The organism is Microbacterium xanthum, from assembly GCF_034531355.1.
Taxonomy (GTDB): domain Bacteria; phylum Actinomycetota; class Actinomycetes; order Actinomycetales; family Microbacteriaceae; genus Microbacterium; species Microbacterium xanthum.
In genome coordinates, this window is record NZ_JAWHUE010000001.1 from 507,099 (window position 1) to 564,769 (window position 57,671).

Consider the following 57,671-nt stretch of genomic DNA (forward strand, 5'->3'; position numbering starts at 1 on the left):
TTCGCCGACCCCACCGGATGAGCCGCATCCGGCGAGGACGACCGCGACGGCTGCGACGCTGCCGGCGGCGAAGAGGTTCTTTCGGATGGTCATTGCTGTGATCCCTTCACTTCGTTGTGATGCCCGCGCCGGGTGGCTGCGGACGATGGCGCCCTCGACGACGCCGGTTCCCGCGACGGAGGCGCGGTCGAGCGATGCACCTCGAAGGTCGTGGGGAAGATGCGGTCACGCCCCGGACCGGCGACCTGACCCGAAGCCCTCTCGATGACCATGTCGGTTCCTGCGCTGGCCATCTCGGCCACGGGCTGGACGATCCCGGTGAAGAACGGATCGTGCACGAGGTCGGTCCGCGCGTTGTCGAAGGTCGTGATCGACAGGTCCTCGGGCACCCGCAGACCCAGCGCCGACGCGGCCTCCGCGGCGCCGAGGGCGATGAAGTTGCTCGCCGTGACCAGCGCCGTCGGCCGCTCCGGAGCGCGCAGCGCAGACATGGCCATTTCGTATCCCGACTCGGGAGTGAACCGACCGTAGGTGATCCGGACCCCGAGCCCGGCCTCGGTCATGGCGCGGGTGTAGCCTCGCGCGCGCTCCACCGCCGTGACGATGTTCTCGCTCCCGCTGAGCATCGCGATCGATCGGTGACCGAGGTCGATGAGGAACTCGGTCAGGCTGCGCGCGGCCGCGTCGGTGTCGCACCGCACGACATCCACGTCCAGGCCAGCCATGTCGTAGCCGAGGACGGCGATCGGCCGGCGCTGGCGTTGCACGAACTCCACCGAATCGGGGGTGTTGTAGACGGGCGACAGCAGCACTCCGTCGACGCGCCGCTCAATGAGCGAACGAAGCTGGTGCAGCTCTTCGTCGGCGCTGTGTTCGGTGTGCGCGAAGATGACGGTGTATCCGGCAGCACGTGCCGCCTTCGTCACCCCCTGGATCTGCTGGACCGCGAACGGGTTCGTGATGTCGCTGACCACGAGCCCGAGCACCATCGTGCGGCGTTTGCGAAGGCCTTGTCCGACCATGTTGGGCACGTAGTGCAGATCGGCGATCGCCTCTTCGACGCGCTTACGGGTGTCGACCGAGACGGCGTCAGGATTGTTGAGGACCCGCGAGACCGTCATCGGCGCGACCGCCGCACGGGCCGCGACGTCTCGGATGTTGACCATGGCTCCTCCTCGAGCGGTGATACGCGTACCACTCTATACATGGGATGAGTAGGGGGTCAACGGGGTAATTCACCGCACGATCATCACGCTCGGCTGCCTATTGATGGGATCAGTCGGTCGCCTTTGCGGCGCGTCCGGGATCGACTCGATCGAGCCAGGGGTCACCGAACCGGCGACGTGCCCTGTCCAGTCGCGTCCGCAGATCGTCCACCGCCTCTGCCCGGGCGGGGTCGTCGATGAGGTTGCGCGTCTCCCACGGATCGGCGACGACATCGAACAACTGGTCATTCGAGGTGTCCGCGTAGGTGATGAGTTTCACCCGGCCGACCCGAATCGACCGCTGATCGGGACCGTACGCCGTGAAGATCTCGCCGTCCTGCTCCTCCCCGCCCACGGCGGGTGCCAGCGAGTCGAACCGCAGATGGGCCGGGGGCCGCAACCCGATGACGTCGCAGATCGTCGCATAGATCCCGCCCGCGTAGACCGGACGCTCCCGGCGCTCCCCCGCGGGCACGCCGGGGCCGACGATGACGAGCGGAACGCGCGTGCTGTGGTCGTAGAGGCTCTGCTTGCCCATCAGCCCGTGCTCGCCCAACGCGAGGCCGTGGTCACCGGAGAAGACGATGACCGTCGGACGCCCGAGCCTCGCTTCGCGTTGGTCGACGGCATCCAGGACCCGTCCGATCTCCCGATCCACATGCGTGAGCATGGCGAAGTACTCCCGACGGTGCAGGCGCACCGCGTCTGGCGTTCGCGGATGGGGCGCGAGCATCTCATCGCGGATCTCGAGCGCACCGTTGTCGAACGGGTGCTCGGGCAGAGCATTCGGCGGGACACTGATCTCCGCGGCGGGATAGAGGTCGAGGAACTCCTGCGGGGCCTGCTTCGGGTCGTGTGGCGCGTGATAGGCGAGGTGGAGGAAGTACGGCCGATCGACCGACGCGCGCCGGAGGAAGTCCACCGCCGCATCGGTCCATCTCTCCGAGGAGTGCTGCACCGATCCATCCGCCAGAGTGAGCCAATGCCCGCCGCGAGACGTGTCCGCGGGGTCCCACGTGTCCCCCTCCCGAGGTCGCCGGTAGGCGTCGTCTTCCGCGTTGACCGAACCGAACATGCCGGCACCCCACGGTCCGACCTCTCCGTAGTCCTCATCGAGCGCCTCGGGCGGGTTGTGCCACTTGCCCGTGAAGAACGTCTCGTAGCCGGCACCGCCGAGGGCCTGCCCCAGCCGGGTGACCTCGGCGAAGCGCGGCTCGGACTCGTAGAGCGTGAGCCCGGTGAGCAGCATGCGCCGCGCCGGCACGCACACCGCCGGCTCGGTCGACCCCTGGTTGAACGCGTGGGTGAAAGTCACCCCGCGCTCGCGGAGTCGATCGAGGTTCGGCGTGCGCACCGCGTCGGACCGCAACGACCAGTGGGTCATGTCGTCCATGAAGATCAGAACGACATCCGGCTTGGCGCTCATCGGCACTCCTCATGGCTTCCCGTTACACGACGCAGCGCGGGGACGATCACGTCCGCGGGTGGGGCCGGGTCCATGCGGTTGCGGATGTAAACGTAGGCGATTCCGGTGTCCGGATCGGCAAGGGTCATCTGACCGCCCGCCCCGCCGTGGCCGAACGACGCGGGCGAGAGCCCCGGAAAGCTGTCGCTCACGAGATTGACCCCGGCGCCCCATCTCGGGTACGGCGGCTCGGCCGAGAAGGCGAACGGGCCCTCGGAGCGCGGTCGCACGAGTTGCGCCGTCGTCACGGGATCGAACAGACGCACCCCGCGCGTCGGTGCGATCACCGACGACCAGATGCGCGCGAGGCCCGATGCCGTGCCGATACCGCCGGCCGACGGCAGTCCCACGGCGAGGATGTCCGGATCGTTGAAACCGGTTTCGCCCGCAACCAGCGCGCGGGGCATGATGCCTCCCAACGTGGCCGCGCGCGTGATCCACGGATCCTCCTCGCGTCCGCTCGCGGTGCGGTCCCATGCGTCGCTGGTGGTGATGTGAGCGACCTCGTCGAGCAGGCGCGCATCCGGCACGAACGTGACGTCGGCGGCGAGCGGCGCCGCGACGCGTTCGGCGAACACCTGCGCGAAGGACCGACCCGACGCGCGACGCACGATCGCGTCCACGATCGGCCCCATCGACAGGGTGTGGTACGCGTGCGCCTCGCCGGGTGACCACAGCGGCTCCTGCGCCGCGATCCGCCGGGCCCACTCCGTCAGATCCAGGAGAGTGCGCCGGTCGACATCGTCACGCGGTGCGGAGACCCCGGCGCGGTGGGCGAGCGCATCCCCGACGGTGACCGCGTCCTTCCCGTGCGCCGCGAAGTCCGGCCAGAGCTCTGCCACCGGTTGGTCGAGAGCCACCAGCCCGTCTTCGACGAGCACGCCGACCACCAGAGCCGCCAGCCCCTTGCTCACCGAGAAGACGACGGCAGGAGTGTCCTCGCGCCAAAGCCGACCGCTTCGGGCATCCGCCGTCCCGAGCCGGATGTCGACGACTTCTCGACCGTCGCTCCACACCGACAGGGCCGCACCGGACTGGTGAACGTCCGGCACGGTCGCGCGGAAGGCGTCGACGACGACACCCCACCCGTCTTCGGCGAGCCCGCCCACCGCCGGACGACTCACGACACCGCCCGGGGCGCGACGTCCACGGGGAACCCGGAGTCGGCGCCCCGGACGATGTCTGCGAGCACGGCGTGCGCCTGCGCGGCGAGATCCGGGCGCGCATGCCACAGATCCGTGGTCTCGGCCGGGTCGTTCTCGAGATCGTAGATCCGCCCGACGGGCGCCTCCGAACTGTAGAACGTGCCGTCGTCGTCGGCGCCGATCGCGGAGAAGCCGCCCCCGGATCCCGTGGCGAAGACCACCTTGAAACCATCGATGCGCACCGCGAACGCCCCGCGCATCGAGTGGTGCACGACCGGCAGGCCGCGCGGGGTGGGCCCGGGCTCGGCGAGACGGGAGAGGATGTCGACGGCATCCTCGGCCGCCCCCGGTGCGACCTGCACACCCGCGGCCGCCAGCAGTGTGGGGTAGAGATCCGACAGGCAGACGAGGTCGTCGCGCACCTGGCCACCGGGGATGGCTGCCGGCCAGCGCACCAGGAGGGGCTCGCGATGACCACCGTCCCAGATGTCCCCCTTCTGCCCGCGGAACGGACCGTTCGGGCGGTGCACGTCGGTGTCGCCGTCTTCGGGGTACACCATGGGTGCACCGTTGTCGCTCGTGATCACCACGACGGTGTCGTCGGCAAGGCCCAGCTCATTCAACGCGTCGTCGATCTGTCCGACCATCCAGTCCACGAGACAGACGGCATCGCCGCGCAGGCCCGCTTCCGACATCCCGTGGAACTGCTCGGGCGGCACGCACGGGCGGTGCGGAGCCGCCGTGGACAGGAAGAGGAAGAACGGCTCCTCCCCCTCGGCGCGCTCGCGCATCCACCCGACGGCCTCCTCTGTGAAGCGGATGTCGGCTTGATCGTCGCGCCAGCCCTCCGTCATCAGCCCGGGGTTGATCCCTCGTTGATAAACCGGGCGCTCGAGCGTCGGCTCGCCGACGATCCGATCCTGCGACACGAACGCCGAGGGCGGCATGTTGAGCGAACCGGCGATTCCGAAGAATCGATCGAAGCCGAGTTCGCACGGGCCGCCGGTGAACGGCTCGGAGTAGTCGATCTCATCTGCGGGGTACTGTGTCGGCCTGTCGAGAAGGTCGGCTTCCGCCTCCGGGCCGAACGCGGTCAGTCGCGTACCGTCCTTGCGCTTCCAATCGAGTCCGATGTGCCATTTTCCGAAGAGACCCGTCGCATAGCCCTCGGCCTTCAGCTGCGATGCGATCGTGTGTCGGTCGGGCTCGATGATCGCGGGGGCGTGGCTGTGGAGCACGTGCTGCTTGAGCGGGCTCCGCCACGCGTATCGGCCCGTGACGATCGAGTATCGACTCGGCGTGCACACCGCGGAGGAGGAATGCGCGTCGTCGAAGCGCACACCGTCGCGGGCGACGGCGTCCATGCGCGGTGTGGGGATGGCGGTGGCGCCGTAGCACCCGAGGTCCCCCCAGCCCATGTCGTCGGCGAGGATGAGAACGATGTTGGGACGGGTGCGTCCTCGCACCTCCGTGTGGGAGTCCATAGAGGCCATGATAGACATGGGATGTATATCACCGCGAAGCCGCAGGACGACGTGAGCACCCCGGTGAGGCCGCACTGAAGATAGGACTTCTGATCATGGCTGATCTGACCGTCGACGCCCATGCGCCCGGCGAGCGCTTCTCGCACCATTGGAGCCTCGTTGTCGGGGCGGGGCGTGCGAACGAGGGCCTCCGGGCCGATTGGCAGCGTCAACTCCGCGAGGTCGCCGAGGTGCAGGGCTTCCGCTACGTCCGCTTCCACGGCCTGTTCCACGACGACATGTTCGTCTACCGCGAAGACGCGCAGGGCCGCCTCGACCCGTCCTTCCAGTACATCGACACCCTGTTCGACGCGATGCTCGACGCCGGCGTGCGCCCCTTCGTGGAGTTCGGGTTCATGCCGTCCCAGCTGGCGACGGCCACCAGGACGGCGTTCTGGTGGGGGGCGAACTGCAGTCCGCCCACCGACTTCGACGCCTGGGAACGACTCATCCGTCTCACCGTCGAGCACTGGCGGGACCGGTACGGGATCGACGAGATCCGGCAGTGGTACTTCGAGGTGTGGAACGAGCCGAACCTGCGCCCCTTCTTCCACGGCACCAAGAGCGAGTACATCGAGCTGTACCGCCGGACGGCACGGGCCGTGAAATCCGTCGACGGCGCACTGCCCGTGGGCGGACCCGCAACGAGCAACTTCGTCCCCGATACCCGCTTCGACGGCGAGACCGAGGACACCTCCGCCCAGATCGACACCCGCGAGGCACCCGACCTGGACGCCCTCGACTGGAAGCCGGTGTGGCTGGAGGAGTTCCTCGGGATCGCCGCCTCAGAAGGACTCCCCCTGGACTTCGTGTCGACCCACCCCTACCCCACCGACTGGGCGCTGGACGAACACGGCCAGGGTGCGCGCTTGACGCGCGGGGTCGACGCGACCCCGGCAGACCTGCGGCTGCTGCGATCCCTCGTCGACGCCAGCGCCTTCCCGGATGCGGAGATCCACCTCACCGAGTGGTCGTCCTCGTCGAGTTCCCGGGACCGGACGCACGACTACCCCCAGGCCGCCACCTACGTCGTCAAGGCGAACCTCGACTCGATCGGCCTGGTGGACTCGCTGTCGTACTGGACCTTCACCGACATCTTCGAGGAGGAGGGTGGTGGCCAGCTCCCGTTCCACGGCGGGTTCGGGATGCTCTCGTACCACGGCATCCCGAAACCGACTTATCACGGCTACCGCTTCTTGGCGGCTCTGGGCGACGACCTGCTGACGCGTTCATCGGTCGGGGCCATCACGCGCGACAGCACCGACGGAGCGATCTCGGCGGTGGTCTACAACTATCCCGACGAGGTGACCCAGACCGTTCCGGCGTCGTTCGACACGCGCGAGAACGCCGAACGGACGCTGGCGACGGGATCGGCGCGGACGACGACGCTGCGCGTCACGGGTGTGCGCCCCGGTACGCGGTTCCGCGTGGAGCTGCTCTCGCCCCGCTCGGGGAACGCGATCGCGCGCTGGGATGACCTGGGCTCGCCCCTGAACCCCACTCGCGACCAGATCGCGGCGATCCGCGAATCGGCGAATGATCTGCGGAGGTGGGAACTCGTGGCCGGACCCGACGGGTTGGATGCGGTCATCGACCTGCCCGCGTGGGGCGTCGCGCTGGTCACGCAACTCCGCTGACCCGACCGCGCCGGGCAGTCCTCGACGGGCGGTCAGCGCACGACGGGATCCGCTGCGCCCAGGAGACCGAGCTCATGACGGCGCGGTGCGCCTTCCCAGTCCCCCTCGGCGAGACACGCGAAGGCCCCGGTGCGTACGGCCAGCCCCAGGCGGTCCTTCAGCGACTCCCCCGCCAGCTGCGCCGCGAGAAAGCCCGCCACGAACGCATCGCCGGCACCGACGGTGTCGACCGGGCGGATGGCCACCGCCGGAACCTGCTCGGTCGTCGTCCCCTCGACGGCGAGCGCCCCGCGCGCACCGAGCTTGAGGACGGCCGTGGCAGGACCGGCGTCCGCCAGTGCCCGCGCGAGGTCGAGGTCGGAACGATCCCCCTCGACGATCAGACGCGCCTCGTCGTCGCCGGCGAACACGATGTCGACGAACGGGAGGATCTCGGCGTAGAAGCTGCGGGCGTCGTCGGCAGACCACAGCCTCGCGCGATGATTGAGGTCGAAGGAGACCGGCGTCCCCACCTCACGCGCCATGGCCGCCGCGGCGCGCACGGCGTCCCGCGCCGAGTCCGAGAGCGCTGCGGTGATCCCGGTGAGGTGGAGCATCGACGCATCGCGCAGCAGAACCGGATCGATGTCGGCCGGAGAGAGCAGCGACGCGGCGCTCCCGGCCCGGTGATAGATCACTTCGACGGTGTCGGGGGTGCGTTTCACCTTCATCATCAGCGCGGTCGGCGCCGAGGTGTCACGAGCGGCGACGGTGGAGACCCCTTCCGCATGGAGCTCGCGGAGGATGAGGTCACCCGCGCTGTCCGCCCCGAGCCGACTCACCCACGTGGTGGCGACGCCGAGACGGCTCAGCCCGATCGCGACGTTCGATTCGGCGCCCCCGAACCCGAGATGCAGCGCGGTCGCATGCGCGAGCGGACCGACCCGGTCGGTCGACAGCCGCAGCAGGCTCTCCCCGACGGTGACGACGCCAGGTGCGCTCATCGCGAGCGCCACTGCTCGACGAGATCGACAGCCCGGCGCGTGCGCGCGGTGAGGTCGGCGGCGGATCCGCCGCCGAGCGCATCCTTCAGCAGCGGACCGCCGATGCTCACGGCGATCGCTCCGGCATCGAGCCACGGCACGATGTCGTCGATGCCGACGCCGCCCGAGGGCATGATCCGCAGGTCGGGGAACGGCCCGCGCAGGTGGGCGGCATAGGAGGGTCCCACCGTCGACGCGGGGAAGATCTTCACCGCCGTCGCGCCGGCCCGCCACGCGGTGTGCACCTCCGTCGGACTGAGGGCACCGGCATATATCGGCACTCCGGCATCGACGCACCGGGTGATGATCTGCTCGTCGACGACCGGTGTGACGAGGTAGTCGGCGCCGGCGGCGAGGGCCGCGTCGGCCGCCGCTTCGGAGACGACTGTTCCGACGCCGATCTCCGCGCGCCCGCCGACGATGTCTCGGAGCTCGGGCACAGCCTCCAGGGCGCCGGGGGTGCTGAGGGTGATCTCGATGCTGCAGACGCCGCCGTCCACGAGCGCCGCGACGACCGGGGCGTACGCATCGGCATGCCTCGCGCGCAGCACCGCGACCAGCGGCATTCGCTCGAGATGGGCGGAGGGGGACAGGCGAGACAGCGGCGAGACGGTGGTCATCGGGGACTTCCGGAGGTTGCGTCGACGCGCGCGGTGGCGGCCGACCGGGGCGGATAGGTGGACTCGCGCAGGACGATCTCGGGACGCAGCAGCACGGAGCGTCCCGCCCCATCCGCGCCGACGCCGGCTTGGACGGCTTCGCCCACCGCCAGACGCGCCATCTCACGGATGGGCTGACGCACGCTCGTCAGGGGCGGGTCGTACAGCTCGGCGAGGATGATCCCATCGAAACCGATGACCGAGACGTCCTCGCCGACGACGAGCCCCATGTCGCGCGCCCCGCGGCAGAATCCCAGGGCGGTCATGTCGTTGACCGCGACGATCGCCGTCGGCCGGTCGGCATCGGGGGCGAGGAGGGCATGGGCGGCGGCACGGCCGACCTGTGCCGCCTCGACATCGCCGAACTGCTCGGCCCCGAAACCCGTCCAACTCGGCATATCGGCCACCGCCAGCCCCGCCGCCTCGATCGCGTCGCAGTACCCGCGGTAGCGCGCGGCTCGGTTGACCGAGCGGATCGATCCGGAGACGAAGGCGATCTTCTCGTGCCCGAGACCCAGGAGGTGACTGGTGGCGATCTGGCCGCCGACGTTGTTGTCGATGCTGATGCTGATCACCGAGGCCGGGTCGTTCGGCTGCGCGGGGCGGTCGAAGGTGACGAGCCGGAGACCGTCGCCGATGACATCCGAGACATGGTCGAGGGATGGCAGCGAGGTGCACAGGATGATGCTGCGGATGCCGTCCTCCCACAGCTCTTCGACGTAGCGGCGCTCGCGATCCGGATCGCGCTCGGAGTTGCACAGCAGCACGTTGCACCCGAGCGCCAGGGCAGCGACCTCGACCTCACGGGCGAAGGCGCCCCAGAACGGGTTGCCGACGGAGGGGACGACGAGACCGAGCGTCTGGGTACGACCGCTGCGCAGCTGTCGCGCCGCACGGTTCGGCCGGTACCCGAGGTCGGCGATCGCACGCTCGATCCGTTCGCGGGTGGCGGGGACCATCTTGCCGGTGCGCCCGTTGAGAAGGTTCGAGACGGAGCTCGCCGAGACGCCCGCGGCAGCGGCGACCTCCTGGATCGTGACCCTGTCACCCACGGCGACTCCTTCGGCTCGGTGTCCGATCAGTGTATCGATTTAGCGAAGGCGCGCAACGTCTGATTGCACGAGTTCTCCTGCTCCCCCAAGAACCGCGAGAAAAATCTTTCGTGGGGGGTCTTGCGCATCTGGTGTTGCTAGTGCATCGTTGCACCAGATCACTCACCGAATGATGATCGACGGTGGGATGACGACAGGGAAGTCGCCGTCCGGGCATCGCAGCCATCCCCCGTCACCACGAGAGGACACGCACATGGAAGTGACGTCAGCAACCCGCCGATACATCGGCATCACGGCGGTGGCCGGTCTCGCCTTCGGCCTGGCCGCCTGCACCGGCTCGTCGGAAGACGCCGGGGGCGAGGTCGACCCCGACACCGTCTCGGGCGAGATCACCCTGCTCACCCCGATCTTCGAGGGGAGCCCCGGGCAGGCGCTCCTCGAAGACGAACTCCTCCCGCAGTTCTACGAGGAGTACCCCAATGTCACGGTCGAAGTCGACTACACCACGTACGGCAACCTCAACGAGAAGCTCACCACCTCCGTGGCATCCGGGCTGGTCCCCGATGTGATGCTGATGGGGGTCGGCTGGATCGAGGGGTTCGCCGACAAGGGTGTGCTCGCCGAGCTCGGCGAGCTCGGCCTCACCGAGGATCTGCTGAAGGAGACATACGACGACGAGATCGTCGAGGCGGGCATGTGGAACGACGGCGTCTACGCCGTGCCGATCATGCTCGACACGCGTTTCGGGGTCGCCCGTATGGACATCCTCGAAGAAGCGGGATACGACGCCCCGCCGTCGTCCTGGGACGAGCTGATCGAGATCGCCGAGGCGACGACGGTGCGTGCCGACAACGGCTCGCTGGAGCGGGCCGGCTTCGACATGCTCTCCCTCGATGCACGGCAGGCCTTCGAAGTGATGCTGTTCTCCGCCGGGGGCGATCTCTTCGACGAGGACGTCACCGAGGCGACCTTCAACGACGAAGCCGGCGTTGCCGCGCTGGGCCTGATGACGGACCTCATCAACGAGTACGAGGTCGAGGACATCGGGTTCACCTCCACCGACGACATCGTCAATCCCCTGATCAACGGGCGCGCGGCGATGGGCATCGCACACAACAACCTCTGGACGCAGGCGCTCGAAGCCGACCCCGAGGCACTCGAGCACATGGAGCCGTTCCTGATCGAGGGGACCGAGCCCGGCATGTTCTTCGGCGGCACGCTCGCGACCGTTTCCAACAGTTCGCAGTCCCCCGAGGCGGCACGCGCGCTGCTGGAGTTCCTCTCCAGCCCCGAGGCGGCTCTCGCCGCCAACGAGCAGCGTGGAAACGTCCCGGCACTGACCGAGCTGCTGGAATCCGACTACGTGCAGTCCAACCGCTTCGTGCAGTTCGCGCTGGAGAACCTCGAGTACGCCAAACGCGAGGGCGGACCCTCCGAGTGGCTCGAGGTGCGAGGCGACTTCGCCCCCGCCGTGGAGGCCGCGCTTCTCGAGCAGAAGACGCCGCAGGAGGCCCTCGACGACCTCGCCGCGCTCGTCGACAACGCCATCGAATAATCCGCCACGGGTGCCCGGTCGACGCCGGCCGGGCACCCCCCGACCCCCGAGGGCTTGATGATGAGCACCATCGAACGAACCGTCGCACCGGCGGCGGACACCCCACCGCCGGCGCCCACGAAGAAGGCGACCCGCCGAGCCGGACTCAGCCGCGCCGAACGCAGCAAGCGCCGCGCCGGCTGGCTCATGGTCGCACCGTCGGCCCTCCACATCGGCATCTGGACGCTGATCCCGGTCATCGCGACGTTCTACCTGTCGTTCACCGACTACAACATCTTCGCGGCGCCGAACTGGATCTGGTTCGACAACTACGTCGAGATGTTCCAGGACCCGGTGTTCATCCAGTCGATCTGGAACACCGTCTGGTACACCTTCTGGACCGTCCCGGTCTCGATGGCGGTCGCCGTCGTCGTCGCCGTCGCCCTGAACCAGGGCCTGCGGGCACAGAAGTTCTACCGCACCGCCTTCTTCCTCCCGCAGGTCACCGCGACGGTCGCCATCGCCATGGTGTGGCTGTGGATCTTCAATCCGCAGTACGGACTGCTCAACGCCGCGCTCGAGATGGTCGGCATCCCCGGCAAGGCGTGGCTGGTCGACCCCGACTGGGCGTTGTGGTCGGTCATCATCGTCGGCGCCTGGCAGGGCATCGGCATCAAGATGCTCATCTACATCGCAGCGCTGCAGAACATCGACGAGTCGCTCTACGAGGCCGCGTCCCTGGACGGCGCCTCGTCGGTCCGGAAGTTCTTCAGCATCACCCTCCCGATGCTCAAACCCGCGACCTTCTTCGTGTTCATCATCTCGATCATCGGAGCATTCCAGGTGTTCGACCAGATCTACGTCCTCACCGACGGCGGTCCGGCCAACGCCACGACGATGATGACCTACGAGGTCTATCGCTCCGCGTTCCAGGAGTTCCGGATGGGAATGGCCGCCGCGCAGTCGGTGGTGCTGTTCGCCTTCCTGCTGGTGATGACCCTCATCAGTCGGCGGGTCACGAAGGAAGAGGACTGACCGATGACCATCACGACCACCCGAGCTCTCGTCATCGGCTCGAAGGCGGGCAAGTTCCGCCCGGGCAGCCACAAGCGTCGCCGCACCCGCAACACGATCCTGCTGAACGTCTTCCTCGGCCTCGGCGCGATCACCATGCTCGTGCCCTTCGTGTGGATGGTCCTCACGAGCCTGAAGTCGCCGGCGGAGCTGGCGCAGTTCCCGCCGAGCATCCTCCCCGAGCAGTGGCTGTGGAGCAACTACGCCGACACGCTCGACGCAGCCCCGTTCGGCCTGTACTTCCGAAACAGCCTCATCATCGCCACGGCGCACACCCTGATCACGATCGTGCTGGGCTCGATGGCCGGGTACGCGCTCGCCCGCATCTACTTCCGCGGGCGCGAGATCGTGTTCCTCTCCTTCGTGGCGATGCTGATGATCCCCACGTACACCAAGATCGTCCCCCAGTTCCTCCTGGTGAAGTTCATGCCGCTGTTCGGTGGCAACGACATCTTCGGTCAGGGCGGCATCGGCTGGCTCAACAGCTGGTGGGCGCTCATCATCCCCGGTGGACTGAGCGCGGCGGCGATCTTCCTCTTCCGGCAGTTCTATCTGTCGCTGCCCAGCGAGCTCGAAGAGGCGGCGCGTCTGGACGGTCTCGGGGAGTTCCGCATCTACGCCCAGATCTACACACCGCTGATCAAGCCCGCGATCGCGACGGTCGGCCTCCTGACCTTCCAGGAGAGCTGGAACAACTTCCTGTGGCCGCTGCTCGTCACGCGCAGCAACGATCTTCGTGTGATCCAGGTCGGCCTGGCCGTCTTCCAGCAGCTGGACAACACGCAGTGGCAGTACCTGATGGCGGGGACCACGATGGCCACCGTCCCGATGGTCCTGCTGTTCATCTTCGCCCAGAAGTACTTCATCCAGGGCTTCACCAACGCGGGCATCAAGTAAGCCCCTCTCCCCACCCGACAACGAACGGAACCAGAATGACCATCGACCTCACCGGCCGCCGCGCCATCGTCACGGGATCGGGCGCCGGCATCGGCGCCGCGATCGCGAAGACCCTCGCCGACGCGGGAGCCGACGTCGTCATCCACTACGCCAACAGCGAGGCCGGCGCCACCGCCGTGAGCGAGTCGATCGTGGCGGCCGGACGCCGCTCGATCGCGCTGCGTGCCGACCTCACCGACTCTTCGGCCGCCGACGCCTTCATCGGTGAAGCGGTCGAGTTCCTCGGCGGCCTCGACATCCTCGTCAACAACGCCGGGCACCTCGTCGGCCGCGCGCCGCTGGCCGAGACGACCGACGAGCGCTGGCACCAGATCATGGACGTCAACGCCACATCGGCCTTCTTCGCCACCCGCCCGGCTCTGCCGCACCTGACCGCGTCCGAGCACGGCCGCATCGTCATGATGAGCTCGCTCGCCTCTGAGAACGGCGGCGGGGCCGGTTCCGTCGTGTACGCGACATCGAAGGCCGCGACCATCGGTTTCACGCGCGCACTGGCCAAGGAGATCGCGTCGACCTCCGTCACGGTCAACGCCGTGGCACCCGGGTTCATCGGCGACACCCCGTTCCACGACACGTTCACCCCCGCCGAGGCCCAGAAGAACATCGTGTCGGGCATTCCTCTCGGTCGCGCCGGCACGCCGCAGGACGTCGCGGACGTCGCCCTCTTCCTCGCCTCCGACCTGTCGTCCTACGTCACCGGACAGGTGGTCGACATCAACGGAGGACTGAACTTCCGATGACCTCCACACCGATGCTCCCGGCGCCGGAGATCGGCGACACCCGACCGGTGTCGCCGACGGCTCCGGGAGCCACGGTGCCCGATCGACCGGGTGGATGGTGGCACGACTACGTCTGCCCGGTCCACGGCGTCGAACTCACTCAGCGCATCGGCGACACCCACCTCGGACCCTGCGGCTGCCGCCTGCGCGGCGAGAAGTACACCGGCGGATGGCTCGCCCTCGAGCACCAGGCGCAGTCTCGCCGCGCACGCGTGCTCGCACGCCGCTTCCGCGCCACCGGCGACACCGCGGACAGAGACGCGGCCATCGAGCTCGTCGAGTCCTACGCACGCGTGTACGTGCGCATCGCGGCGGACGGGTGGAGCGCGCAGAGCGAGTCGTGGATGCTGCGCGGCAAGCTGTTCGCCCAAGCACTGTCCGAGGCGCAATGGGCCGTCGGAATCGCCGACGCCGCCCTCGTCCTCGCCGGGGCGTGGACCCCCTCGTCGCACGTGCAGGAGATGTTCGGGCATCTCGCGGAGACCTTCGTCGACGCGCGTCGCACCCTCGTGGTCGACCGCGATGACCAACGAAACAACTACACCGCGTGGCTCGATGCCGCCTACCGGCTCGTGACCCTCGCCCAGACCACGTGGGACGACCACTGCTTCCCGGCGCCGATCGACGACGTCGCCTCGCATATGCGCATGGCCGTCATGCCGGACGGCTGGGAGTGGGAGGCGTCCACCTACTACCACGTGTTCGTCCTGCGCGGATACCTGCTGGCGCTGCGCGGCACCGACCCGGCTGCGCTTCCCGACGACGTCGTGGACACGCTGCGTCGCATGATCGACGTCCTCACGGTGATCGCGGCTCCGGACGGGTACCTGCCCGCGCTGCACGACGGCCCGTACGACCGCGTCCACATGCACCGAGAGGTGCTGGAGATCTGCGTCCTGGCGTCCGGGCTGTTCGCCGAGACCGGCCTCGACCGGATCGAGGACTGGGCCCGGGCCCGGCTGGGCGCGGGGCACGACGGCCTCGAAGACCTCCTCGACGGATGGTTCCGCGGCACTCCCGTGGCCGCACCCCCCGCACGGCGCGGCCCCCATCGCTTCGACGATGCCGGGTTCGTCGTCCTGACCGACGATGTCATCCACGCCGTGCTCGACGCCGGACCCCACGGGGGCGCCCACGGACACCTCGACAAACTCGGTCTCTACCTCTACGGGCGTGACGCTCGGTGGCAGCCCGCTCCCGGCGTGCCGCCGTACGCGAGCCCGCTCCGGCGAGGTCACTATGCGCGTACCGTCGCGCACCCGACCGTTCGTGTCGACGGCGAAGACCAGTGCGAGGCCACCGCGACGGTCACCGCCTGGGACGCGGCGTCCTGCACCGTCGTCGGCATGACCGAGGATGCCGTCCCCGGTGTCGTCCTGTCTCGCGCGGTCTCCCTGCGCGACGGTCTGCTCATCGACCTGGTCCGTGCACGGACGGCGGACGGCGCGTCGCGCGCGATCACGCTGGGCTTTCGTCCCGGCGTGCCGCTGACCGTGTCCATGGACGAGACGGTCGCCTCCAGCCAGTGGCGGGGAGAGGCGGCGACCCTCCACGGATCGCATGCCGCGTCCCTCGCAGAGGCCACGCTCGTGTCGCTCCCCGGTCGCGGCCCCTCCGACCGGCCGGCCGTCCCGGCGACGATCGCCGACTGGAGCGTCGAAGCCGCCGACGTGTCCTTCCTCTCCGTCTACCGCGCCGGCGCACCGGTGCGCCTGCGCGATGTCCGATTCACCGAAGCCGGTGCCGTCTTCCGCTGCGAAGGCGACCCCGACACCGATTACGAGGTTCGACTGTGACCCACCCCATCCTGCTCCACGGCCGCGAAGATGTGCTCCGAGGAGAGCTCGACTCGACCCGTCGCGCCGCCTTCCGACGACTGCTGGAGGAGTGCGAGCGCATGCGCACGATGGACCTCCCCCAAGAGCATCCACTCGCCTCCATCACCTACTTCGGCCCCGGCTCGGCGAACCTCGCGCTCGCCTACCGCCTGACCGGCCAGCAGCACTATCTCGACGAGCTCCGACGGTGGATCGCGCCACCGCTGTCCTTCCCCCATTGGGGCAAGGCGAACCTGCCCGATCACGACCTCGATGCGGGATGGATCCTGCACGGTCTGTCGCTGGCGTACAGCTGGGCCGGCGACGCGCTGGAGCCGCACGAGAAGGAAGCGGTCGAAGCCAAGCTGCTGCTGCAGGGGCGACGGCTGTACGACTTCGCGGTCGAGACCGAGGGAGGCTGGTGGTCGTCGTCGTACTGGCAGAACCACAACTGGATCTGCTACGCGGGGTTGGCGACCGCGGGCTACGCTCTCCAGGACCGATATCCGGAAGCGCGGGAATGGACCGAGCGGGCGAAGGAGAACTTCGCGCTGGTCCTGGACCACCTTCCCGACGACGGGTCCAACAACGAAGGTGTGGTGTATTGGCGCTACGGGGTGCCCTGGATCGCCAGCTACCTCGATGTGCTCCGCGACCAGGAGGACATCGACTGGTTCCAGCGAGGGAGCTATCTTCGGGAGACCTTCTGGTACCGGCTCTACCAGGCCGCGCCCGACCTCGAGCGAATCGTCGACCACGGCGACTGCCACGACCGTCGCAGCGGGCACCCGGTGGCGCTGTACCGGAAGCTCGCGGCCGAGTACCGGATCCCGCAGGCGCAGTGGTTGGCCGACCTCGTCGACGAGCGGTTCTACTGGCGCGAAGCGTACGAGAGCGGGGTCAAGCCGGGCGTCCGTCCGGAGGCCTACCAGGAACTCCTGTGGCTCGATCCCGAGGTCCGACCGGAGGGCCCGGAATCACTGCCGCCCCAACGCTTCTTCCCCGACCTCGGACTCGTCGTCGGACGCACCTCCTGGGACTCCGACGCGGCGATGGTCTCTTTCAAGGCCTCACCCGGGGGTGGCCACAAAGCATGGGAGTCATCGCACGCACAGCGCCGGGAGAACGGATGGGTGACCCTCAACGCCGGCCACCACCACCCCGACGCGGGCACATTCGTGTTCCTGGGCGAAGGGTCGTATCTCGCCGTCGACGAGGGATACTCGTCGCGCAAACGCACCGAGCACCACAATGCGATCCTCATCGACGGCAACGGCTTCGTGAATGAGGACCGGTACCACGTCTTCGAGAACCTCCCCTACGAGCACACCGCTGAGATCCTCACGACGACGCTCGAGGACGGCTTCACCCACGCGGTGAGCGAGTGCTCGGCCATGTACGACCCGTCCCTCGGTGTGCGTCGTGTCCGCCGTCACGTCGTCCTGACCCCGGGTGGCGCCCTGGTGGTCGCAGACGACCTCCGCGCGGATCGGGAACGCGAGTGGACCTGGCTGCTGCAGCTCGACAACGCGCCGCTGCCGCTCGGAGCCGACCGGTGGATCGGGGAGGCGGGACACGCCGTGATGCCGATCGCCGCACTGGACGACACCGCCGCACGGGCGGAGATCGTGCGGACCGGCGTACACGCGAACCCCACGTCCTCCACCCCGTCCCTGGCCATCGAGAAGGTGCAGCACACGCTTCGCCGGCACACACCGCGTGTGCGCGAGGCGCGTCTGGTCACCGTTCTCGAAGCGAGACGCTGGGACGACCGCACCCCCGCCGAGCTGAACCTGGCCCGTCACGACGAGGGCATCGTCGTGACCATCCGGCGCGGGCCGACGACCGAGACGGTCGCGCTGGGCTGGGAGGGGACGACTCCACCGATCCCCGGCGCCGTCGCGCAGGGAATCGGCTTCGCGGGGAGCAGAATCGACGCACGATGAGAGGTATCGACGGGCGGCCACGCAAAGCGCCACGCTGGGAGGGTCGGGCGCTCGGCGCGCTGATGTACCCGGCGAACGTGGTGGTCGGCGCGATCGCCGTCCTCATTCTGTCGGTGCCCGTGGTGACCATCCTGCCGGCGACCCTGGCCCTCAGCCGCGCCTATGCCGCATGGGTGCACGAGGGCGATGACGCCGTCTTCACGAACACGTTCCGCGAGTTCCGCGCCACGTGGCGGCGGAGCCTGCCCCTCGGCCTCGGCGCCACGGTGATCTTGGCGGTGCTGGTCGTGGACGGGGTGTTCCTGATCCGGGAACTCACCGCCGAGACACCCTCCATCGGCCTCTTGTTCGCCGCGGCGACCGTCCCGCTGGCCGTCGCGGCGGCGGTGTACTTCTTCGCCGTCGCCGCGGCAGGAGCCGCCGCTCCCGATGGATCCCGCCGGGATTGGCTCGCGCTCGGCGGACGGCTGATGCTGGCGATGCCCGGAAGGTCCCTCGCGGTGGCGGCGGTCGTGGTGGTGTGCGTCCTCGCGAGTACGCTCCTGCCGACGCTCGCGCCGTTCGTGCTGATCTCGGTGCCCGCCGTCACGGCGACGGGCCTGTGGCTCACGCTCGACACGACGGACCACCCCTAAGTGGGGGGCGATGCGGCAGGTCGTGCCGCTCTGCGCATCCTGTACGTCGACACGTTCACCATGGCGGTCGGGTTCTACATGCTGATCCCGCTGCTCGCCTTCCACTTCCTCGACGATGTCGGGCTCACCATCGCCGTGGTCGCCGCGCTGACGGCGGTGCGCACGGCGGCGCAGAACGGCACGATGCCGCTGGCCGGCTGGGTCGCCGATCGCATCGGATTCCGCAACGCGATCCTCATCGGCGTCCTCATCCGCGCGTCGGGGTTCGCCCTGTTGGGGGCCTCCGATCACGTCGCGATGCTGACGGTCGCCTCGCTGCTGACGGGACTCGGCGGGGCCCTGTTCCACCCGGCGAGTTACTCCGCCTACGCCGCGCTGGCCCCCGAAGGCGATCGGGTCCGCGTGTATGCGACGCGGGAAGTCATCAGCAACGTCGGTTTCATCGCGGGCCCCGCACTGGGCGGTGTGCTCGCGGGCGTCGACTTCGCCATCGTGAGCACGGGCTCGGCGGCCCTGTTCCTCGTGGCCTTCGTGGTGAGCTTCTTCGGGCTTCCCCGGGACGCCCGCGACCCCGACCGGGCTCCTCCGCGATTGCGCACGGCGTTCCTCGATATGGCCTTCCTCCGCTACTGCGCACTGGTGGCGGGCATGGGGGTGATGATCACGCAGTTCTATCTCGTGATCCCCTTCCGTGCGGACCAGCTCCTGCCAGGGTCGATCGGCGTCGGCGTCGTCTACAGCGGCGCAGCCGTGGTGATGGTCGTGACGATGCTCCCGCTGACGTCGTGGACGAACCGGACCTTCACACGGCCCGTGATCCTCGCCGGGGCCGCCGTGCTGCTCGGCGGCGGGATCGCCGTCATCGGGGCGGCACCGACCACACCCGTGATGCTCCTCGGCGTGGCGGTCTTCGTCATCGGTCAGATGCTCGCGCAACCGGTGATGAACGCCGTCGTGTCCGGATTCGCGCCGGACGGTTCGGTCGCGAGCTATTTCGGCGTGCAGGGGCTGGCCACCGCGATCGGCGCGGTCACGGGGAGCGCGATCGGCGGTGTCGTGTACTCGATCGCCGGCTCCGACCCGAGGACATGGGCATGGCTCTTCTTTCCCGTGTGGGGCGCCGTCGTCGCATCCGCCTTCGCCGTCGTCCGTCCCGGAAGCGCGCCCCGCTGAACCGGAAGCGCCGCCGCCCTCGCCGGAAGGGAGGACGGCGGCGCCGTGGGGGAACCGGTGTCAGCTGCGGAGATGCCGGCGCCGCATGATGACCAGCGCACCACCGCCGACCACCAGTGCCACCGCCAGGAGCAGCAGGCCGAGCGGGGCCGGTGAACCGGTGACGGCAAGGTCCGCGCCGTCAGCCCCGTCCGCTCCACCGCCGGCGGCGGTCGGGGCCATGACCGTGATCTCCGCGGAGACCGTCGCGCCCGACTCTGCCACCAGGACGATCTCGTGCGTTCCGGGTGCGGTCTCTGCCGGGATGGTCACGGTCGTCGCGAGCGCCCCTTCGGCGTCGGCGACGACGGATTCCAGGAGCACCGGCTCGGAGTGCAGCTCGACCCCGACGGCCTCACCGGCGACCAGGCCCCGAGCGGTCAGCCCGAGCGATCCGCCGGCCTCGACCGTGGTCGCTGACAGCGACAGCACCGGACCTGCCGGATCGGTCGGCGTGGGAGTCGGCGTGGGTTCCGCCTGTCCACCGACCTCGATGACCAGACCGTCGCCGGCCGCCACCGAGACGGTGACGATGCCGTCGTCGACGACACCGTCGACGACCTGTCCGTCGACGGTGACCTCTCCGTCGCCGGTGACCGGCAGGTGCACCTCACCCGTTCCGGTGGCGGTGTAGAGGTACCCGCCATCGGTGACCGTGAGCCACGCGGCCCCCGGCTCGTCGAGCGACACGCCGACTCCGCCATCGGTCAGATGGGTACCCGCGCCGAGGTATGCGCTGACGAACCCGTCTGCGTCCGACGTGTGCACGCCGTAGGACCCCGCGAAGGTCGCCTCCGCCGCCGGCTCGAGCACGTCGTCCACGGTGCTGGTGAAGACGCGGTCGACGCGGTCGTCCAGATCGTCACTTCTCACCTCGAGCCCCGTGAACCCGTCGGCCTCGCCGAAGCTGTCGACGGCGGTGATGCCCGCCTCGTCGGACCCGGTGGATTCGTAGACCGCGGCGAAGGGGGACGCCACGGCGTTGACGCCGTTCTGACGCACGATGACGGCTTCCGTCGGATCATCGAACGCGTTGACGCCGCGCGGTGTGAGGTTGTCGCGGATGGTGGTCGGCGGCGCCGTCACCGTGAAGATCTCACGCCCGGCGCCTCCGATCATCCACATGTCGGTCACGAGGTCGGCGCCGTCCGCGACGCCGTCGTCGATCGTCCAGCGCGCGCGCAGGTCGCCGTCGTGGGCGACCTTCTCCGGCTCGCTGAAGAACCGGTACGTCGGAACCGGTGACCCGAGGTCGTCCGCCGGCGCGGTGGCAAGGCCCGCCCCGGCTTCGTCGAACAGCTCGACACGATCACCCAGGCTGTGCCAGATGTAGTCGGAATCGTCCTGGTCGGCTCGGAAGACGTCGACGTAGAACCCCGTGGTCGGCGACGTGCGCACGATCGCGAGCTGACGTCGGTGGTCTTTCGCAGAGACATCCGCGAACGAGTTCCACGGCGACGTCGTGCCGGGAGCGACGAGGCTGTCTTCGGGAACGGCCGGGTCCATCCCGTTGACCGTGATCTCCCCGTGGTTGTAGCCCGGGACCACGGTGTTCGCCCCGGCCTCGTGCCGCGAGTAGGTGATGTCGCTCGACCAGTACGACTCGTAGGACTTCGCCTGCGGCGCCGTCGCCCACCCCTTGCCGTAGATCTGGGCGGCGAGTCCGTTCGCGGTGAGGTGCTGCTGACCGTTGTACCCCCCGTACAGCGTGGCCATGAGCGCCGTGTCCGGCCCCTGCCCGTTCCGCTGCACGAGGTGGCGGTGATGCTCCGAGTACGCCATCTGGCTGGGTCCGCTGCCTTCCACGGGGTCGACCAGCGGCGCCGCGTACATCAGGTCCAGGTACGACATCGTCGAGCGTTCGTAGAGCCCCGCGTCCATCGCGTTGTGGATCACCGTCGACACCGTGGCCGCGCCCGCCATGTCACCGACCTCCTGGTAGTACCAGTTCAACCGCTCGAAAGGCGCGTAGCTCGGCTGGCCGCCGCGTCCGTCGCCGAAGACCACCAGCGTGCCGCGGTCGTCGAGCCACGCGCCGACGGCGAGTGCTGCTTTCTCGAGCATCGGGTAGTCACCGATGGTGTCGATGCCGTTGTTGTAGATCGGGGCGGCGAAGTCCAGCAGCTCCTTCACCATGGCCGACGCGTATCCGGGAGACTCCGGCCACAGTCCGGTCGTCTGGTCGTACTCGAGCAGGATGTCCGGGAGCGCGTTGTGGTAGTTCGTCGACTCGGTGGTGTAGTAGTGCAGGTAGTGCTCGCGACCCTTGCCGTCGGCGTAGTAGTCGTTGGATTCGAGCGCGAGGATCGCGTCCAGGATGCACTTCCAGCCGTTGACGTTCCAGTTCGACTGCTTGGCACCTCGGACGAATCCGATGTCGATGAACCTCTTGAAGACCTCCCCGGAGACCTCCGTCAGGTCCTTGCCGATCACATCGAGATGCGGGTCGGGGTTGGCCAGCAGATAGTCGTACAGGTAGTCGTAGACGATCGCGGCCTGCCCGCCCATCGGATCGTGGATGACCTCGTAGTCGTAGTAGCCGAGGTTGCCACCGGGCTCGTAGCCGCCGGGGCCACCCATGGACTGCCCGGGATCCAGCGCCGGGTTCATGTAGTAGACGCCGAGAAGCCACTGCCAGTAGATGTCCGCGCCGAAGGCGGCGTACTTCTCTTCGCCGGTGACGTGGTGCAGGAAGGCGGCTTCCTCGGCGAGCCGGAGGATCTCCTCGTTGTTGAGACGGATCATGTGACCGGTTTCCTCGTAGGGCACGACGTCGCCGTTCTGGTTCCGCATCGAGCCGTCCGCACTGTAGGGGAGGCGCTCTTCGAGCGGGGCGTTCTTGTTGTCGTTCCAGATGCGCATCGCCGGGAAGCGCAGGGTCGGCACGGGGGCGTCGCCCTCGGCGTAGTCGAACCTCTGGTCGGCGATGTACACCTGCGTGTAGCGCTCGCCTTCCTCCCAGAACATCGCCATGCGGGACAGGATCCACTCGGGATCGGTCGCGTGACGCTCCGCGAGAGGCTCGATCCTCTCGACGATCGCGTCGAAGGAGTCGGCGGCCCAGTCCTCGTTCGCGACCAGGTCCTGCAGACGCGCGTCGGTCTCCGGCCCGGAGAGGATCTGCGGATGCGAGGTCTCGACCTCATACGTTCCGCGCACGATGACGTCCACCGTTGCGGTCTCGGTCGAGCCGCCGAAGGTGACCACGGCGGTGAGGGTGACGCGGGCGTCTTGCGCCCCCACGGGCCGGGTGACGCTGCCGTCGTCGGTGACCACCGACGGGTCGCTGCTGCTCCAGGTGATCTGCGAGCCGTACTCCCCTTCCGCCGGGAGGACGATGTCGGTGTACACGGGATTCTTCACCAGTGACGACAGAGAATCGGCGTCCGCGGTCACGACGGCCGCCTCCGTCATCGTCGAGATCGACAGCACCGGCCTCGTGCTCTCATCCGCCGCGCGGGAGGACCGGAACTCGGAGGCGTGCGACCCGGTCTGGTTCATGTGGAGGTCGAACGCGGTCTCGCCGGCATCGACAGCGGCCCGCACCCCGGCGACGACGTCGAGCGACACGTCGACCGGCGGAGTCGACACGTTCGCGTTCGGCACCCGCCCGCCGCCGATCTGCTCGCCGATCGGCGGCATGGTCTCGCGCGTCACCGAGGCGTCCCAGTCACCGAGGACGTCGCTGATCACGATCTCCCCGCCCGTGCCGTGGTACTTCGTCATCTCGAGCGTCGCCTCGGTCACGATCACCCCGTCGGGAAGGTCCCCGAGATCGAACCGCATCAGGGTTTCTCGGCCGCGGCCCGCGAGCAGAGACTCGGTGATCTGGGCGTCTCCTCCCTGGACGAAGAGGTCCTGGGTCGGCCCGATGTCGATCGTGGAGACCTCTGGGCCGGCGGCCTGCGCAGCTGCGGTCCCCGTCGTCGCCCCCACGGCGGTCACGGCCATCGCCGCCGCCATCGCAGCGGCGCACCATCTGATGGCGGGCCTCTCGAGCATCTTCAGCGTCATCGCTTCACTCCTTCTGCGGGCGGCATCGCCCGCGACGGAGCAAACATAGGATCGTCACAGCATCGAAGGCAAAGCGTTTTCCACATCTTTCCGCAGGCTTCCCCGAAGGAAGGGGTGAAACGTTGCAGAGTGGTGGGACCTCTGAAACAGACGGAAACGCGCCGTCGCCCCGCGCGGTCAGTCCGTGCCATCCGGGCGCGGCGGCGCCGTCGGGATCGGCTCGGTGGGCGGGGCGCCGTACCGGAAGGTCGGCACGCCCCACCCGAGGAAGAGGGTGCCGAGACGGATCGCGAGGATGATGACGATCGGCACCCAGAAGACGACGGCCTCGTCGAGATCGAATTCGAGGAGGATCACGTAGACACCGGCGCCGATGAGGGCGGCGGTCGCGTAGAACTGGCCGCTGCGGAACACGTCCGGTACGTCGTTGGCCAGCACGTCCCGGATGATGCCCCCGCCCACGCCGGAGATGACGCCGATGATCGCCGCCGCGACGCTGTCGGCGCCGGCGGCGATCGCGACGTTGGTGCCGACCACCACGAACAGCGCCATGCCCGCGGCATCGCTGACCTGGACGATCTGGTAGCGGTGCAGCAGGTCCAGCGCGCGTGTGCGGGTGAGGGGAACGACGATCAGGGCGGTCACCGCGCCGACGAGCAGGAACGTCGGGTTGTCCACCCAGAAGACGGGGAGCTCCCCGAGGAGCAGGTCGCGCATCGTCCCGCCGCCGACCGCGACGATGCAGGCGAGGACGACGACACCGACGAGGTCCATCTTCTTACGTCCCGCCGCCACCGCCCCGGAGATGGCGAAGGCGACCGACCCGGTGTACTCCATCATCACCTGGATGACACCGAGCGCCGAGGAGATCGGGTCACCGTCCACGGTCATGTCTCCACTGTGGCGCACCGACCCCGCCGAGCGCGACGGCTCACCGGAGCATCACTCGAGTGCCGCCCCGGAAGCGATGCGGCGTAGGGTGTGGGACATGGGCACTATCTACTACGGCGGATCCGCCACCCCCATCCACATCGAAGACCGTGCCCTGGCACACCTGAAGGTCGTCATCGCGACGAAGTTGCGCCGCAACGAGAGCTTCACCGTCTCCTGGCAGCATCCGGCAGGAGAGCCGGAAGGACGCAGCACACTGTGGTTGCACCCGTCGATCCCGTTGCGGTTCGTCTTCGATGCACCCGAGCCGCCGGAGCTGAGCCGTCAGTGGATCGAGGATCTCGCGAACTCGGCGAACTCGTCCGGCGGGATCCAGATGATCACCGAGGAAGTGACCGTTTCGGACTGATCCCGCCGGTCAGGCCCGCGGCGGGTTCGCGTCGGTGATCGGAGCCTCGTCCTCGGGAGGCTCCGGCACGATCCACAGACCGTTCGGACCGCTGGCGGTCTGCATGAGCTCCTCGATCCACACGCGGTTGATGCGCGGCTGGCGGCTGCCGAAGAAGTGGAACTGCATCGCCACCGCCGGATGCATCCAGAAGCTGCGACGCCCACTGCCGTCGCCGACCTCGACGTCGAACATGAACGACTCCGCGCGGCGCAGCTTGTTCATCACGACGATGCGCAGATGCGCGAGAACGCGATCCTCGATATCGACGGAGTTCGAGGAGTTGTCGTAGATGAAGCGACCCATGCCCGCGAGCCTACCCGCTCAGAAGGGCCACACGAGCGGCACGTACAGCACCGCGAAGGCGATGAACAGCGCCGACAGGGGCAGCCCGAGGCGCCAGTAGTCGCCGAACCGGTAACCGCCCGGCTCCATCACCATGAGGTTCGCCGGCGTCGCGATCGGCGTGAGGAAGGCCGCGGCGCCGGCGACGGTGAGCGCCATCATGAACGGCATGACCGACAGGTCCAGTGTCGCGGCGATCGACACGGCAATGGGCGCGACGATGAGCACCGTCGCGGCGTTGCTGATGAGCTGACCGAGCACGAGGGTCAGCAGGCAGAGGGCGAGCAGGACCACGTGCGCACTCGCCCCGCTCATCGCCGCCAGCACCCACCCGGCCACCAGGTCTGCGGTGCCGGTCTGGATGAAGGCGGTCGACAGCGGGATCATCCCGGCGATGAGCACGATCGTCGTCCAGGAGATGGACTGGAACGCCTGGGGCACGCTGATCGCGCGGGAGAGGATCAGCGCGACCGCCGCGAGCAGGGCCGCCGCGGCCGCGGGCACGACGCCCGTGGCCAGGAGCACCACCATGACCGCGAGGACCGCGACGGCGCGTTTGGCCCCGCGTCCGAGGGGCACCGAACGGCGCAGCTGCGCGGGAGCATCGACCGGCAGCATCCCACCCGACGCGGCCCGCACGGTCAGGGCGTCCCACGTCCCCTGCAGCAGCAGCGCATCCCCCGCCTGCACGACGATGTCACCGGCCTTGAGGATCTGCTCGCCGCGGCGTGCGGCCAGGACGATCAGCTCGCCGTCCGGCGTGGTCATCCCCGGGGCGACGGTCGTGCCGATGAGCGGCGAGCGCGGTGCGATGACGACCTCGGTGACCCCCGATGCGGGCCCGAGCAGCGTGCCGGTGTCGAGCGTGACGTCGTACTGCTCGCGGAGCACGCGGGCGTGCTGGGCGAGATCGGTCGGGAGGCGCACCGCCTCACGGACGGGAAGGAGCGGTTTCCCGAGCAGGACGACGACGGCGACGGAGGCGAGGACCAGCGGGATCCCGACCAGCGCGAATTCGAAGTACCCGAAGGCGCGCCCGCCGTTCTGGGCGGCGACATCCGAGACGATGATGTTCACGGGGGTGCCGGTCAGGGCCAACAACGACCCGGCACTGGCGAGGAAGGCCAGCGGCATCAGGAGCTGAGAAGGCGGCATCCCCGCACGTGCGGCGACCACCACGACCAAGGGCACGAGGGCCGCGACGGCTCCGTTGATGCTGATGAGGGCCGACGCGATCGCGACCACGAAGCCGATCGCCACGATCAGGCGCACGCGACCGGTTCCGGCGCGCGTGATCACCTGCTTGCCCGCCCATGCGGTCACCCCGGTCGCATCCAGCGCCTCGCTGACCACGAACAACCCCGCGATGAAGAGCACCGTCGGATCACCGAACCCCGCGAGCGCCTCGGGCAGTGTGAGCACGCCGGTGAAGAACAGCAGCAGCGAGACGCCCACGGCGATCACGGCGATCGGCACGCGGTTGCTCACGAACGCGACGACCGCCAGCGCGAGGATGGTCAGTGTGGCGACGACGGGGTCCACGCGGCCAGCGTATCGATCAGACCGCGTCGATGGGCTCGGTCGCCAGCCGTTCTTTCACCCGTCGCTCGACGAGCACCGGCACGAAGGCTCGCACGCGGGCGCCATCGAGCTGTGCGAGCTCGTCGGCGGCGAGTTCGCGGAGGTGCACCTCGTCGACGAACGGGTACGTCTCGGCCAAGCGCTCGATGACGTAGTGGAGCGCTTCGTACTCTGATTCCGGGTTCAGCCGGCTCATGGCACGATCATCCTCCGCCCCGGCGTGGTCGTCCAGGGTGATCGCGAGGCCGCGACGGCGTCAGCGGATGAGCGTGAGCCAGCCTGCCAGCGCGAGGAGGGTGACGAACAGCACCGGCAACGTCAGGACGATACCCGTTCGGAAGTACCGACCCCATCCGATGTGGATTCCCTTGCGGTCGAGGACGTGCAGCCACAGCAGGGTGGCGAGCGAGCCGATGGGGGTGATCTTCGGTCCGATGTCCGAACCGATCACGTTGGCGTAGATCATCACCTCCTGCGTGAGTCCGGTCGCGCTGGCACCGGTGATGGCCAGCGCGGCGATGAGCACCGTCGGCATGTTGTTCATGATCGACGCGAGGATCGCGATCACGAAGCCGACACCCAGCGCCGTGGCCACCACGCCGTGCCCGCCGAAGAAGTCGAAGACCTCCGACAGATAGTCGGTCAGGCCCTGATTGCGCAACCCGTAGACCACGAGGTACATGCCGATGGAGAACAGCACGATCTGCCACGGCGCTTCGCGGATCGTCCGCGCGACCGGAATCACCGGTTCGGCTGCCGGGCGTCGTTCGCCGTGCACGTCTCCTGATCCGCCGACGGCGACCGCTCGAGCACCGACACGCGCGAACGCGAAGCGCGGGCGACGCGCGGCGATGAGAACCATGGCGACTGCGCCGAGTCCCGCGACCAGGGCGAGCGGCACTCCCAAGGGGTCGGCCACGAAGTACCCCACCAGCAGAACGGCCAGCACGATCCATCCGGCGCGGAACGTGACGCCGTCGCGGACCGCGCTCGCGGGGGCCTGCAGCGCCGAAAGGTCGTAGGTCCGGGGGATCGAGCGGCGGAAGTAGAGGTAGAGCACGCCGAGGGACGCGAGCACCGCGACGATGCCCACCGGCACCATCACCACCGCGTACTCGGCGAACCCGATGTCGAAGTAGTCCGCGGAGACGATGTTGACGAGGTTGGAGACGACCAGCGGGAGGCTGCCCGTGTCGGCGATGAACCCCGTGGCCAGGATGAAGCCGAGGGCCGCCTTCGCGTCGATCTTGAGCGCCCGCAGCATGCCGACGACGATCGGGGTGAGGATGAGCGCCGCACCGTCGTTGGCGAACACGGCCGCAACCGCCGCGCCCAGCCCGACGATCAAGACGAACAGCAACCGACCGTTGCCCCGGCCCCAGCGCGCGACGTGGAGCGCCGCCCACTCGAAGAATCCTGCTTCATCGAGAATGAGGGAGATCAGCACGATCGCGACGAACGTGAGGGTCGCGTTCCAGACGATGTCGACGACGGTGAACACGTCACTGACGGCGACGACCGTCGTCACCAGCGCCAGCAACGCCCCGATCAGCGCGGTGTACCCGATCGGGAACCCCTTGGGCTGCCAGATCACCACCACGAGAGTGGCGATGAAGATGACGGCTGCGACGATCGTGAGGATCACGACAGGTCGTCCGAGACCTCAGCCCGGCGTGCCGGCAGTGGGCGTTGCGACGAGATCAGGGCGTCGGACATGGAGACCTCTCCGGGGGGTACGCGGCGTCGTGCACGGAACATAGACATCCATAAATATAGATGATGATCTAACGGTAGCATCTCCCCGCCGTTCTCGGATCTAGCGCATCCGCGCTCGCCGCGCGCGGGGTTGACCGCGCCCGCGCCCTGGTCGCGAGACTGGTGGCATGGCACACGTGCGGGCGAACCTGCGAGACTGGCGAGACACCGCGTTCAATCGACACCGGATGCTGCTGGCAGCCAAGACGGCGGTCGCAGCGGCGATCGCCTGGGCCATCGTGCCACTGCTGCCGTTCGTGAACAACGAGTACTCGTACTACGCGCCGTTCGGCGTGCTGGTCGTCATGTACCCGACGGTTGCGGCCACAGCGCGCACGGGCGGGCAGACGCTGCTGGGTCTTGCGATCGGGATCGGTCTCGGAGTCGGCGCGCTGGGCGCGACGGAAGCCTTCGACATCCCCCCGGTCATCCCGCTGGCGACCGTGGTGGCCATCGGTGTCCTCCTCGGGGGCATCCGCCACCTGGGGGCCGGGCGCGACATCCTCGCGGTGGCGGCCGTCTTCGTCCTGCTGCTGGCCGGCCAGGCGGGAGCCGATGACTACCCGCTGTCGTACCTCGTGACCATGGGCGTCGGCGTCGTCGTCGGGCTCGCCGTCAACCTCATCGTCGTACCGCCCCTGTACTTCCAGTGGGCCGGGGGAAAGCTCTCCACCCTCCGCGACACCGCCGGGAACTTCCTCGAGACCCTCGCCGACCACGTCGAAGAGCCGGACCCGGCGCAGGTGGATGCCGCCCTGTCGCACCTTGACGCGATGATCGACGAAGTGCGCCGCGAGGTGACCGAGGCCGAGGACTCCGCGCGGGCCAATCCGCGCGGCCGCCGCCATCAGCGCGAAAGGGAGGAGAACGCGCAGCGACTGCAGTCGATGGAACTCACCGTCGCCGCCACGCGCGATCTCGCCGAGGTCGTCGCCGGGCGCCATCCGGCCGCGCTGCAGGCGATGAGCGACGAGACGAAGAGCTGCTTCGCCGAGGCCATCCGCGCCTGTGCCACGCTCACGAACACGGCGATCGACGACGAGCGCCTCGACGAGCGTGTCGGCGAGGCGAGCCGGGCGCTCGAACGCTACCTGGGCACCCTCCCGACGACGACCGTGTCGAGCTCGACCAAAGCCCAACGGATCGAACCGGCGATCTTCCTGCGGCGCCTCATCGACGCATCGACGCCGTTCGCCTCGGATAGCCCCTCGAGCGGCGGCGATCGCGCACCGAGTCGGTCAGATGAGGGCGATCACCACGCCGCCGGTCGCCCCGATGAGGACGACGATCCACGGCGGCACCCGGAACGCGGTGAGGAGCGCGAAGCACACCAGCGCGAGTGAGAACGACGCCGGACCGAGAACCGCCGAGGTGAAGACGGGGTCGTAGAGCGCAGCCGCCAGGATGCCGACGACAGCGGCGTTCGCACCCGCCATCGCGGCACGCGCCCCCGAACGGCGGCGGAACCCGTTCCAGAACGGGAGCACCCCGGTCAGCAGCAACAAGCCCGGGAGGAAGACCGCGAGGAGGGCGATCACGCCGCCGGCGACACCGCCGGGCCCCACCGTCGAAACCGCACCGAGGTAGGCCGCGAACGTGAAGAGGGGCCCCGGCATCGCTTGGGCGACGCCGTAGCCGGCGAGGAACTCGCCCGCATCGACCCAGCCGGGAGCGACGACCTCGGCTTCGAGGAGGGGCAGCACGACGTGCCCGCCGCCGAAGACGAGCGCGCCCGCACGGTAGAAGGCGTCGATGAGGCCCGCCACCCCGGAGCCGGTCGTCGCCGCGAGCAGCGGCAGGCCGACCAGGAACCCGACGAACAGGCTCAGACAGAGGACGCCGACCACGCGCGGGACGGGGAAGGACAGCCCAGGCCCGGTGTCGGCGACCGCCGAGCGGCACAGCCACAACCCCAGAAGCGCTCCGGCGACGATCGCCCCGATCTGAGCGACCGACCCGCTGACGAGCACGACGAGCACGGCGGCACCGACCGCGATGCCGGCCCGCTGCCGGTCGGGGGCGAGAGTCCTCGCCATCCCCCATACCGCCTGGGCGACCACGGCGACCGCGACGACCTTCAACCCCTCGAGGATGCCGACACCGACCGGGCCGACGATCGCGGATCCGATGAGCGCGAAAGCGATCATGAGGGCCGCCGAGGGCAGGGTGAACGCGATGAAGGCGGCGAGCGCCCCGCCGGCACCGGCGCGGAGCATCCCGAGCCCGAAACCGACCTGGCTGGAGGCCGGACCGGGCAGGAACTGCGAGAGGGCGACGAGGTCGGCGTATTCGCGGTCGTCGATCCAGCGCCGCCGCGTGACGAGTTCGTCCCGGAAGTAGCCGAGGTGCGCCACCGGTCCGCCGAAGCTCGTCACGCCGAGCTTCAGAAAGGAGAGAAAGACCTCGCCGATCGTCCCGCGTGACACGGCGGCGGTTGTGGCGGGCGGCGGGTCGGGCGGGCCTGTCAACGGCGCATCGGACGACACGCTCACACGCTACCGTGGCCGGGGAGAGGAAGGTGGTCCCCGTTGTCCGGACGTCTCGTTCACCTGCCCAGCGGCCGCTCGCTCGGCGTCACCGGCTTCGGCGACCCGGTCGCCCGCCGTGTCGTCCTGCTGTGCCACCCGTCGCCCGGAACGGGCGGCTTCGACCCCGACCCGACGGTCACGTCGCAGTGGGGCGCCCGGCTGGTCGCGCTCGATCGTCCCGGTTACGGCGCCTCCGAACCGTGGCGGTCCCCGGATCGCGCCTCGTTCACCGCACATGCCGACGACCTCGCCCAGCACCTGTCGCGCATCGAGGCCGGCTCCGAACGCCTTGACGGCGCCGACATCGGGTCGGTCGGCGTCGTCGGCTGGGGCCTCGGCGGGTACGCCGCGCTCGCCCTGGCCGCGCGGCACCCGCACCTCGTGGACCGTCTCGCGCTCGTCGACACCCCCTCACCCGAGTCGGCACGCCGCGCCGAGGTACCGTCGGCGCCGTTCTCGTTCGCCGACATCGGCTTCGCGCCTCGGGAGCCCGCCTACGGCGAGACCGCGGCGGGACGCCGCCTCGGCCGAATGCTCGCGGCTGCCGCCACACAGGGCGATGCCGGGGTCCGCGGCGACCGTGAGGCACTCGAGGACGACCTCTGGTGGCGGTCGCTGCGCGACGTCGAAGCCGACACGCTGCTGGTATACGGCGACGAGCATCCGACGGTGAGCGCGCACCTCGACGGCCGCCGCCTGCGACGCCGCATCCCCGGCTCGCGCGTGGTCCGGGTCGCCCGCGGAACCGGCCTGTCGATCTCGACGCATTGGCCGAGCATCCTGAACCACGTCGCCCCCCGCCCCTGACGCGCGCCCCGCGGCGCCCGTCGGTAGGATCTCGAGGGTGGAGCCTCAGGACGACGACGCGAGCGCAGAAGCCGGTGGCGACGCGAATGCCGGTCAGGGCTCGTGCGGGCCGGGATGCACGTGTGCGCCGGGCAGGGCCGGTTTCGTCACGCTCGAGACCACGCGCCCGGGCTCCCCGGCCGGGTCGCTCGACGCATCCGGCATCCACATGATCGAACAGGCACTCATCCCCGCCGGCGTCTTCGCCATGGGAGATTCCTCCGGAGACCGCAACCCGGGCGACGGTGAGGTACCGGTGCACGAGGTCGCCCTGGACGCGTTCTCGATCGACGCCACCAGCGTGACCAACGACGACTTCGCCCGATTCGTCGACGCGACCGGCTACGCGACGGAGGCCGAGACCTTCGGCTTCTCGGCCGTCTTCCACCTGGCCCTGGCCGCACCCGACGGCGACGTCATGGGGCGCGCATCCGGGACTCCCTGGTGGCTCGGCGTCAAGGGCGCCGACTGGCGGCACCCGGGTGGGCGAGACAGCTCGATCGACGCCCTCGGCGATCACCCGGTCGTCCATGTGTCGTACAACGATGCGCTTGAATACTGCCAGTGGGCGGGGCGGCGTCTGCCGACCGAGGCGGAGTGGGAGTACGCCTCGCGCGGCGGCCTCGAGCGCGCGAAGTACCCGTGGGGCGATGAGGAGCCCGATACCGGCGGCGCGTGGCGCACGAACATCTGGCAGGGTGTCTTCCCGCGCGAGAACACGCTCGAGGACGGATACCTCACCACTGCCCCGGTGCGCACCTTCGCTCCCAACGGATACGGCCTGTGGCAGACCGTCGGGAACGTGTGGGAGTGGTGCGCGGACTGGTGGGATCCGGGATACTACGCCGCGTCACCCGCCGCCGATCCCCGCGGTCCGTCCCGGGGTGAGGTCCGCGTCCTTCGCGGGGGCAGCTTCCTCTGCCACCTCTCCTACTGCAACCGCTACCGCAACTCCGCGCGATCGCAGAACACCCCCGACTCCTCGATGGGCAACGCCGGGTTCCGCACCGTCGGGCCGGTCGCGGAGTGAACCCGCCTTCCGACCGGACCGCGCCCGCGGACGGGGCCGCCCGGCGCCGGGACGTGCTCTCGTGGATCGCCGCCTGCGTCGCAGTCGTCGCCCTGGGGGCGGTGGCGTGGGCGTGCCTGACCGCGTGGGAGGCGATCGTCCACGGCCACCCGGCCTACGCCGTGCTTCTCGGCCTGACAGCCCTGCTCGCCGCCGCGGGAATCGCGGTCGCGCTCCGCGGCGCGCGCCCCCGGACCGCGCTGCGCCTGACCGCTCGCATCGCGCTCGTGATCGCCGCGTCGAGCGGGATCGCCGTCGTGGCCTGGCTGCGGCCCTACCCCGCGGTCGAGCCCGCGCTCGCGGCGATGCACTCCGATGACCGCGTCACGGTGACCGAGTCGGCCGACCGGATCGTCTTCTCCCCGACCGGCGAGCCGTTCGCCACCGCGGTCTTCTTCCAGCCCGGCGCGCTGGTGGATGCGCGCGCGTACGCCGCCGTCCTGCGCCCGCTCGCCGAAGCCGGGCACCCGGTGGTGATCGCGAAGCAGCCCCTGGGGATCGCCTTCCTCGCCACCGGCGCCTTCGACGCGGCCCGCAGCGTGCTGCCGGATGCCTCCGCGTGGGTGGTCGGCGGTCACTCGCTCGGCGGCACGGTCGCCTCCTTGCAGGCCGATCAGGCCGATCAGGTCGCCGGACTGCTCCTGTACGCGTCGTATCCGGCCAGCGACATCCGTGAGAGCCTCACCGCCGACGTCCTGTCGATCTCGGGCACCGAGGACGGCCTGGCCACGCCGGAGAAGATCACCGCGTCCGCTGCGACGCTCCCCGCCGATGCGGAGTTCCTCGTCCTCGAGGGCGTCTCACACGCCCAGTTCGGGGCATATGGCCCGCAACCCGGTGACGGCGTTCCGCAGGTGTCGGATGAGACCGCGCGAACCTGGATCTCGGACGCGAGCGTGATGTTCGTCGACGATGCCGGAGCCGACTGACCCCTCTGGGGAATGAACCGGGGCCCGCGTACGCTGAGGAAGAGAAGCCCGCAACCGACAGAGAGGCGGCTTCCCATGGCCACGCAGACCGTCACGATGGACTCCTTCCGCGAGACCATCGCCGACAACGACATCGTCCTGCTCGACTTCTGGGCCGAGTGGTGCGGACCGTGCCGCTCGTTCGCCCCGGTGTTCGAGAAGGCGTCGGAGGACCACGCCGACGTCGTCTTCGGCAAGATCGACACGGAAGACCAGCGCGAGCTCGCCGGTGGGTTCGGCATCACCTCGATCCCCACGCTCGCCGCGTTCCGCGAAGGCATCCTCGTCTTCTCGCAGCCCGGCGCCCTTCCCGCCCCCGCTCTCGAGCAGGTGATCACCGCGGTGAAGGGACTGGACATGGACGACGTGCGCAAGCAGATCGCCGAGCAGCAAGCCGCAGGCGACGCGCAGGACTGACACCGGGCCGGGTGGCGCGCACCCGCCCCCGATCAGCCGATCGTGGTACCGAAGAGCGAGCCGACGAGGAACGTCGCGACCAGCGCGAGCGTCCCGCCGACGAGGGTGCGCACGACGGCCTTCCACCGCCTCGCCCCTCCGATCCACGCGGCGAGGTAGCCGGTCACCGCGAGCGCCATCAGGACGGCGGCGAAGGTGAAGGCGATCCGCTCGGGGTGAGGGGTCAGCAGCATCGTCGCCAGCGGCAGAAGGGCGCCGACGGTGAAGGCGACGGCAGACGCGAGGGCCGCATACCAGGGGCTCACCACGTCGTCGCGGTCGATGTTCAGCTCGGCCGCGAGATGCGCGCCGAGCGCATCCTTCGCCGTGAGCTCTTCCGCGACCTTCTCGGCCGTCTCCCGACTGAGCCCCTGCGCCTGATAGAGCCCGGTCAGCTCTTCGAGCTCCGCGGCCGGGTCGTCCGCGAGTTCCCGCCGCTCCTTCTCGATCAGCGCGTGCTCGGTGTCTCGCTGCGAGGCGACGGAGACGTACTCGCCGAGCGCCATCGAGATCGCCCCGCCGACGAGGGCGGCGGTGCCGGCCAGCAGCACCGGAAGACTCTCGCTCGTGGCCCCCGCGACGCCGACGACGACCGCGGCCGTCGAGACGATGCCGTCGTTGGCGCCGAGCACACCCGCGCGGAGCCCGTTCAGCCGCTGGGCGAGCCCGGCACGGTGGGGCTCGTCGGGGTGCGAGGAGGAGAGAGCGTCGGATGCGGCGTCCACGCGCGACAGAGTAGCGCGTAACGCCGAACCGCCGAGATCACGCCGATTTCTCTGCGGCGACCCGGGCGATCGCGCGGCGTTCCGTGTCGTTCTCGCACAGCGCCAGCGCACGGTCGAAGGCAAAGCGGGCCGCGACACGGTCGCCGGTCGCGGCGAGCATGTCGGCACGTGCGAGATGGAAGTAGTGGTAGCCGTCGAGGTCGGTGGCCAGCGGTGCGAGCAGCGCGAGACCGGCCTCCGGCCCCTCCTCGAGCGATGCCGCGACCGCTTCGTTCAGGGTGACCACCGCAGACGGCTCGATCCGGCCGAGCACAGCGTAGAGGCGCCGGATCGTGGACCAGTCGGTGTCCTCGAAACGCGGCGAGGAGGCGTGCGCACCGGCGATCGCCGCTTGCAGCTGGTACGACCCGACACGTCGCAGCCGCAGGGCGCGACCGAGCAGGCGACGCCCCTCCGCGATGCTGGCCGCGTCCCATGTCGAGCGGTCCTGGTCACGGAGGAGCACGACATCGCCGGCGTCGTCGAGGCGCGCGGGACGACGGGCGTCGGTGTAGGCCAGCAGAGCGGCCAACCCCCACGTCTCGGGCTCGTCGGGGAGCATCTCGCACAGGGTCGCGGCCAGCCACCGGGCCTCGTCGCACAAGTCACCGCGGACCAGCTCGCCGCTCGGCGCGGCATGACCCTGCGTGTAGATCACGTAGACGACCTTCAGGACCTCGTAGAGCGATCCGGCCAGGTGCGCGCGATCAGGCACCTCGAACGGTACCCGGCTGGCCGCGATCTTCTTCTTCGCCCGCACCAGCCGCTTGGCCATGGTCTGCTCGGGAACGAGAAACGACCGGGCGATCGACGCGGTCGGGATTCCCACGACATATCGGAGAGTGAGGGCGACGCGTGCCGGTTCGTCGAGCGCGCGGTGACAGCACCCGAAGACCATCGCGAGCAGGTCATCAGAGATCGACCCGCGTTCGCGTTGCGGAAGCTCCAGGGCCGCGCGCACCGCGTCTTCGCGCTGCGCCCACCGGACGTCGCGGCGCGCCTGGTCGATCGCCCATCGCCGCGCGACCGTCAGCAGCCATGCGCCGGGCACGTCGGGTGCACCGTCGCGATGCCATCGCTCGGTCGCGGCGGCGAACGCATGCTGAGCGGCGTCCTCGGCCAGGTCGAGGTCGCCGAGATCGGCGCGCAGCGTGGCCACCAGCCGCGGCCATTGCGCACCGAAGATCTCGGCGACCCCGGACTCTGACATGACTACTGCTGCATGTCCGAGACGTCGAGGACCGGGCGGATCTCGACCGCGCCGTACCCGACGTTCGGGATCTTCTCCGCGTAGGAGATCGCCTCGTCGAGATCGGCGACCTCCAGCACGTAGAAGCCGCCGAGGTGCTCCTTCGTCTCGGCGTAGGGGCCGTCGGTGAGCACGGTGCGTCCCTCTCGCACCCGGACGGTGGTGGCGGTGGACTGCGGGTGGAGCGCCTCACCGGCGACGAAGACGCCGGCATCCTTGACCATCTGGTCGAAGGCGAACCACTCGCCCATCTCTGCGGCGAACTCGGGGCTGTCCTGAGCGGGGCCGGCACCGGGCTCGTCGGCGAGGAGAAGAAGGTATTGCATGGCATCGTCCTTTCGGTCCGGGAGCCGCCGGTCGCGGCCCCTCACTGAAGCGACGAACAACAGTCGACCAGATGGACACCTCGACCGCACGGGTTTTCCGTGGATCCCGTCCTCCCCCGTGTCATGGACCGGTCTCCCAGCATCACCCGGTGGACTGGAGGAGTGCCCCCCTCCCGACGCCGACGACGCCGACAGCGCCACTCGCGTCGGCGGATCGTCGGCGTCCAGGTCGGGACGACCGTGGCGCTGGCGGGGCTCTTCGGCGTGTGGGGATTGGTGGTCGGCGCGGACGTCTCCTCCGAAGAAGCCGTTGTCTGCACGTCCCCCGGGGTGATCGGCGAGACCGCGGTCGCCGGCTACTCGGGCGACCAGCTCGCCCACGCGTTGACCATCATGTCCGCCGGCGCCGACGCCGGGTTCGGGCGGGACGGCCAGCGCCTGGGTGTCATGGCCGCCATGGGGGAATCGGGACTGCGCAACATCGACTACGGCGACTGGGAGACCTCGGGCGTGACGAACCCGGACGGCTCCCGCACGTCGTCGATCGGGCTGTTCCAACAGCAGGACTGGTGGGGCAGCGTCGAGGAGCGCATGGACCCCGACCGCGCCGCCGCGCTCTTCTTCGCGCGACTGGCCACCATCGAGCGATGGCAGGAGATGCCCGCCTCCCGCGCCATCCACGCCGTGCAGATCAACGCGGATCCCGAGCACTACGCGCGATGGGCCGACGCGGCGACTGCCGTGACCGACGCCCTGTCGACACACTGCCTGGACTGAACGGCGCTCCGGGCGACTCTTCCGGCCGTCGTACCGATCCCGGATACTGAGGGTCGACACTCAGGGAGGTCACCGTGTCCACCGTCGTGAGCTGGATCCTCATCGCCGCCCCCTCGATCATCGCGCTCGGGCTCGCGTTCCGCGCGTGGAGACGCGCTCACGCCGACCTGCCCGGCGGTGATGCCGTGGTGACCACGACGATGTTCGCCGCCTCGGGTGCGGCCGGGTGGTTCGTCTCACTGTCGCTCCTCAGCGCCCTCGGTCCCGCGCTGGATCCCGGCGCAGTGCGTGTGGCGATCAACCTCGACCCCCTCGGTCAGACCTTCTTCGGCGTCAGCTCCGGCACCGCGTATGTCGGCGGCATTGCTCGGATCGATGTGCTCGCGGGCCTGGGTGCCGCACCGACCGTGCTCGCGACGCTGAGCGCCACCGTCGGGTACCTGCCGCTCGCCGCTGTCGCGGCGCTCGTGGCCGTTTCCGCCCACGCGATGCTGGTCGAGGCGCCGACCCGGCCTGCGGTGAGCCGCGTGGCCTACACCGCCGCCGCCGCGTGCCTGGTGTTCGGGACCCTGCAGCAGGCGTTCGGCAATCTGGCGTCGTATCTCGCGATCGAGGAGATCGACGGCGTCGGAGCGCTTCCCACGATCGGAGACCGCGGCTTCGACGGAGTGCGGTTCCACGAGCTGATCTCGAACCCGTGGCCGCTGGGAGCGGCCGTGGCGCTGATGACCGCGGGCCTGCTCGTCCAGCGCATGGCGGCACGACGATCCGCACCGTCACAAGACCTCGGCTCGACCCGGGCGAGGAGCTGAGAAAGTAGGATTTATTCGCCCGCGGACGCGGGCATCCCTTCGTCGACGGGCACTCTGTGACATCCAGCTCCGCTCTCCACGCGCCGGGCTGGCGTACCTGGTCGGTGTGGATCGTCGGCGTGGCCGCTTACGTCGTGGCGATCACCAATCGCACCTCGCTCTCCTCCGTCGGCGTGGACGCCGCGATCCGATTCGACGCCGATGCGTCGGCGCTGTCGATGTTCGCGGTGATCCAACTGGCGGTCTACGGTTCGTTGCAGGTGCCGGTGGGCATCGTGCTGGACCGACTCGGAGCCCGCCCCGTGATCGCGGCGGGAATGGTGCTGATGGCGACCGGGCAGCTCGTGATGGCTTTCGCCGATGCCGTCGGGATCGGCATCCTCGCCCGCGTCCTGATCGGCGCAGGCGACGCGGCGGTGTTTCCGAGCGTGCTGCGGGTGATCGCGACCTGGTTCCCCGCGCAGCGGTCCCCGCTCCTGGTTCAGCTGACGGGAATCATCGGTCAGCTCGGGCAGATCATCGCCGTCGTCCCGCTGGCGGCCCTGCTGCACGCCACATCGTGGAGCGTCGCCTTCGGAAGCCTCGCAGGGCTGACCGTGCTGTTCGCGGTGCTGACCTTCGCGATCATCCGCAACCGCCCGCCGGAGAGACGCGACGACGCGCTCGACACCTCCGTCGACACCGACACGGGGGCGATCCGCGTCGTGCGTTCGGCGGCGGACCTTCGGGAAGGCTTCCGCGAGTCCTGGTCTCACCCCGCGACACGGCTCGGGTTCTGGTCGCACTTCACCACCCCGTTCGCCGGCACGGCGTTCGTGCTGCTGTGGGGATACCCGTTCCTGACCGCCGGCCAGGGCCTCAGCCCCGCAGTGGCCGCGAGCCTCATGACGATCCTGGTCCTGGCGGGGATCGTGTTCGGGCCGATCCTCGGCGCCCTCTCGAGCCGCCACCCCACGCGCCGGTCGAGGTGGCTCGTCCTTCCGACCGTCGTCTTCCAAGCGCTCGCGTGGCTCGCCGTCATCCTCTGGCCCGGCACCGCACCGGTCTGGCTGCTGGTCGTGCTCGTGGTCGCGTTGGCCAGCGGCGGGCCCGCCTCGATGATCGCCTTCGACCATGCCCGCACGTTCAACCCGTCGCATCGTCTCAGCACTGCCACCGGCATCGTCAACGGCGGCGGGTTCCTCGCCGCGCTCATCGCGATCCTCATGATCGGCGTGTCGATGGACCTGCAGGGGGCCGGCACGCCGGACACCTACTCACTCGACGCGTTCCGCATCGCCTTCCTCACCCAGGTGCCGCTGTGGATCATCGGGTCCTGGGGCATCGTCCGGGAGCGGAGCCGCACGATCCGCCACATCGGCGGCCCCGGCAACCTGCCCCGCTAGGCCCGCGACGCGCAGCGCGCTGGCGGCGATCCGGTCGGTCTCGCGCAGCAGAGAGGAGTCGGTTCCGGGCATCGGGCTGATGAGCATGTCGTGCCGGACGGGATCCAGGGGGATGCCCGCCAGGTGCAACGCCGGATCGACACTCCCGTCCGCCCGGATGACACGGCCCGAGTCGGGGTCGATGTCGATCCCCGGTGTCGCCACCGGGTCTCCGGAGCGATCGCGAACCCGGAAGGGCCGCAGTCGCCCGGCATCCCGCAACGAGCGCATGAGAGGGTCGGCCGTCCGCGCGAGATCGTGCGGCGTCGTCCGCGCGTCGATCTCCGCCGTGACCACCACCTCGGAGCCGCGGACGGCCGCCGAGCGCACCACCACCCGGCCGGCCTCGACGACCGGGGCGGCGTCGGGCCCGACCATGCGCACGATCCCCGCGTCCATGAGCGCGAGCAACTGACGGATGCGGAACGCGGGCGGTCCGGACCCGAACATGCCGCCGGCAGCATGGAGCAGGGCGAACCCGGATTCGCGCGACTCGGCGTCGTACCCGCCCATCGTGCCGATCGCGCCGGCGGCCTTGCGCGCGGAGGCCAGGGACCACAACCCGGACTTGAGCGGGCTCGCCGCGCCACGCTCCGCCTCGCGGAGATCATCCAGCACCGCCTGACGCACGAAGGCCTCGTAGTGGTCGGGCGCGGCGAAGGCCTCGGAGACCGGGCGGAGCGCGCGGTCGAGGTCGAATCGGTCCGCCGGCCGCGCGACGAACGGTTTCATCGCCTGCGCCAGCGCCGCCGGATCGCCGTCCGTGCGGTCGAGGACCCGCGCGATTCCGCCCGCGTCGAGCGACACCGCGTCGGGGCGCAGCCGGGCGAGGGTGGAGTAGTAGGCCTCGAATGCGTCTCGCAGGATCAGCGGCCACACCTCCGCATCGAAGTCGATCGGCCGCGGAACACGATCCCAGTCGACCGCCCGCAAGCGCCGGTGGTCGGCTCTCGGCGGGAGACCCCCGTACAGCGACTTCGCCCGGAACGGCACGCCTCGTCGCGAGCTCGCGTGCAGGACCGGTTCCGCACCGGAGGCGATGTAGCGAAGACCTCCCGCCGCGGCCGGGTCCTCGACGAACCGCCCGCCCCGACCCCGGGTCATGAGCGCCATCACATCGAAGAACCCCATGCCGAGCCCGCGGACGAACACCGCCTCGCCGGGGGCGATGTCGGACAGGTTCTGGTCGATCGGATTGCCCGGCGGCACCCGTCGCGTTCGCGAAGCCGTGACCGCCTCGCCGCGCGCGGGCTCCGCCCCGACGAAACGGCCCGTCGCCGGCATGTTGAGCAGCCATCCGGGCGCGATCACGACCGCATCCACCTCGAGGGACCGATCGTCCTCGAACGCCAGCCGTTCGCCCGCGCCGGACGAGGCGACCCCCACCACGCGGCCCACATGTCCGGTGACGCGGACACCGGGAGGAAGCGCGCGGACCGCGCGCCCCAGGAACCAGCGGATGTATTCGCCGTACAGCGCCCGGGACGGATGCGCGTGAGGCTCGATGTGCGCGATCTCGGCGGCGAAGTCGGAGACGAGACCTGTGCGAACCGGTTCCTGATCGAACGCAGCCCGATGGTCGGTCGCCACAGCCAACGCGCGCGCCGCCGTGTCGGCATCCGGGCGCTGTGCATGGCGGGCGAGCACCGCCCATTCGTACAGCGTGGGCCCGGCCACCACGGGCCCGTCCATGGTCACCGAGTCGTCGGTGAAGAGCGTCACCGCGTCGGCGAGGGTGTTCATACACATCTCGCGCGACTGATCCGTCCGCCAGACGCGCCCCGCGCCGACCTCGGCGTCGTCGATGAGGTGGATGTCGAGAGCGTGCGGCCCGTCTCCGATGAGGCGCACCCCGATGCGCTCGAGCACGGAGACTCCCCGCGGCCCCCCGCCGATCACAGCGATCGACGGCCGCCTCTCCGGCTGCGTCACCGTCGAGCGGGCAGGAAGCGGACCCAGTTTGCGCCGCGCCCCGTCTCGACCTGCTGGAGCAGCTCCAGCCGCGGGCCGTCGACGGCGTAGAGCGACACCGTGGTGCTCTGCTCGCCGGCCGCGATCAGGTAACGCCCGTCGGCGCTCAGGGCGAACCCGCGCGGTTGCGGTTCGGTCGGCGTGAAGTTCGCCGCCGGGCGAAGCGACCCGTCATCGGCCACAGGGACCGCGGCGAGACTGCTCGTGGAGCGCTCCGACGCCCAGAGGAACTCTTCGCCCGTCCCCCAGTGCAGGTCCGCTCCCCACAGGGCGGGGTCGACCTTGGGGTCCTTTCCGAAAACCCCCAGCGGCAGGCCGACGGCGACATCGTGGGCCGCCGCCGCGGCGTCGAAGGCGAGCGTGCCCTCTCGCGGGTCTCGGTGGAGTCGGACCACCTCGGCGCTGAACTCGGTCAGCACGTACACCGAATCCCCCGCCGCATTGAGCACGAGATGGCGAGGCCCCGTCCCCGCCGGGAAAGCGACCGTCGGCGGGTCCAGCGGCACGAGCGCGGGCTGGTCGGCGATCGCGTACTGCGCGACGAGATCGTCGCCGAGCGAGACGAAGTAGGCGAACCGACCGGAGTCGTCCGGCAGCACCGAGTGGAGGTTCGCGAACGCGATCTCCGAGACCGGATGACTCACCTCGCCGTCCGTGATCGTGCTCAGGATCCCGTACCCGCCGCCGTAGGAGGCACCCAGGAGCACCCCACCGTCACGGGCCAGCGCCAGATAGTTCATGCCGCCGCGCGGCAGGTCGCGGCGCGAGACCTCCTCCAGGCGGCCGCGTGTGCGATCCAACGACAGCGTGACGATACCCGCCGGTTCGCCCTTGACGGCGGCGTAGACGAGGTCGCGGGCCCCGTCGACGGCGAAATTCGAGCACCTGGCGAGGCCCTCGGTGACCGAGATCCGCTCGAGGGACTCCCCCGCGAACGCGAACAGCGAGAGGGAATCTTCGCCGGCATTGGCGACGAGCACGAGGGCGTCGGTCATCGGTCGTCCTGTTCTGTCGGGATGAGCCCCGCGGAGCGTCGCGCAGCGGTGGCGACGGCGAGCACGGTCTGACTGTGGTCAAGCAGACGGTCCCGCGCGTCCGTGTCGTGGCGGGCGATCATGTCGACGAAGACGCGGAACTCCTCCACCATGCGGTGCGGGTGCACCGACAGGTCGCGCATTCGGATCTCTTCGCCGCGGCGCTGAGACGCCACCGACGGCACCGCATTGGGGGCCCCGTCCACGGCGATCCACCCCTCCGTCCCCTGGATCTTCGACCGGATGGGCCCGTCGGAGTCCTTCGCGCACACGCATACCGCCGTCCGGTCGCCGTAGTCCAGCACGAGCACGCCGGAGGTGTCGACGCCGCCTTCGACGTTCGGGGTGTAGCGCACACCCTCCGGCATCCCGAGGAGTCCGACGACGAAGTGGATCGTGTAGATGCCGATGTCCAGCAGCGCCCCGCCACCCTGGGCCGGGTCGAAGGCCGGGATCACCTCGCCGGCGCGGAAGCGGTCGAAGCGCGAGGAGAACTGCGAGTAGTCGCACTGGATCACCCGGATCTCCCCCACCTGATCGAGATGGTCCTGGATCCAGCGGTAGTTCGCGAGGTGGATCGTGCTGATCGCCTCCACGAGGATCAGGTCCCGATCCTCCGCCAGGGCGCGCAGGTCGCGCAGCTCCTGCTCGTCGAGCACGAAGGGCTTCTCGCACACGACGTGCTTGCCGGCGGCGAGCGCGCGCCGCGCGTACGACGCGTGCAGAGAGTTGGGAACGGCGATCCAGACCGTGTCGATGTCGGCGTCGGCGAGGCACTCGTCGAGGTCGGTGTAGACACGCTCGATCCCGAAGCGGCCCTGGAGCTCCTCCAGCCGTTGCACCGAGCCCGGTCGACCGCAGATCGCGACCAGCTCGAGTCCGTCGACGTCCGAAGCGTGTGGGAGGAAGTCGCGGACGATCATCCCGGAGCCGAGCACGGCGAGTCTCATCGGGGCGGTACCTCCGGTCGCGTTTCGGTACCCGTGGGCCCGACGGGCGTGTTCATCGTACGTGCCGGGGATTTCCGTCGCACGGGGGCGCCACGGACGAGAGATCTACGCAGACGTCAATTTGCTACTTTCTTTCTGCTCCTCTACCCGATAATTAGGTGTTGTTTACCCCATAACGTGGTTCATCACGACGAGGGGGAATCGATGGATCACGCATCCGCGCAGCTGCGCTCGGCCTTCTTCGTGTCCGACAGCACGGGGATCACCGCCGAAACGCTCGGCAGCGCACTCCTCGCGAACTTCCCCGGACATCGATTCGTGCGTCAGACCGTTCCCTTCGTCGACACCGCCGAGGGTGCGCGGGCCGTGGCGGAGGACATCACACGCGCCGCGGCCTCCGGACCGACTCCGCTCGTGTTCACCACGGTGAAGCGCCCGGATGTGAAAGCCGTCCTGGCGGCCTCCGCCGGCCACGTCATCGATCTGCTCGGTGGGCACCTCACCGAGGTCGAAGAGGCTCTCGGCGCAACAGCATCGGAGCAGCTGGGGCAGTACCACGGCCTGGGCGACACCGAGCGGTACTTCGCACGTATGCGCGCCGTCGAGTATGCGATCGAGCACGATGACGGGCAAAGCGCTCGCGCGCTCGATATCGCTCACGTCATCCTGGTCGCGCCGTCACGGTGCGGCAAGACCCCGACCACCATGTACCTGGCCCTCCATCACGGCATCCTCGTGGCGAACTACCCCCTCACCGATGACGACTTCCCCACCGAAGACCTCCCGCCGATGGTGGCCCCTCACCGAGCCCGCTGCTTCGGGCTGACCACCACGGCGCGCCGCCTCAGCCAGGTCCGACACGAGCGGCGGCCCGAGTCGCGGTACGCGAGCTTGGCGCAGTGCACCTCGGAACTGCGTCGCGCCGAAGACCTGTACCGCCGCACCGGCGTCCCTTTCACCAACTCCGCGGTCAAGAGCGTCGAGGAGATGTCCGCCGTCATCATGCAGTCCATGAAGCTGCCCGGATGACCTGTCGAAGGAGCAAGAAGTGACCAACATCGCCTGGTTCGAGAGCCTCGGAATGGACGACGTCGCCGTCGTCGGAGGCAAGAACGCGTCGCTCGGTGAGATGATCTCCCACCTGTCGGGGCTCGGGGTCCGCGTGCCCGGCGGATTCGCGACCACCGCCGACGCCTACCGGTCCTTCCTGCGGCACGACGGACTCGAACGCCGCATCCGCGACGCCGTCCAGGACCTCGACACCGATGACGTCGTGGCACTGGCCCGCGTCGGATCGGCTGTGCGGGGTTGGATCGAATCGCAACCCTTCCCCGCCGACCTCGAGCGCGACGTTCGCGACGCGTACGACGACCTCGTCGCCCGGGACGCCGACCCGGAGGCGGTGACGTGGGCGGTGCGCTCCAGCGCCACGGCGGAGGACCTCCCGGAAGCGTCGTTCGCCGGTCAGCAGGAGACCTTCCTCAACGTCGGCGGAATCGACAACGTTCTGCAGGCGATCCGCGCCGTCTTCGCCTCGCTCTACAACGACCGCGCCATCGCCTACCGCGTGCACCACGGATTCGAGGACGTCGACGTCGCCCTCTCCGCCGGGGTCCAGCGCATGGTCCGGTCAGACATCGGCACCGCCGGAGTGATGTTCACACTCGACACCGAATCCGGCTTCGACGGCGCCGTCTTCATCACCAGCGCATACGGTCTCGGCGAGGGCGTGGTCCAGGGCGCCGTCAACCCCGACGAGTTCTACGTGTCGAAAACGGCCCTGCAGGCGGGGAGACCGGCGATCCTCAAGCGCTCGGTGGGAGAGAAGGCGATCGCCATGCGATACACCCGGGGACGCCAGGCCGGAGCGAGCACCGACTTCTTCGACGTCGACGAGGACGATCGCATCCGCCTCTCCCTCACCGATGCCGAGGTCGAGGAACTGGGGCGCATCGCCATGACGATCGAAGCCCACTACGGGCGCCCGATGGACATCGAGTGGGGACGCGACGGCGTCGACGGTCTGCTGTACGTGCTCCAGGCGCGCCCGGAGACGGTCGCTTCACGGGTCGAAGGCGGAACCACCCGCCGGTATGTCCTGCATGAGCGCGGAGCGATCCTCGTCAGCGGGCGCGCGATCGGCCAGCGTATCGGCGCAGGCCCGGTGCGCGTCCTCGACGACGTGTCGCAGATGGCGCAGTTCCAGGAGGGCGAGGTCCTCGTCGCCGATATGACCGACCCCGATTGGGAGCCGATCATGAAGCGAGCCGCGGCGATCGTCACCAATCGAGGCGGGCGCACCTGCCATGCCGCGATCATCGCGCGCGAACTGGGCATCCCCGCGATCGTGGGCACCGGCGATGCGACGAAGATCCTCACGGACGGGAGGGAGGTCACGGTCTCGTGTGCCGAGAGCGACACCGGCGAGGTCTTCGACGGCATCCTCCGTTTCGAGGAAGAGGTCACCGAGCTCGCGACGATGCCGACGGCGCCGGTGAAGATCATGATGAATGTCGGCACCCCCGACCAGGCGTTCTCCTTCTCGCGTCTGCCCCACGCCGGCGTCGGGCTGGCCCGGCTGGAGTTCATCATCAACCGCCAGGTGGGCATCCACCCGCGCGCCTTGCTCGAGCCGGAGGCCTTGCCCGAAGACATCGCGTCGGAGGTCGCGCGACGCACCGTGACCGCCGAGACGCCGAAGGACTTCTTCATCCGCCGCGTCGCCGAAGGGGTCTCGACCATCGCGGCGGCGTTCGCCCCCGAACCGGTCATCGTCCGTCTCAGCGACTTCAAGTCGAACGAGTACGCCAATCTTTACGCGGGCGATCTGTTCGAGCCGGAGGAGGAGAACCCCATGATCGGGTACCGCGGAGCCTCTCGGTACCTCTCGGCGGACTTCCGCGCGTGCTTCGACATGGAGTGCGAGGCGCTGCGGTTCGTGCGCGACGAGATGGGTTTCGACAACGTCAAGCTCATGGTCCCGTTCGTCCGGACCGTCGCCGAAGCCGAGGGCGTCATCGAGCTTCTCGCCGAGAACGGGCTCGTCCGCGGAGAGAACGGACTCGAGGTCGTCATGATGTGCGAGCTCCCCAGCAATGCCGTCCTCGCCGACGACTTCCTCGCGCATTTCGACGGGTTCTCCATCGGGTCCAACGACATGACCCAGCTCACACTCGGGCTGGACCGCGATTCATCCCTGGTCGCCGGCACCTTCGACGAACGCGACCCGGCGGTGCTGCGGATGCTCAGCCTCGCGATCGAGGCGTGCCGACGCCACGGCAAGTATGTCGGCATCTGCGGGCAGGGCCCGTCGGATCACCCCGACTTCGCCGCGTGGCTCGTCGACCAGGGGATCGAGTCGGTGTCGCTGAATCCAGACACGGTCGTCGACACCTGGCTCGCGCTGTCGCGCGGCGCGTCTGCCACGGCGACGCCATAGGCGACACATAGACCCCCATAGCCGCGTGTCAGCCGGTGCCGGGTCTTCGGATAGACCCGGCACGTATCTCTGGATGCATGGAAAGCCCGACCCGCCGCCACCGCCGCATCCGCCGCCGGAACGTCATCCTCGCGTCGGCGCTGACGACCACTCTCACCCTGTCCGGAGCTGCGGCGTGGGCCGCGGACCGGTATCTCGTCGAGCACGTCGAGATCGACGACGTCGCAGCCTACGAGGCCGAGAACTCCCCGGTCACGGCGGACGACACCGACACCGACACCGACACCGACACCGACACCGAATCGGAGTCGATCCTCACCGACACGACGTTCTCCGACGGGGAGACCGCCGTGGAGATCTCCACGGTCGTGGAAGGGTCGGGCGACGCGACGGTGACCTACTACGTCGCCGATGTGACCCTCGGCGACGCCACCGCGCTTCGCAGCGCATTCGCCGACAACAGCTTCGGCCAGAACATCACCGATCTCACCAGCTCGATCGCCGAAGACAACGGGGCCGTGTTCGCCGTCAACGGCGACTACTACGGGTTCCGCGACACCGGAATCGTCATCAGGAACGGTGTCGTCTACCGCGACGAGCCGGCCCGCACCGGCCTCGTCTTCTTCAGCGATGGCACTGTCGAGGTCTACGACGAGACCGCCACGAGCGCCGACGAACTGGTCGCGGCGGGCGCGTGGAACACCGTCAGCTTCGGTCCGGCGATCGTTGAGGACGGCGACATCGTCGAGGGGATCGAAGACGTCGAGATCGACACAAACTTCGGCAACCACTCGATCCAGGGCGACCAGCCGCGCACCGCTGTCGGCGTCATCGATGAGAACCACCTGGTGTTCGTGGTGGTCGACGGACGTCAGACCGGCTACAGCGAGGGGGTGACCCTCACCGAGCTGGCCGACATCTTCGTCGACCTCGGTGCGACGACGGCCTACAACCTCGACGGTGGCGGCTCGTCGACGATGTACTTCGCCGGCGACCTCGTCAACAGCCCGTCCAACGGCGGCGAGCGCGCCACCAGCGACATCTTCTACATCGCGGGGTGATCGGCGTGTACGTTCTGATCCCGGCTCTCGAGCCCGGCCCCCGCCTGCCCCGGCTGGTCGACGAACTCCTCTCGGTGGATCCCGACCTGGACGTCCTCGTGATCGACGACGGAAGCGGCCCGGGATACGACGACCTCTTCTCCGTCGTCGAGGATGCCGGAGCGCGGGTCCTCCGGCATCCGCACAACCGCGGGAAGGGGGCGGCGCTGAAGACGGGGTTCGCCGAAATCGCACGGTGGGCCCCGGAAGCCGATGTCGTGACCGCCGACGCCGACGGACAGCACCGTGTCGACGACATCCTCGAGGTCGGTCGCGCCCTCCGGGTCGATGCAGCCGCCGGCACCTCCGCACTCATTCTCGGATGCCGCGACTTCGGAGGGGACGTCCCGTTGCGCAGCAGGGTGGGCAACGCCGTGTCGCGAGGCGTCTTCCGCCTCACGGCAGGGTGGTCTCTCAGCGACACCCAGACCGGCCTGCGCGGATTGCCGGCGGCGCTGCTGCCCTGGGCGCTGTCACTTCCGGGCGACCGCTTCGAGTACGAACAGAACATGCTCTTGCGCAGCCGCAGTGCCGGTGTGCTCGCGCGTGAGATCCCGATCGAGACGGTCTATCTCGAGCAGAACGCGTCGAGTCACTTCCGCCCACTCGTCGATTCGATCCGCGTGATGCTCCCGGTGGCGCTGTTCGCCGGATCCTCGCTCCTGGCCTTCTTCCTCGACACCGCGCTTCTGCTGCTCCTGTCTGCGACGACCGGCTCTCTGGTGGTGTCCATCGTCGCGGCGAGGATCGTCAGCGCATCGGTGAACTTCTTCGTCAATCGGAGGCTGGTGTTCCACCGGCGCGGACGCGGGCGAGGTCGGGAGGCGATGCGGTACGGGGTGTTGGCCGTGGTCTTGTTGGCCTCGAACATCGTCTGGATGGACGCCCTCACCGGGGTGGGGATCCCGTTGCTGGCTGCCAAGCTGATCACCGAAGCGGTGCTGTTCCTCACCAGCTACGGGGTGCAGCGCTCGGTCGTGTTCCGGCGCAGCGCCACGGCGGCGGCGCCGGCCCCGGCCGGCGCCTCGCGCTCGGCAGCGGTCGAGACCGTCGCCGCGGGTCGCGGATGACTCAGCCGCGCAGCTCGGCGAGCGCCGCGGTCGCTCGCGCAGTCTCGGCCTCGAAGCGGTCCGCCTGGTCGGCGGGGATCGCCGACCCTTCGCGCACGGCCGTCTCGAACGTGACGACGAGACGGGCGAGGTCCAGCAGACCGAGGGATCCGGAACTGCCGACGAGCTTGTGCAGCAGGCCCGCGAAGTCCTCCGCGTCCATGCGCCCGGCGAGCCCCTCTCGCGCCTGCGCGCATTGGCCCTCGAACTTCTCGATGAGCGCTGCGAGACGTTCGGGGGGGAACTCCTCGAGCATCTCGCGGTACTCGGGGTCGATGACGGGGGTCGGCTCGGATGCCACGTGGTCCTCCTCGATCAGGGGCGGGTTCGGATGCGGATCGTCGGCGGTCGGTGTCGGAGTCGGCCCGGCGTGCCGGGTCCCTTCGGCGACGCGCTCGAGCGCGGCTGAGAGATCGTGTATGCGGAAGGGCTTGCCGACGACACCGTCAGCGCCGGCCTCGCCCGCGGCGCGGAGCACGTCGTCGTCGACGCTCGCGGTGAGCGCGATGATGGGCACGTCCCGGTGGGGAGGCGGCAGGGCCCGCACGCGACGGGTCGCTTCGATCCCGTCCATCCCGGGCATGTGCACGTCCATGAGGATCACATCCCACACGTTTCGTTCTGCGGCCGAGAGCGCGGCGGCTCCGTCGTGTACGACGGTGACCTCGTGCCCGAGCTTCTGGAGGACGAGCGTGGCGGTCTTCCGGTTGATCTCGTTGTCGTCCGCCAGGAGAACGCGCAAGCCGGACGCGCGCTCGGCCGTCTCGGCAGCCCGCGCGCGGTGACCGTCGCCGGGCTCGACATCAGCCGACCCCGGCGGCTCGGGGATCTCCGCCCGCTCGACGGGAAGGGTGAGTGTGAACTCGGACCCCACCCCGACCTCGCTCTCCACGGTGATCTCGCCGCCCATCGCGTCGGAGAGCGCCTTGCTGATGGCCAGTCCCAGGCCGGTCCCGCCGTACAGACGTGTGGTCGAGGAGTTCACCTGACTGAAAGAACGGAAAAGGCGGTCGCGGCGATCCTCGGGAATGCCGATGCCCGTATCGCGCACGGCGATGGCCACCGCGTCCGGGCCGACGGTGCACGCTTCGACGGTGACCGAACCTTCCGACGTGAACTTCACGGCGTTCGCCACGAGGTTCACGATGATCTGGCTCACGCGCGTCTGGTCGCCGAGGACTCCCTCGGGCACCGCTGCGTCGATGTTGCAACGCAACTGGACGTTCTTGTCGGCGGCGGCGTAGCCCAGCAGCGCGACGGCGTACTCGATGGTTGCGGGCAGGTGGAAGGGCCTCCGCTCCAAGACGAGCCCGCCGGATTCGATCTTCGAGAAGTCGAGGATGTCGTTCACGAGCTCCAGCAGCATGTCTCCGCTGCGACGCACCGTCTCGACGTAGTCCCGCTGGGCGCGGTCCAGGTCGGTCGCCAGGAGCAGGCCGGTCATCGCGACGACGGCGTTCATCGGGGTGCGGATCTCGTGACTCATGGTCGCGAGGTAGGCGGCCTTGGCGTCGGCGGCGGCTCTCGTCTCGCGGTTCGCGACCTCGAGCTTGGCATTCATGTCGACCGTCTGGCGGCGCAGCGCATTGAGGATCTGCACCGTCACGAGGAACCGCGCCGCCCCGAGCAGCAGCGCGACCGTCGCGCAGAGCACCGCCACCGGCGGAACCGGCACCAGTGCCGCCACGACGACCACGAGCAGCGCGGCGAACAGGAACCCGTACGGAAGCCAGGTCACCACGGGCGATCGCGGGGCTCCGGCGGGCGCGGGCCGCGAGGCCCACACACCCCACGCGATGAGGAGGACCGCGATCGGCCACACCGCGTACACGAACCCTTCGGCCCCGACGAGGGAGACACGCGGGGCGCCCGGCGGGGGCGTCATCCCCTCGCCCGCCGGGGGTGCCGGCACCGCAGTCGGTGACGCGTCGATCAGCGCGCCGAGGACCGTGGCGGCCGCGACGAGCGCGATTCCGCTCCCGACGAGCCAGAAGGCCCGCGTGGGGGCACGCCCGAGAGCCGTCAGCGCGCCGACCATCGCCCCCAGGGCGAGCAGGGGGCCGCTGACCTCGGCGAGGACCATCAGATCGTCGGCGCGGATGCCGGGGAACGGCCGCAGCACGATCAGGGCGCTGACCGCCGCCAACCCGAAGGCGGCGATCAAGGCGTCGAGGATCAGGGAAAGCGGACGACGCGACGTGCGCCTGCGCGCGAGGCTCGCGGCTCCGGCGATGAACAGCACGACGAAGGCCGCACCGAGCAGCGCCCGGAGCGCATCGAGCGCGGGGTCGTGCAGGAGCGCGAGCCCCCTGCCGGCGACGAGCGCCGCGACCGCCGCCGCCACCAGCCACCACGTCGGGCCCTCGCGAATCCCCCGCGCCGCCCGAATCACCATGAGGCCGACCGCCCCGACCTCCACGACACCGAAGGTGACGAGGCCGACCGTCGGGAGATCGGGGAGAAGCAACATGGCGACGAGACCGATGGTCCACAGGGCGCCGAGCGCGAAAAACGTCGCCGCGACCGGGCGCGGCATCCGTTCGAACTCCCGGCGAGCCACGTGACCTCCGTCGACCCTCTCGACGAGTCGCCTGACGACAACCCTGATGATTCGCATAGTATCGGCCGAAGACGAAGGAGGCGGGGCCGATGTCGAAGCGGAACGAGCGCGCACAACCGGGCTCGACGGACGCCGCGTCGCTCCGGATCGGATTCGTCACCGCCTTCCCGCCCGGGCAGAACAGCCTGAACGAGTACGGCTTCCACTTCGTGTCGCACCTGTCACGGCACGAGGCCGTCGAGGAGGTCGTCCTCTTCGCCGACGAGACCCCGTCGGGCCCGCCGACCGATCTGCCGGGGGTGAGGCCGGTCGTGGCGTGGCGGTTCAACGCCCTGTCGAACCTCGTCCGCCTCGGTCGCGCGGTACGGCGTGAGAAGCCCGACGCCGTGCTGTTCAACCTTCAATTCGCGACGTTCGGCGATACGAAGGTCGCCGGCGGACTCGGGCTGCTCGCGCCGGCGCTCACCCGCTTGCTGCGCACGCCGACGGGCATCATCCTCCACAACCTCGCCGACAACGTCGACATGCAGGATGCCGGCTTCGCCGGGTCGGCGGTCATGGCGAGGGTGATGAGGACCGCCGGGCGCATCCTCACGCGTGTGCTTCTGCTGGCCGACTACGTCGCGCTCACGATCCCGCGATACGTCGAGTTCGTCCGTTCGTCGTACAAGGCGCGGAATGTGCTGCTGTCTCCCCACGGCAGCTTCGAGGAGATCGCGGTGCCGTCCTTCGACGTGCCGGAGGGCCCGCGCACCATCCTCGCGTTCGGCAAGTGGGGAACGTACAAGACGGTCGATGTTCTCATCGAGGCCTACCGGATGCTGCGCGAGCGCGGCGGCGACGACCTGCGTCTGGTGATCGCCGGCACCGACAGCCCGAACGCGAAGGGGTACCTCGCCTCGGTCGCGGAGGCCAACGGTGACCTCGAGGGGTTGGAGTTCACCGGCTACGTCGCCGAGGAGGACGTCGCGCGCATCTTCGGCGAGGCGGCGGTGGTGGCCTTCCCCTACACGTCGACCACCGGCAGCTCGGGCGTGCTCCACCAGGCCGGCGAGTACGGCCGCGCGGCGGTGCTCCCCCGCATCGGCGACCTCGTCGACATCATCGAAGAGGAGGGGTTCGCCGGCGAGTACTTCGAACCGGACGACGCCGCCGGGCTCGCGGAGGCGCTGTCGGCGGTCCTCGATGACGAGGATCGCCGTGAGGCCCTCGGCCGGCAGAACTTCGCCGCCGCCACCGGCATCCCGATGTCGGAAGTCGTGCACTGGCACGTGATCCACCTGCGCCGCCTGCTCGACGCGAGGCGCCGATGAACCCAGCGGAGCCCCGACGGGACGGCACCCGGGCGATCATCTCGGGCGCCGGCATGCTGTCGGTGGCGATGCTGCTGGCCAACATCGGCAACTACGCGCTGAACATCTTCCTCGGGCGCGTCCTGACGCCCGCGGAGTTCTCCGACGCCAACCTCATGGTCACGCTCATGCTCACGGCCACCGCCGTCGCGCTGGGCCTCGAGATGGTCACCGCCCGCTACACCAGCGTCGCCGAAGCCGGCGGCAATCCGGGCGCGGCCGACCTCGTCGCGAGGCGCCTGCGATGGTGGACCGGCGGCGCCGGCGTCGTGGCGGCGGTCGCGCTCATCGCCCCGGCACCGCTGTGGTCCGATCTGTTCCAGACGGCGTCTGCGTGGCCGTTCGTCGTCCTCGGCCTCGGCCTGCCGTTCTACCTCCAACAGGCCATCGGCCGCGGTGTCATGCAGGGCCGCCTGCGGTTCGGTCTGCTGGCGAGCACCTTCGTGATCGAGATGGTCACCCGTCTGAGCGTGGCGATCGCGCTCGTCGCGGCGGGCTGGGGTGTGGTCGGCGCCACGATCGGCCTGTCGGCGTCTTTCATCGTGACGTGGGTCTCGGTGACCGTGCTGGCGCGCGCGAGCGGCGAACGTGCGGACCCGGCGATCCCGATGTCGGAGGTCGGCCGCTACGGCGCGTTCGTCTCGGTGCTGCTGGCGGCGCAGATGATCGCCAACAACAGCGATGTCCTCGTCTCCAAGGCGGTCCTCGCCCCGGACGACGCCGGCACCTACGCCGCGGTGGCTCTGGTCGGGCGGGCCGTGTTCTACCTGGCCTGGTCGGTCGCCACGGTCGTCTTCCCGGTCGTCGCGCGGCGGCACGCGGGCGGCGACGATTCGGGCGGGATCCTCCGCGGCAGCATTCTCGTGATCTCGGCAATGGGCGGGCTGTGCGCGCTGGGCGCACTGTGGCTCGGCGGCCCCGTCCTCGGGATCGTCATCGGTCCGGCCTACGCCGACCTTTCGGTCCCGCTCGCCGCATACGCGCTCGCCACGACCCTCTTCGCGGTGGCGAACCTGGTCGCGAGCGTCGCCTTGTCCACGGGGGTCCTCCGGCCGTCCGTCTTCGTCCTGGGCGGCGCCCTCGCCCAGCTGATGCTGCTGCTGATCTGGCACGACGACATCGCCCAGCTGATCCTGGTGCAGATCATCGCCATGTCCGCGCTCGTGGCGGCGATGGCGATCGACGCCGCCGTCCGCCGACCGACATCCGCCCGACACGACGAGGGAGCCGCCGCGTGACCGAGCCGCTCGACCGCTATCAGGCATACAAGGCCTGGGTGAACACGCCGATCGAGACCGCACCGGAGGTGTCTGTGGTCATCCCCGCCTACAACGAGGAGATCCGGATCCTGCCCACCATCGGTGCGATCGCGACGCACATGAGCGCGAGCGGGCGTCCGTGGGAGCTCATCGTCGCCGACGACGGTTCGACCGACGGCACGGCGCAGCTGGTCGCCGATCTCGGCTTCGCGAACCTCCGCGTCCTCGTCGCTGAACGCAACGGCGGCAAGGGAAGTGCGGTCCGGCGCGGGATGCTCGCGGCGCGCGGCGAGGTCATCCTCTTCGCCGATGCCGATCAATCCACACCCATCGAGCAGTTCGAGAAGCTCGAAGCGAAACTCGCGGAGGGTTTCGACGTCGTCGTCGGATCGCGCAAGGCCGAGGGCGCCGACGTGCGTCACAAGAGCACCCTGCGCCGCCTCCTCAGCTGGGGGCTGCACACCCTCGTGCGTGTCGTCTTCGGAATCGCCGTGCTCGACACCCAGTGCGGGTTCAAGCTGTTCACGCGCGATGCCGCCCGCGACCTGTTCCAGATGCAGCGGGTCGACGGATTCTCCTTCGACCTGGAAGTGCTCTACCTCGCGGGCACGCATCATCTCCGCGTCGCCGAGGTCCCGGTCGAGTGGATCGACGCTCCCGGGTCGACGGTGAGCGCGATCAAAGTGAGCCTTGCTTTCCTGGGCGACCTCGTCGCGATCAAATGGAGGGATCTGCGCGGTCAGTACGCCACCGCCCGGCGCAGGGACGAAGGAGGAGAACGGTGAGGATCAAGACCGATGCGGTGAAAGGCTCGGCGTCGGTCGAGCTGGCGGGGAGATTCGATGCCAACGAGGTGGACGGATTCCGCGCCGCCGTCGCCGGCCTCGTCACGGGCGCCGGCACCCTGACCATCGACCTCGAACAGGTCGTGTTCATCGATTCGACCGCCCTGGCGGAGCTGATCCGGCTGAACAAGGCGGCCACGCAGGCCGGTGGGACGCTGGTGCTCTCGCGTCCGTCGCCGCCGGTGCGGGTGATCCTCGAGATCACCCATCTGGACATGGTGTTCACGATCGCCCCGGGTGCGGGTGACGACGGATGATGACCCCCGACGAGCAGAGCAGACAGGTCTCCCGGTGGTTGCGCGCCCCCGCAGACGCGTCGCCCGACGCCGAGATCGATCTCGGACCGCTGGCGGACTTCGCCGATCTGGCATCGGCCGACCCCGCCCTGCTGAAGAGCATCGAGACCGCATCGAAGGCGTATCGGCGCCAGTTCGCGCAGATCCGCGCACTCAGCGAAGCGCAGGTGCAGTCCCAGGAGCGCCTGGCGGCCATCGGCGAGCTCACCGACCTCGTCGTCGCCGTCCTCGACACACCGACGACGATCGACGACATGCTCGAGACCGCGCGCACACTCACCGATTCCGACATGACCCTGCTGGCCACCGCCCCCGGGGTGCTCGACGGAGCCGTGCGGTTCCGCGGCGGAGCCGGGCAACTCGACGACGCCGCGTGGCAGCGGGTGCGCGGGCGCGCCCACGGGCAGGACGACGGCGAGCTCGCGGTCCACGAAGGCAGCCGCGTGGTGACCACCGCGCTGTCGACGCGCGGTGCCGGCGCGACGCGCCTGGGGGCGATGGGCTTCGCGCGTGTCGCGGGCGAGCCGTACTCCACCGCCGACCTGCAGCTCATCGACACCGTCTCGGCGATGCTGGAGCTCGGGCTCACCCTGCACGTCATCCACGCGGCGTCGGTCCGTCGTGCGGCGCTCGAACACGAGCACCGGATCGCCTCGCAGATCGCACAGGCGACGCTGGCGACACCCCCGGCGACGGTGCCCGGGCTGGACACCGTGGCCCGCAGTGTTCCGGCGCATGTCTCCGGCGGCGACTTCCATGTCGCGGTGGCGGCGAAGGAGGTCCTGTGGTTCGCCGCGGGAGACGTGTCCGGCAAGGGGCTGCCGGCCGCGATCGTGATGTCGCGGATCGTCAGCACCCTGCGGGCCGCGTTCGCCGGTGGCTCCGTCGACGATCTGTCCGCGGTGTGGACCCGTCTCGAAGACGACCTGTTCGACTATCTCGAGCAGCTCGGGATGTTCGCCACGATCGCGTTCGGGTACGCATCGACGGCGGATCGCACCGTCGTGGTCTGCAATGCGGGCCATTCGCCCGTGATCGAAGTGGGCGCACAGGCCAGCGCCGTGCCGGCGACCGCTCCCCCGCTCGGCGTCCTGCGCGGGCGCGCACCGGAACCGCAGCGCATCGACCTCGCCGGCGGCTCCGCCCTCGTCCTGGCCTCCGACGGCCTCGCCGAACAGGAGGATCCGTCGGGCGAGCTGTTCGGGTACGACCGGTTCGGTGCGATGTGCGTGGAGCTGGCGGACCTGCCGGCGCAGACGATGGTCGAGCGCATGCTCACCCGCGTGGAGGAGTTCACGGCCGGCGCCGCGCGCTCCGACGATCAGACCGTCTTCGTGATCCGGGCGGAGACCGTCGATGAACGCGGATGAGCTCCACTACGATCGGGAATCCGGACAGCGACCGCGGCGGTCCGGCGGGGGACGACACGAGGAGGCACGCGATGGTCGACGAGCGTGACGAGACGGCATCCCCCGGCGGCGCCCTCCGTATCGCGGTCGTCGAGGGGCCCGACGGCACTGTCCTCGCCCTGACCGGTCGCGTGGATGCGGTGACGGCCGTGACGCTGCGGGAACGCGTGACGGCACTCGATCTGGAGACCGCCACGCGCCTCCGCGTGGATCTGAGAGCCGTCGATTTCCTCGACAGCGCCGGCCTCGCCGCGCTCGTTCAGGCGCACCGATCGTGCGGCGCCGCGGGGACCCCCATCGACTTCGTCGCGCCCCGCGGCAGCGCCGCCTGGCGGGTGTTCGACCTCACGCGTTTCGATGAGATCTTCGACTTCGTGGCGGAGACGGAGGGCGGGCCGTGACCGGCGATGCGCTCGTCGTCGACGACGACCC

Annotated in this window: 50 protein-coding genes and 1 pseudogene (2 of these 51 cut by a window edge); 29 read left to right on the plus strand and 22 right to left on the minus strand. The window is 69.5% G+C overall.

Annotated features, from left to right (window positions below; genetic code table 11):
• The 5 genes from RZO50_RS02480 to RZO50_RS02500 all read right to left on the minus strand — a co-directional run.
• Positions 1 to 93 carry the 5' portion of an ABC transporter substrate-binding protein gene (locus RZO50_RS02480; protein ID WP_322598118.1) on the minus strand. It extends 1,239 nt beyond the left edge of the window, so 93 of the gene's 1,332 nt are visible here — the first part of the coding sequence; it begins with the start codon at positions 91 to 93; the stop codon falls past the left edge of the window.
• Positions 90 to 1,166 carry a LacI family DNA-binding transcriptional regulator gene (locus RZO50_RS02485; protein WP_322598119.1) on the minus strand — a complete coding sequence of 359 codons (1,077 nt, stop codon included), beginning with the start codon at positions 1,164 to 1,166 and terminating at the stop codon, positions 90 to 92. Before RZO50_RS02485 ends, RZO50_RS02480 begins: the two co-directional genes overlap by 4 nt.
• Before the next feature lie 109 nt (positions 1,167 to 1,275).
• Positions 1,276 to 2,631, minus strand: coding sequence for a sulfatase-like hydrolase/transferase (locus RZO50_RS02490; protein ID WP_322598120.1), 1,356 nt, complete (start codon positions 2,629 to 2,631; stop codon positions 1,276 to 1,278).
• Positions 2,628 to 3,794, minus strand: a complete 1,167-nt coding sequence (locus tag RZO50_RS02495) for a serine hydrolase domain-containing protein (protein ID WP_322598121.1) — start codon at positions 3,792 to 3,794, stop codon at positions 2,628 to 2,630. Before RZO50_RS02495 ends, RZO50_RS02490 begins: the two co-directional genes overlap by 4 nt.
• Positions 3,791 to 5,299 carry a sulfatase family protein gene (locus tag RZO50_RS02500; RefSeq protein ID WP_322598122.1) on the minus strand — a complete coding sequence of 503 codons (1,509 nt, stop codon included), beginning with the start codon at positions 5,297 to 5,299 and terminating at the stop codon, positions 3,791 to 3,793. Before RZO50_RS02500 ends, RZO50_RS02495 begins: the two co-directional genes overlap by 4 nt.
• Before the next feature lie 95 nt (positions 5,300 to 5,394).
• Between RZO50_RS02500 and RZO50_RS02505 the strand changes: the two genes are divergently transcribed.
• Positions 5,395 to 6,975, plus strand: coding sequence for a GH39 family glycosyl hydrolase (locus RZO50_RS02505; protein WP_322598123.1), 1,581 nt, complete (start codon positions 5,395 to 5,397; stop codon positions 6,973 to 6,975).
• A gap of 32 nt (positions 6,976 to 7,007) precedes the next feature.
• On the opposite strand, the gene RZO50_RS02510 is transcribed toward RZO50_RS02505, so the two are convergent.
• Genes RZO50_RS02510 through RZO50_RS02520 form a run of 3 tightly spaced genes read right to left on the minus strand, consistent with a single transcriptional unit; the run spans position 7,008 to position 9,708 of the window.
• Complete coding sequence (locus tag RZO50_RS02510; protein ID WP_322598124.1) at positions 7,008 to 7,958, minus strand: sugar kinase; 951 nt, start codon at positions 7,956 to 7,958, stop codon at positions 7,008 to 7,010.
• The gene (locus tag RZO50_RS02515) at positions 7,955 to 8,617 is read right to left on the minus strand and encodes a bifunctional 4-hydroxy-2-oxoglutarate aldolase/2-dehydro-3-deoxy-phosphogluconate aldolase (protein ID WP_322598125.1); all 663 of its coding nucleotides are present in this window, start codon (positions 8,615 to 8,617) and stop codon (positions 7,955 to 7,957) included. Before RZO50_RS02515 ends, RZO50_RS02510 begins: the two co-directional genes overlap by 4 nt.
• The gene (locus RZO50_RS02520) at positions 8,614 to 9,708 is read right to left on the minus strand and encodes a LacI family DNA-binding transcriptional regulator (RefSeq protein WP_322598126.1); all 1,095 of its coding nucleotides are present in this window, start codon (positions 9,706 to 9,708) and stop codon (positions 8,614 to 8,616) included. The genes RZO50_RS02515 and RZO50_RS02520 overlap by 4 nt, the downstream gene beginning before the upstream one ends.
• A gap of 253 nt (positions 9,709 to 9,961) precedes the next feature.
• On the opposite strand from RZO50_RS02520, the gene RZO50_RS02525 reads away from it, so the two are divergent.
• The 8 genes from RZO50_RS02525 to RZO50_RS02560 are packed head-to-tail and all read left to right on the plus strand — an operon-like array spanning position 9,962 to position 19,623.
• Positions 9,962 to 11,263 carry an ABC transporter substrate-binding protein gene (locus tag RZO50_RS02525; protein WP_322598127.1) on the plus strand — a complete coding sequence of 434 codons (1,302 nt, stop codon included), beginning with the start codon at positions 9,962 to 9,964 and terminating at the stop codon, positions 11,261 to 11,263.
• A 60-nt stretch (positions 11,264 to 11,323) separates the two neighbouring features.
• Positions 11,324 to 12,277 (plus strand): carbohydrate ABC transporter permease, encoded by a 954-nt coding sequence (locus RZO50_RS02530; protein ID WP_322598128.1) that lies wholly within the window; start codon positions 11,324 to 11,326, stop codon positions 12,275 to 12,277.
• A gap of 3 nt (positions 12,278 to 12,280) precedes the next feature.
• Positions 12,281 to 13,213, plus strand: coding sequence for a carbohydrate ABC transporter permease (locus tag RZO50_RS02535; RefSeq protein ID WP_194423111.1), 933 nt, complete (start codon positions 12,281 to 12,283; stop codon positions 13,211 to 13,213).
• A 35-nt stretch (positions 13,214 to 13,248) separates the two neighbouring features.
• Positions 13,249 to 14,013, plus strand: a complete 765-nt coding sequence (locus tag RZO50_RS02540) for an SDR family NAD(P)-dependent oxidoreductase (protein WP_194423112.1) — start codon at positions 13,249 to 13,251, stop codon at positions 14,011 to 14,013.
• Positions 14,010 to 15,848: a heparinase II/III domain-containing protein gene (locus tag RZO50_RS02545; RefSeq protein WP_322598129.1), complete on the plus strand. Its 1,839-nt coding sequence runs from the start codon at positions 14,010 to 14,012 to the stop codon at positions 15,846 to 15,848. The genes RZO50_RS02540 and RZO50_RS02545 overlap by 4 nt, the downstream gene beginning before the upstream one ends.
• Positions 15,845 to 17,815, plus strand: coding sequence for a DUF4962 domain-containing protein (locus tag RZO50_RS02550; protein WP_322598130.1), 1,971 nt, complete (start codon positions 15,845 to 15,847; stop codon positions 17,813 to 17,815). The genes RZO50_RS02545 and RZO50_RS02550 overlap by 4 nt, the downstream gene beginning before the upstream one ends.
• The gene (locus RZO50_RS02555) at positions 17,812 to 18,450 is read left to right on the plus strand and encodes a YesL family protein (RefSeq protein WP_322598131.1); all 639 of its coding nucleotides are present in this window, start codon (positions 17,812 to 17,814) and stop codon (positions 18,448 to 18,450) included. Before RZO50_RS02550 ends, RZO50_RS02555 begins: the two co-directional genes overlap by 4 nt.
• Positions 18,451 to 19,623, plus strand: a complete 1,173-nt coding sequence (locus RZO50_RS02560; RefSeq protein ID WP_322598132.1) for an MFS transporter — start codon at positions 18,451 to 18,453, stop codon at positions 19,621 to 19,623. It abuts the gene before it with no gap.
• 60 nt (positions 19,624 to 19,683) lie between these two features.
• On the opposite strand, the gene RZO50_RS02565 is transcribed toward RZO50_RS02560, so the two are convergent.
• Together RZO50_RS02565 and RZO50_RS02570 are read right to left on the minus strand one after the other, a co-directional pair.
• Entirely contained in the window at positions 19,684 to 23,676 is a 3,993-nt protein-coding gene (locus tag RZO50_RS02565) for an immunoglobulin-like domain-containing protein (protein WP_322598133.1), read from the minus strand.
• Between the two features lie 177 nt (positions 23,677 to 23,853).
• Positions 23,854 to 24,567 (minus strand): trimeric intracellular cation channel family protein, encoded by a 714-nt coding sequence (locus RZO50_RS02570; RefSeq protein WP_322598134.1) that lies wholly within the window; start codon positions 24,565 to 24,567, stop codon positions 23,854 to 23,856.
• Positions 24,568 to 24,664: 97 nt separating this feature from the next.
• Between RZO50_RS02570 and RZO50_RS02575 the strand changes: the two genes are divergently transcribed.
• Complete coding sequence (locus RZO50_RS02575) at positions 24,665 to 24,976, plus strand: DUF7882 family protein (RefSeq protein WP_322598135.1); 312 nt, start codon at positions 24,665 to 24,667, stop codon at positions 24,974 to 24,976.
• Between the two features lie 9 nt (positions 24,977 to 24,985).
• On the opposite strand, the gene RZO50_RS02580 is transcribed toward RZO50_RS02575, so the two are convergent.
• From RZO50_RS02580 to RZO50_RS02595, 4 genes are read right to left on the minus strand one after another with little or no spacing between them, the layout of a single operon-like run.
• Positions 24,986 to 25,321 carry a DUF7882 family protein gene (locus RZO50_RS02580; protein WP_322598136.1) on the minus strand — a complete coding sequence of 112 codons (336 nt, stop codon included), beginning with the start codon at positions 25,319 to 25,321 and terminating at the stop codon, positions 24,986 to 24,988.
• A gap of 18 nt (positions 25,322 to 25,339) precedes the next feature.
• Entirely contained in the window at positions 25,340 to 26,902 is a 1,563-nt protein-coding gene (locus RZO50_RS02585) for an SLC13 family permease (RefSeq protein WP_322598137.1), read from the minus strand.
• A gap of 16 nt (positions 26,903 to 26,918) precedes the next feature.
• On the minus strand, positions 26,919 to 27,137 hold the full coding sequence (locus RZO50_RS02590; protein ID WP_322598138.1) for a three-helix bundle dimerization domain-containing protein: 219 nt from the start codon (positions 27,135 to 27,137) through the stop codon (positions 26,919 to 26,921).
• Positions 27,138 to 27,197: 60 nt separating this feature from the next.
• Positions 27,198 to 28,586 (minus strand): arsenic transporter, encoded by a 1,389-nt coding sequence (locus RZO50_RS02595; protein WP_322598139.1) that lies wholly within the window; start codon positions 28,584 to 28,586, stop codon positions 27,198 to 27,200.
• Between the two features lie 238 nt (positions 28,587 to 28,824).
• Between RZO50_RS02595 and RZO50_RS02600 the strand changes: the two genes are divergently transcribed.
• Positions 28,825 to 30,039: an FUSC family protein gene (locus tag RZO50_RS02600; protein ID WP_322598140.1), complete on the plus strand. Its 1,215-nt coding sequence runs from the start codon at positions 28,825 to 28,827 to the stop codon at positions 30,037 to 30,039.
• Here the strand turns inward: RZO50_RS02600 and chrA are convergent.
• Positions 29,935 to 31,182, minus strand: coding sequence for a chromate efflux transporter (gene chrA, locus RZO50_RS02605; protein WP_463605617.1), 1,248 nt, complete (start codon positions 31,180 to 31,182; stop codon positions 29,935 to 29,937). The two genes, RZO50_RS02600 and chrA, sit on opposite strands and share 105 nt — an antisense overlap.
• Before the next feature lie 42 nt (positions 31,183 to 31,224).
• Here chrA and RZO50_RS02610 point away from each other — a divergent pair, with 42 nt between their 5' ends.
• The 4 genes from RZO50_RS02610 (at position 31,225) to trxA (ending at position 34,524) form a co-directional block, all read left to right on the plus strand.
• Entirely contained in the window at positions 31,225 to 32,031 is an 807-nt protein-coding gene (locus RZO50_RS02610) for an alpha/beta fold hydrolase (protein ID WP_322598141.1), read from the plus strand.
• A 37-nt stretch (positions 32,032 to 32,068) separates the two neighbouring features.
• Positions 32,069 to 33,100, plus strand: coding sequence for a formylglycine-generating enzyme family protein (locus tag RZO50_RS02615; RefSeq protein ID WP_416211511.1), 1,032 nt, complete (start codon positions 32,069 to 32,071; stop codon positions 33,098 to 33,100).
• Positions 33,097 to 34,068 carry an alpha/beta hydrolase gene (locus RZO50_RS02620; protein ID WP_322598142.1) on the plus strand — a complete coding sequence of 324 codons (972 nt, stop codon included), beginning with the start codon at positions 33,097 to 33,099 and terminating at the stop codon, positions 34,066 to 34,068. Before RZO50_RS02615 ends, RZO50_RS02620 begins: the two co-directional genes overlap by 4 nt.
• Positions 34,069 to 34,143: 75 nt before the next feature.
• Positions 34,144 to 34,524, plus strand: coding sequence for a thioredoxin (trxA, locus tag RZO50_RS02625; protein WP_322598143.1), 381 nt, complete (start codon positions 34,144 to 34,146; stop codon positions 34,522 to 34,524).
• Positions 34,525 to 34,556: 32 nt separating this feature from the next.
• Here the strand turns inward: trxA and RZO50_RS02630 are convergent, their stop codons facing one another.
• The 3 genes from RZO50_RS02630 to RZO50_RS02640 are packed head-to-tail and all read right to left on the minus strand — an operon-like array spanning position 34,557 to position 36,902.
• Entirely contained in the window at positions 34,557 to 35,288 is a 732-nt protein-coding gene (locus tag RZO50_RS02630) for a VIT1/CCC1 transporter family protein (RefSeq protein WP_322598144.1), read from the minus strand.
• Positions 35,289 to 35,325: 37 nt separating this feature from the next.
• A complete protein-coding gene (locus tag RZO50_RS02635) occupies positions 35,326 to 36,537 on the minus strand; it encodes an RNA polymerase sigma factor (protein ID WP_322598145.1) in 1,212 nt (403 codons plus the stop codon).
• Positions 36,538 to 36,539: 2 nt separating this feature from the next.
• Positions 36,540 to 36,902: a YciI family protein gene (locus RZO50_RS02640; protein ID WP_322598146.1), complete on the minus strand. Its 363-nt coding sequence runs from the start codon at positions 36,900 to 36,902 to the stop codon at positions 36,540 to 36,542.
• Between the two features lie 162 nt (positions 36,903 to 37,064).
• Between RZO50_RS02640 and RZO50_RS02645 the strand changes: the two genes are divergently transcribed.
• The 3 genes from RZO50_RS02645 (at position 37,065) to RZO50_RS02655 (ending at position 39,876) form a co-directional block, all read left to right on the plus strand.
• The gene (locus RZO50_RS02645; protein ID WP_322598147.1) at positions 37,065 to 37,679 is read left to right on the plus strand and encodes a hypothetical protein; all 615 of its coding nucleotides are present in this window, start codon (positions 37,065 to 37,067) and stop codon (positions 37,677 to 37,679) included.
• A gap of 74 nt (positions 37,680 to 37,753) precedes the next feature.
• Positions 37,754 to 38,491, plus strand: a complete 738-nt coding sequence (locus RZO50_RS02650; RefSeq protein WP_322598148.1) for a hypothetical protein — start codon at positions 37,754 to 37,756, stop codon at positions 38,489 to 38,491.
• Between the two features lie 56 nt (positions 38,492 to 38,547).
• Complete coding sequence (locus tag RZO50_RS02655) at positions 38,548 to 39,876, plus strand: MFS transporter (RefSeq protein ID WP_322598149.1); 1,329 nt, start codon at positions 38,548 to 38,550, stop codon at positions 39,874 to 39,876.
• 1,347 nt (positions 39,877 to 41,223) lie between these two features.
• Here the strand turns inward: RZO50_RS02655 and RZO50_RS02660 are convergent.
• From RZO50_RS02660 to RZO50_RS02670, 3 genes and pseudogenes are all read right to left on the minus strand, one after another.
• Positions 41,224 to 41,847 (minus strand): annotated as a pseudogene (locus RZO50_RS02660) (FAD/NAD(P)-binding protein); the annotation flags it as partial.
• On the minus strand, positions 41,844 to 42,881 hold the full coding sequence (locus RZO50_RS02665) for a lactonase family protein (RefSeq protein WP_322598150.1): 1,038 nt from the start codon (positions 42,879 to 42,881) through the stop codon (positions 41,844 to 41,846). The gene RZO50_RS02665 and the pseudogene RZO50_RS02660, both read right to left, overlap by 4 nt.
• On the minus strand, positions 42,878 to 43,870 hold the full coding sequence (locus tag RZO50_RS02670) for a Gfo/Idh/MocA family protein (protein WP_322598151.1): 993 nt from the start codon (positions 43,868 to 43,870) through the stop codon (positions 42,878 to 42,880). The genes RZO50_RS02665 and RZO50_RS02670 overlap by 4 nt, the downstream gene beginning before the upstream one ends.
• Before the next feature lie 204 nt (positions 43,871 to 44,074).
• Here RZO50_RS02670 and RZO50_RS02675 point away from each other — a divergent pair, with 204 nt between their 5' ends.
• The 4 genes from RZO50_RS02675 to RZO50_RS02690 all read left to right on the plus strand — a co-directional run bounded on the left by RZO50_RS02675 (position 44,075) and on the right by RZO50_RS02690 (position 49,479).
• Complete coding sequence (locus tag RZO50_RS02675) at positions 44,075 to 44,899, plus strand: pyruvate, water dikinase regulatory protein (protein ID WP_322598152.1); 825 nt, start codon at positions 44,075 to 44,077, stop codon at positions 44,897 to 44,899.
• 19 nt (positions 44,900 to 44,918) lie between these two features.
• Positions 44,919 to 47,309 (plus strand): phosphoenolpyruvate synthase, encoded by a 2,391-nt coding sequence (ppsA, locus tag RZO50_RS02680; RefSeq protein WP_322598153.1) that lies wholly within the window; start codon positions 44,919 to 44,921, stop codon positions 47,307 to 47,309.
• A 77-nt stretch (positions 47,310 to 47,386) separates the two neighbouring features.
• Complete coding sequence (locus RZO50_RS02685) at positions 47,387 to 48,370, plus strand: phosphodiester glycosidase family protein (RefSeq protein ID WP_322598154.1); 984 nt, start codon at positions 47,387 to 47,389, stop codon at positions 48,368 to 48,370.
• Positions 48,371 to 48,375: 5 nt separating this feature from the next.
• Positions 48,376 to 49,479, plus strand: coding sequence for a bifunctional glycosyltransferase family 2/GtrA family protein (locus tag RZO50_RS02690; protein WP_322598155.1), 1,104 nt, complete (start codon positions 48,376 to 48,378; stop codon positions 49,477 to 49,479).
• A gap of 1 nt (position 49,480) precedes the next feature.
• On the opposite strand, the gene RZO50_RS02695 is transcribed toward RZO50_RS02690, so the two are convergent.
• Entirely contained in the window at positions 49,481 to 52,078 is a 2,598-nt protein-coding gene (locus RZO50_RS02695; protein ID WP_322598156.1) for a hybrid sensor histidine kinase/response regulator, read from the minus strand.
• 89 nt (positions 52,079 to 52,167) lie between these two features.
• Here RZO50_RS02695 and RZO50_RS02700 point away from each other — a divergent pair, with 89 nt between their 5' ends.
• The 7 genes from RZO50_RS02700 to RZO50_RS02730 all read left to right on the plus strand — a co-directional run.
• The gene (locus RZO50_RS02700; protein ID WP_322598157.1) at positions 52,168 to 53,391 is read left to right on the plus strand and encodes a glycosyltransferase; all 1,224 of its coding nucleotides are present in this window, start codon (positions 52,168 to 52,170) and stop codon (positions 53,389 to 53,391) included.
• Entirely contained in the window at positions 53,388 to 54,668 is a 1,281-nt protein-coding gene (locus RZO50_RS02705) for an oligosaccharide flippase family protein (protein WP_322598158.1), read from the plus strand. The genes RZO50_RS02700 and RZO50_RS02705 overlap by 4 nt, the downstream gene beginning before the upstream one ends.
• The gene (locus RZO50_RS02710; protein ID WP_322598159.1) at positions 54,665 to 55,474 is read left to right on the plus strand and encodes a dolichyl-phosphate beta-glucosyltransferase; all 810 of its coding nucleotides are present in this window, start codon (positions 54,665 to 54,667) and stop codon (positions 55,472 to 55,474) included. The genes RZO50_RS02705 and RZO50_RS02710 overlap by 4 nt, the downstream gene beginning before the upstream one ends.
• Entirely contained in the window at positions 55,471 to 55,791 is a 321-nt protein-coding gene (locus tag RZO50_RS02715) for an STAS domain-containing protein (protein WP_322598160.1), read from the plus strand. Before RZO50_RS02710 ends, RZO50_RS02715 begins: the two co-directional genes overlap by 4 nt.
• Entirely contained in the window at positions 55,791 to 57,200 is a 1,410-nt protein-coding gene (locus RZO50_RS02720) for a PP2C family protein-serine/threonine phosphatase (RefSeq protein ID WP_322598161.1), read from the plus strand. Before RZO50_RS02715 ends, RZO50_RS02720 begins: the two co-directional genes overlap by 1 nt.
• 71 nt (positions 57,201 to 57,271) lie before the next feature.
• Positions 57,272 to 57,640, plus strand: a complete 369-nt coding sequence (locus tag RZO50_RS02725) for an STAS domain-containing protein (RefSeq protein WP_322598162.1) — start codon at positions 57,272 to 57,274, stop codon at positions 57,638 to 57,640.
• Positions 57,637 to 57,671: the 5' end (the start) of a response regulator gene (locus RZO50_RS02730; RefSeq protein ID WP_322598163.1), read on the plus strand. The gene runs 337 nt beyond the window's last position; 35 of the gene's 372 nt are visible here — the first part of the coding sequence; its start codon is at positions 57,637 to 57,639; its stop codon lies off the right edge, out of view. The genes RZO50_RS02725 and RZO50_RS02730 overlap by 4 nt, the downstream gene beginning before the upstream one ends.

Coding starts and splice junctions, on each gene's coding strand:
- RZO50_RS02485 (WP_322598119.1), bottom strand. CDS start 1,166: ATGGTCAACATCCGAGACGTCGCGGCCCGTGCGGCGGTCGCGCCGATG.
- RZO50_RS02490 (WP_322598120.1), bottom strand. CDS start 2,631: ATGAGCGCCAAGCCGGATGTCGTTCTGATCTTCATGGACGACATGACC.
- RZO50_RS02500 (WP_322598122.1), bottom strand. CDS start 5,299: ATGGACTCCCACACGGAGGTGCGAGGACGCACCCGTCCCAACATCGTT.
- RZO50_RS02505 (WP_322598123.1), top strand. CDS start 5,395: ATGGCTGATCTGACCGTCGACGCCCATGCGCCCGGCGAGCGCTTCTCG.
- RZO50_RS02510 (WP_322598124.1), bottom strand. CDS start 7,958: ATGAGCGCACCTGGCGTCGTCACCGTCGGGGAGAGCCTGCTGCGGCTG.
- RZO50_RS02515 (WP_322598125.1), bottom strand. CDS start 8,617: ATGACCACCGTCTCGCCGCTGTCTCGCCTGTCCCCCTCCGCCCATCTC.
- RZO50_RS02525 (WP_322598127.1), top strand. CDS start 9,962: ATGGAAGTGACGTCAGCAACCCGCCGATACATCGGCATCACGGCGGTG.
- RZO50_RS02530 (WP_322598128.1), top strand. CDS start 11,324: ATGAGCACCATCGAACGAACCGTCGCACCGGCGGCGGACACCCCACCG.
- RZO50_RS02535 (WP_194423111.1), top strand. CDS start 12,281: ATGACCATCACGACCACCCGAGCTCTCGTCATCGGCTCGAAGGCGGGC.
- RZO50_RS02540 (WP_194423112.1), top strand. CDS start 13,249: ATGACCATCGACCTCACCGGCCGCCGCGCCATCGTCACGGGATCGGGC.
- RZO50_RS02545 (WP_322598129.1), top strand. CDS start 14,010: ATGACCTCCACACCGATGCTCCCGGCGCCGGAGATCGGCGACACCCGA.
- RZO50_RS02555 (WP_322598131.1), top strand. CDS start 17,812: ATGAGAGGTATCGACGGGCGGCCACGCAAAGCGCCACGCTGGGAGGGT.
- RZO50_RS02565 (WP_322598133.1), bottom strand. CDS start 23,676: ATGACGCTGAAGATGCTCGAGAGGCCCGCCATCAGATGGTGCGCCGCT.
- RZO50_RS02570 (WP_322598134.1), bottom strand. CDS start 24,567: ATGACCGTGGACGGTGACCCGATCTCCTCGGCGCTCGGTGTCATCCAG.
- RZO50_RS02575 (WP_322598135.1), top strand. CDS start 24,665: ATGGGCACTATCTACTACGGCGGATCCGCCACCCCCATCCACATCGAA.
- RZO50_RS02580 (WP_322598136.1), bottom strand. CDS start 25,321: ATGGGTCGCTTCATCTACGACAACTCCTCGAACTCCGTCGATATCGAG.
- RZO50_RS02590 (WP_322598138.1), bottom strand. CDS start 27,137: ATGAGCCGGCTGAACCCGGAATCAGAGTACGAAGCGCTCCACTACGTC.
- RZO50_RS02600 (WP_322598140.1), top strand. CDS start 28,825: ATGGCACACGTGCGGGCGAACCTGCGAGACTGGCGAGACACCGCGTTC.
- trxA (WP_322598143.1), top strand. CDS start 34,144: ATGGCCACGCAGACCGTCACGATGGACTCCTTCCGCGAGACCATCGCC.
- RZO50_RS02635 (WP_322598145.1), bottom strand. CDS start 36,537: ATGTCAGAGTCCGGGGTCGCCGAGATCTTCGGTGCGCAATGGCCGCGG.
- RZO50_RS02640 (WP_322598146.1), bottom strand. CDS start 36,902: ATGCAATACCTTCTTCTCCTCGCCGACGAGCCCGGTGCCGGCCCCGCT.
- RZO50_RS02665 (WP_322598150.1), bottom strand. CDS start 42,881: ATGACCGACGCCCTCGTGCTCGTCGCCAATGCCGGCGAAGATTCCCTC.
- RZO50_RS02670 (WP_322598151.1), bottom strand. CDS start 43,870: ATGAGACTCGCCGTGCTCGGCTCCGGGATGATCGTCCGCGACTTCCTC.
- RZO50_RS02675 (WP_322598152.1), top strand. CDS start 44,075: ATGGATCACGCATCCGCGCAGCTGCGCTCGGCCTTCTTCGTGTCCGAC.
- RZO50_RS02685 (WP_322598154.1), top strand. CDS start 47,387: ATGGAAAGCCCGACCCGCCGCCACCGCCGCATCCGCCGCCGGAACGTC.
- RZO50_RS02700 (WP_322598157.1), top strand. CDS start 52,168: ATGTCGAAGCGGAACGAGCGCGCACAACCGGGCTCGACGGACGCCGCG.
- RZO50_RS02705 (WP_322598158.1), top strand. CDS start 53,388: ATGAACCCAGCGGAGCCCCGACGGGACGGCACCCGGGCGATCATCTCG.
- RZO50_RS02720 (WP_322598161.1), top strand. CDS start 55,791: ATGACCCCCGACGAGCAGAGCAGACAGGTCTCCCGGTGGTTGCGCGCC.
- RZO50_RS02725 (WP_322598162.1), top strand. CDS start 57,272: ATGGTCGACGAGCGTGACGAGACGGCATCCCCCGGCGGCGCCCTCCGT.